The sequence below is a fragment of the Candidatus Liberimonas magnetica genome (assembly GCA_020523885.1).
GTDB classification, from domain to species: domain Bacteria; phylum Elusimicrobiota; class Endomicrobiia; order Endomicrobiales; family JAFGIL01; genus Liberimonas; species Liberimonas magnetica.
In genome coordinates this window covers 57,672-115,342 of the sequence record JAJAPY010000004.1, presented here as the reverse complement: position 1 = coordinate 115,342, position 57,671 = coordinate 57,672, and the positions used below count along the sequence as shown (strand labels likewise).

General features: G+C 39.5%; 26 protein-coding genes (2 of these 26 cut by a window edge). 16 read left to right on the top strand and 10 right to left on the bottom strand.

All coding sequences use genetic code 11. The features are described from left to right. The 10 genes from LHV68_04560 to LHV68_04515 all read left to right on the top strand — a co-directional run. Window positions 1-5,288, top strand: partial view of a hypothetical protein gene (locus LHV68_04560; GenBank protein ID MCB4791141.1) — the final stretch only. It extends 19,861 nt beyond the left edge of the window; 5,288 of the gene's 25,149 nt are visible here — the last part of the coding sequence; its start codon lies beyond the left edge, outside the window; its stop codon occupies window positions 5,286-5,288. A gap of 566 nt (window positions 5,289-5,854) precedes the next feature. Further along, complete coding sequence (locus LHV68_04555) at window positions 5,855-6,217, top strand: response regulator (protein ID MCB4791140.1); 363 nt, start codon at window positions 5,855-5,857, stop codon at window positions 6,215-6,217. After that, window positions 6,214-7,236 (top strand): chemotaxis-specific protein-glutamate methyltransferase CheB, encoded by a 1,023-nt coding sequence (gene cheB, locus LHV68_04550; GenBank protein MCB4791139.1) that lies wholly within the window; start codon window positions 6,214-6,216, stop codon window positions 7,234-7,236. Before LHV68_04555 ends, cheB begins: the two co-directional genes overlap by 4 nt. Window positions 7,237-7,254: 18 nt before the next feature. Next, window positions 7,255-8,910, top strand: coding sequence for a chemotaxis protein CheA (locus tag LHV68_04545; GenBank protein ID MCB4791138.1), 1,656 nt, complete (start codon window positions 7,255-7,257; stop codon window positions 8,908-8,910). Window positions 8,911-8,915: 5 nt separating this feature from the next. Beyond that, entirely contained in the window at window positions 8,916-9,311 is a 396-nt protein-coding gene (locus LHV68_04540; GenBank protein ID MCB4791137.1) for a response regulator, read from the top strand. Between the two features lie 135 nt (window positions 9,312-9,446). Further along, the gene (locus LHV68_04535; GenBank protein MCB4791136.1) at window positions 9,447-10,196 is read left to right on the top strand and encodes a response regulator; all 750 of its coding nucleotides are present in this window, start codon (window positions 9,447-9,449) and stop codon (window positions 10,194-10,196) included. After that, window positions 10,189-12,366 carry a rod shape-determining protein gene (locus LHV68_04530; GenBank protein ID MCB4791135.1) on the top strand — a complete coding sequence of 726 codons (2,178 nt, stop codon included), beginning with the start codon at window positions 10,189-10,191 and terminating at the stop codon, window positions 12,364-12,366. Before LHV68_04535 ends, LHV68_04530 begins: the two co-directional genes overlap by 8 nt. 254 nt (window positions 12,367-12,620) lie before the next feature. Next, window positions 12,621-13,250: a chemotaxis protein CheC gene (locus tag LHV68_04525; protein ID MCB4791134.1), complete on the top strand. Its 630-nt coding sequence runs from the start codon at window positions 12,621-12,623 to the stop codon at window positions 13,248-13,250. After that, window positions 13,243-13,842: a chemotaxis protein CheC gene (locus tag LHV68_04520; protein ID MCB4791133.1), complete on the top strand. Its 600-nt coding sequence runs from the start codon at window positions 13,243-13,245 to the stop codon at window positions 13,840-13,842. The genes LHV68_04525 and LHV68_04520 overlap by 8 nt, the downstream gene beginning before the upstream one ends. 3 nt (window positions 13,843-13,845) lie before the next feature. Continuing rightward, a complete protein-coding gene (locus LHV68_04515; protein MCB4791132.1) occupies window positions 13,846-14,328 on the top strand; it encodes a chemotaxis protein CheD in 483 nt (160 codons plus the stop codon). Between the two features lie 146 nt (window positions 14,329-14,474). Here the strand turns inward: LHV68_04515 and LHV68_04510 are convergent, their stop codons facing one another. From LHV68_04510 to LHV68_04465, 10 genes are all read right to left on the bottom strand, one after another. Beyond that, window positions 14,475-14,864 (bottom strand): secondary thiamine-phosphate synthase enzyme YjbQ, encoded by a 390-nt coding sequence (locus LHV68_04510; GenBank protein MCB4791131.1) that lies wholly within the window; start codon window positions 14,862-14,864, stop codon window positions 14,475-14,477. A 16-nt stretch (window positions 14,865-14,880) separates the two neighbouring features. Continuing rightward, on the bottom strand, window positions 14,881-17,064 hold the full coding sequence (locus LHV68_04505) for a hypothetical protein (protein MCB4791130.1): 2,184 nt from the start codon (window positions 17,062-17,064) through the stop codon (window positions 14,881-14,883). Window positions 17,065-17,079: 15 nt separating this feature from the next. Then, window positions 17,080-17,832: a 16S rRNA (guanine(527)-N(7))-methyltransferase RsmG gene (gene rsmG, locus LHV68_04500; protein ID MCB4791129.1), complete on the bottom strand. Its 753-nt coding sequence runs from the start codon at window positions 17,830-17,832 to the stop codon at window positions 17,080-17,082. Beyond that, window positions 17,825-19,594 carry a tRNA uridine-5-carboxymethylaminomethyl(34) synthesis enzyme MnmG gene (gene mnmG, locus LHV68_04495; protein MCB4791128.1) on the bottom strand — a complete coding sequence of 590 codons (1,770 nt, stop codon included), beginning with the start codon at window positions 19,592-19,594 and terminating at the stop codon, window positions 17,825-17,827. Before mnmG ends, rsmG begins: the two co-directional genes overlap by 8 nt. 4 nt (window positions 19,595-19,598) lie before the next feature. Continuing rightward, window positions 19,599-20,021 (bottom strand): EamA family transporter, encoded by a 423-nt coding sequence (locus LHV68_04490; protein ID MCB4791127.1) that lies wholly within the window; start codon window positions 20,019-20,021, stop codon window positions 19,599-19,601. A 436-nt stretch (window positions 20,022-20,457) separates the two neighbouring features. Beyond that, window positions 20,458-21,237: a DUF3800 domain-containing protein gene (locus LHV68_04485; protein MCB4791126.1), complete on the bottom strand. Its 780-nt coding sequence runs from the start codon at window positions 21,235-21,237 to the stop codon at window positions 20,458-20,460. A 152-nt stretch (window positions 21,238-21,389) separates the two neighbouring features. Continuing rightward, window positions 21,390-21,851 (bottom strand): GNAT family N-acetyltransferase, encoded by a 462-nt coding sequence (locus LHV68_04480; GenBank protein MCB4791125.1) that lies wholly within the window; start codon window positions 21,849-21,851, stop codon window positions 21,390-21,392. 120 nt (window positions 21,852-21,971) lie between these two features. Next, window positions 21,972-23,129 carry a Fic family protein gene (locus tag LHV68_04475; GenBank protein MCB4791124.1) on the bottom strand — a complete coding sequence of 386 codons (1,158 nt, stop codon included), beginning with the start codon at window positions 23,127-23,129 and terminating at the stop codon, window positions 21,972-21,974. Between the two features lie 278 nt (window positions 23,130-23,407). Further along, window positions 23,408-25,261: a phosphoenolpyruvate carboxykinase (GTP) gene (locus LHV68_04470; protein ID MCB4791123.1), complete on the bottom strand. Its 1,854-nt coding sequence runs from the start codon at window positions 25,259-25,261 to the stop codon at window positions 23,408-23,410. A 47-nt stretch (window positions 25,262-25,308) separates the two neighbouring features. Beyond that, window positions 25,309-25,836 (bottom strand): nucleoside-diphosphate kinase, encoded by a 528-nt coding sequence (locus tag LHV68_04465; GenBank protein ID MCB4791122.1) that lies wholly within the window; start codon window positions 25,834-25,836, stop codon window positions 25,309-25,311. Between the two features lie 279 nt (window positions 25,837-26,115). Between LHV68_04465 and LHV68_04460 the strand changes: the two genes are divergently transcribed. The 6 genes from LHV68_04460 to LHV68_04435 form a co-directional block, all read left to right on the top strand. Then, a complete protein-coding gene (locus tag LHV68_04460) occupies window positions 26,116-28,308 on the top strand; it encodes a hypothetical protein (protein ID MCB4791121.1) in 2,193 nt (730 codons plus the stop codon). A gap of 299 nt (window positions 28,309-28,607) precedes the next feature. Next, window positions 28,608-29,510, top strand: coding sequence for a peptidylprolyl isomerase (locus LHV68_04455; protein ID MCB4791120.1), 903 nt, complete (start codon window positions 28,608-28,610; stop codon window positions 29,508-29,510). A 22-nt stretch (window positions 29,511-29,532) separates the two neighbouring features. Next, window positions 29,533-30,585 (top strand): peptidylprolyl isomerase, encoded by a 1,053-nt coding sequence (locus LHV68_04450; protein MCB4791119.1) that lies wholly within the window; start codon window positions 29,533-29,535, stop codon window positions 30,583-30,585. 98 nt (window positions 30,586-30,683) lie between these two features. Next, window positions 30,684-31,622: a 4-hydroxythreonine-4-phosphate dehydrogenase PdxA gene (gene pdxA, locus LHV68_04445; protein MCB4791118.1), complete on the top strand. Its 939-nt coding sequence runs from the start codon at window positions 30,684-30,686 to the stop codon at window positions 31,620-31,622. Window positions 31,623-31,874: 252 nt separating this feature from the next. Continuing rightward, the gene (locus LHV68_04440; GenBank protein MCB4791117.1) at window positions 31,875-32,354 is read left to right on the top strand and encodes a hypothetical protein; all 480 of its coding nucleotides are present in this window, start codon (window positions 31,875-31,877) and stop codon (window positions 32,352-32,354) included. Between the two features lie 53 nt (window positions 32,355-32,407). Then, window positions 32,408-57,671, top strand: the 5' portion of a protein-coding gene (locus LHV68_04435) for a TIM barrel protein (GenBank protein ID MCB4791116.1). Its footprint extends 12,644 nt past the window's final position; only the first 25,264 of its 37,908 coding nucleotides appear in the window; the start codon lies at window positions 32,408-32,410; its stop codon lies beyond the right edge, outside the window.

The following is a 57,671-nucleotide window of genomic DNA, read 5'->3' as shown; positions in this document are numbered from 1 at the left end:
TATGGACTGCTGAAGAAGTATCATATCATAAATCAATTATGAGCGACATAGGCAAATTGCCTAAGATGAATGCCAGGGCTAATGAGATCCTTGCAGTAGACACCTTGCTCTTTGAAGCTGTCCGGCTAAAGAATGAAGGAAGTTTATCCGGCGCACAAGCTGCGGTAGAAGAAGCAAGGCCTCAAATACGGGAAATGATGAGGAATCCGGATCATGTGAATTTCTTAACCATATTAACCTTAAATGAATTGTTTAAAATTGTTTCAGCAGGGGTTTCGAACGCCGAGGAGGTTCCGTTGGCAATGCCTTTAGCTGCCATGGATGTGCTTAAGCTTAAAGGTGAAGGCAGGACAACGAACATAGATGTTTCTGTGCAAGAAGGGAATAAAGAACAAATACTAGGCACAAACTTTGAAATGGACCCGGCTGATAAAAAACAGTTTGTAGATAATATTACAGGAAAAGATCCAGATGATTTCGCAAGGCTTATTAAGCAGGCCTACAATGCTGTGGCAGAAGAGATAAAAGCTGATCCTCAACTTACAGGCCGCGGTATAAGCCTTGGCAATAAAAAAATACTTATCGCTCTTCAGAAAAAGTATGCTTATCTTGCAGGTTACCAAAAAGACAATGTTGTGGTTTTTGATGAGGCTTTCCTTGAAATAGCAAAAACCAGGTTGGGCAGGATATTGTTTACAGCAGCTTTATACCATGAACTGTGGCATGCAGCAGGTGTTGAAGGAGAGAATTTGGACCGCGATGTAAAGTTCTTCACCAAGCTTCTTGACGAAGAGGAAGAAACTGTTACTGCACAAGAATTCGAGGTATTTACCGCTGAGCTTAAAGAAAAAGTTGAAAATCTAGATTTTGTTGATATGGTAAAACTGCTTGCTGTCAAAACTGTGGATGTTGTTGCTGAAGCGGTAGGTAATATGCAAGCAGCTTTTGCTCCTGCACCTGAGTCGTTACCTCAAGCTACAGATGCAACGGCAGAAGCCGTGCCTGGGAAAATTCTGAATTATATTCAGCCGTCGGATAAAGCTGAAGAATTGATTAAAAAATTCAGCAATGGATTAATAAAAAAATATTCTGACTCTGGAAAAGCAGTTTTAAATACTGATTTAATTGTTGGTGTTTCCGCCGATACATTATGGGAAGAGGCAACAGATGAGGAAAAGGCAGGATATAATGACAATAAAAATGCAATGTTAATGGATTTCCGGTTAGCTTGCCAGGCATTTTGGTTTAGAGGTTATATTATTAAGGATTGGACAGAGTTATCTCAATTATCTAGTGAACCCGAACTACTAAAAATTAAACTTCTGTATGATATTCCAGACGAATTACGCAAAGCATTATTAGGCTATAAAAATTTTGATGAACACGCCGTACTAATTGAATTGCTGGAAATATTTAATTCGATGAAAGAAAAATATGGGCCTAAAAATGTAGTTCAAGTTGCATCTCCTCTCAAAGCAACTCAAGTCGCAGTTCCTGCCGTTGTACCTGCTGCGGCTCTTCCTGCTCCGACTAAGGCTGTTGTTGCCAAGAAACCAGCAGCACCGAAGGCTAAAAAAGCGCTTACTTATAAACAAAAGATTAATGTGTTGCTGGGCCTTGCAGGAACAGCGGCGGTTGTAGATATTGCAGTGCTGGCCATATTGCTTGATTTAACGAGGTTCTTAACATTGACCAACGCTTTATATGCAGGTTTGGCCTTACTGCCTGTTATAATTGGTATTGGTTTAGCAAAGTTTGTCACAAACAAAATTTATCGTAAACCAAAACCCGGTGCACAAGGAGTGACTGCATCAGCCCCGGGCCAAACAGATAGAAAAGTAGCTTCAGTTTTGGCTCAGGAGTTGAGGGCTAAAGCCGGAAAGGGATCTTTTGCTGCCTGGGTAATGCTGTGGCCTGGCATATTTGTACATGAAGCAGCTCACATAATTGCAGCAGCCGGGATGCTGAGGAGCGGTAAAATACAGTTGAATTCCTTTAAGGAAATAATGAAGGGTAACCCCTTTACAGGAGGTTCCTATGAAGTTTTGAACAATATGCCTAAACCTGTTAAAATAGCAGGCATAGTCGGCAATTTTGCGGTGAGTATCGGCGGTATATTTGCGCTGATAGTTAGTGTGCTGCTGATAAATACTTTCCTCTCAGGCAACGTGAAAATAGCGCTGGCGGTTATTTCAATAGTTACAGCTGTCTTTACAACCTGGTTTACATTAGCTAATATAGCATTGCTTTTTGGAGAACGTACAGCAGAAACCAGAACCGGCCGCGGTGAACTTCAGGGTGTTAAAATTGCAGGAATTACTCTTGTTGCAGCAAAAAACACGGTGAATCTTGCACCTGCTGCAGCATCAATAGCAGGTAGAGCAGCAACCAGCAATGCAGAAAAAGCACTGATGAAAATGGCGCCTGAGATGAGAGGCAGGTGGGTTGTGCCGGTTTTTGTCGGAGACATGGATAAGCAAAGTCAAAAGAATATCATTCTGTTCAATGACTCCGGCATCAGGTCTTTTGCGGTTCAGGTAGGAAATCCTGCAGGGAGCATTGTTAATTTTAAGGGAGAGAAGCCCACGCTTGATATGGATGGCTATAATTTCCAGATAAGGGCTTCTAATGAGGACGGGAAGAAAGTAGTCGTTTTAAATCTTTCTGTTTCCGAGATGTCAAGGTTACAGGCCGATGACAATAAAGATGTTATTATCGGCAAGGCGATAAGAGAATTGTTTTTCCAGATTAAAGAAGATAAGAACCTTAGAGAAAGCTTAGGCCAGAAATTAGCTGACACCGGAAGTTATCTGGATGACTTTAATCCTGATGTCATATTAGTTGATAAAAATTCAGCAGGTATAATGCCTGTCCTAAGGGGTAAAGCCTATACCAGTAATGATGCCAATGTTAGACAGCTTGACAGACTGCCTAATCTTGAGGATGAAAATAACAGCGAAAAAAACCTTATGTTCCTACGCTCTGCACTTATTTTCTTCGGCCCGTGGGATTTGTATAGAGGACTTCCGCCTCTTTTGAAGAAGGTTTTGGATAATGTGGCTGATTCATCCACCAGGAATTTTAAAAATGTAGTTACCAAAATGGGCTCAACCATCGTTGCAAAGTCCGGGCTTCTTACAGCTGCGGGAAATATTGTGTCCGGTGCCGTACTTGGTAACTTGAAAAGTTTGTACGGAGAAAAAGGCAATCCAAATCATGGATTGTGGACTGACCTTAATGCTAATATTGCCAGGTCCTGGAAAACCGTAAGAGCCAACTTGTTTATGGTCAAGGGCAATGAGAAAAATCCGTTGTTGAGGCCTGCTATGCCGTTTGCCTATGTAAATGAGAGCGTTGAAGGCCAGACGAAATATGATGCCCGGAAATTCCTGGATGTTGTTCCTGAGCTTGCAGATTTATTTAGGAAAGCAAAAGGGATCTCTGCGGATGTCGATCTGATTACAAACTATGGCAGTGAAATATTTGGTATAGTAAATACTCAAACTCAGGCAAATGAAGGTATTCAGTCTGTCTATGATGCTAAGCGTGAGCCTATGCTTGGCTGGCTGATTGTAGCCAGGAGTAATTCGGAGCTTGCAAGAATGTCTGCGGTATATCATCTGCTTGATAGAAAATCCGGGGATGAATTTATAAAACGCGGCTATGCAGGTGTCGGCCTTGATCTTTCTAAATCTGAACTTACTTATGATGAATTGAGTTCATTCCTTGAAAAATTAAGAGCTGATGTAAACAAGGTAAAACCGAATGCTATTATACCGGTAGATGTCCCGGAGGCCTTGAAAGGAGACACGAAAACGCTGGATTTGTGCAAGCAGTTTGGTTTTAAATTTGTTAAAAAATTTGAGATAGGAAGTGATTCCAGTATTTTGGAAGGAATGAAGGAAGACAAGGACGTCTGGCTTGAAGCTGTAATTCCTCAGGACGGAATACAGAACCAAACTGTTGAGAATTTGAAGGCAACGCTCAAGCTGTTGAGGTCTAAGGTAGGTAAATTCGGGTATGTAAATATTCCTGACAGCATACTTTTTGTCGATACTGACATAAATGAAAACAAGAGAAATCCCGATTCTTCAAATGATGTCCCGTACTGGATAGCTAAAGAACTTTTTGCCCAGTTTGCAGAAATCTTGAGCAGCCATGAAATGACAGCTGATGAAGCCTATGCAACAGGCCAGAAAGTAGCTGAAAAACTTGCGCTTAAGGATTTAATTTTCGGAGATTTATACAGCGTAGTTTCTGCTAAATTGGAAGAAGGAGTAATGGCCGCTAAATTAAAAGAAATCCTTAACCGTCCGGCTGTATCTTTTGAAGCCGGCAATAACAGGGACCTGCGGGTTATAAGGGATTTTGTGCTTGACCTGATAAGAAAAGCTGAAATTGACAAGGCTGATATGCCAAAATATGAAGAATTAATACAGAGGTTCATTAAGGGAGTCTTGGAACAGGCGGCTGAGAATAAGTTTGTAGAAGCTAACACGCTCAAGCAGAAGACTCTGTCAAAAGATGCCGAAGTTAGAAAAGCTATAAGGCCGCTACTTGTTCCTGCCAGAAATCTTGCAAAAACCAGAGTGGCAGCTGCCAGGGCCATACCGCTTGCTGTTGCCTTCGGCGATATCTCAGACATAGAAGCAAGCCTGGCAAATGTAAAGTTTGATGCTAATAGTTCGTTGACCGATGACTTTGCCCTGGTAAACGAGATAGCAAGGCTCGGCATAGCTTCCTTGCGCAAGCATGCAAAATTAATCGAAGAAATTCTTGATAAGGCAAAAATCCTTGAATCAGAACCTATTACTGAAGCTAACCTGCATGTGTGGTTTGGTTACTATAATGCGCTTGCTGCAAGGGCTGAAATTGACAGGAACACATCTGACGCAGCAGTTCAGGTTGCTGATAAAATTGCCGCATTCTTACAAAAGAATAGAGGGCTTTATGCAGGTCAAAACGAAGCCAATATTAAGAAATTTGCCTATATTTTATCAATGCAGTATGTTAAAGAGCCAATGGCAAGAACTGAACTTGCGAATTTGAATATACCAGAGTCATTGACAGGCGCTGGCAATATCTATGAATTTTTGAAAAACATCTTAAGCTTGTTGAACTCAGGAAAACTGGTTTTGGATATCAATGATGTCGGGACTATTGCTGATATAATGCAGCTCTTCGGTGATGTTTTCATGGAGTTCAAGATTGACAGCGAGAAGATGAAAGATGCAGCTGGTAATGCGGTTGATGTTGCCAAAACACTGCTGATACAGTCAGCAGCCTAGCAGCGAATTCCAAAGCCTATTGCAAATTCCGGGTTAGACCATTGTTTGCTTATTACATGCGCCATGAAAACCTCCGATCAAATAAACGAAGTCGCATTAGGCTGCGTTATTAAAGCCTCTGGCTTCAGGCCCAGTCTGTTCAGCCGGAGGAGCAGCGCTAAGATTTAATAAAAATGAATATTCTTTTTGGACAAGAAATATGTTTTTTAACAGCACCCTGCAAAAGGGTGCTGTTTTTTGTCCCCCTTCGCAGAAAAACTGCGGGCGTAAACCCGCAGATGCCCGGCCTTCGTAGCCATAGAGACTACTTCGGCGGAGCAGGCAATGCGAAGAAGGGGATACACCGAAACTGTGTTGCCGGTACGGTGTAACCCTTCGGGTCATCACCCGCAGGGTTAAAAGACCAAAGCAGCTCGTTTTTTAAAATAGCCATAACTCCGTTGGCCTGCATTGAATTTCTTTATATTATTTTGTATATTATTCATATATAATATAAAAATTATGTTAATCGCAGTGATCAATTGGAGAAACCATTGCAAGAAGCTTAAAAAAGGAGAAATAGGAATATGGCAAAAATATTAGTCGTTGACGATTCAAAGTTCATGCGGCTGACTCTTAAGAACATGCTAGAAAAAGGGGGGGGGCATACGGTCATAGGCGAAGCTGGAAGTGACGTGGAAGCGGTAATTCAGTATCAAAAGCTTCAGCCGGAACTTGTTACGATGGATATAATTATGCCGCTCGAATCAGGGTTGTCTGCCGTGAAGGAAATTATGAAAGCCGATCCGAAAGCAAGAATAATAATGGTATCCGCCATGGGCCAGGAAAAAATCATGGAAGAGTCCCAGCAATTAGGGGCGAAAGGTTTTGTGGAAAAGCCGGTAACACAGCAGGCTTTACTTGATGCGATTAATAAAGCAATGTTATGATAAAAGTCTTAATAATTGATGATTCACCGTTCATGCGTAAAGTTGTCAGAGAAATGCTTTCGTCTGATAAGGAAATTGAAGTTATAGGCGACTCCTCCGGCCCGGATGCTTTAGACAAAATAAAGCAGCTCAAACCCGATGTGGTTTCTTTGGATATCCTGATGCCGGGTACGGATGGACGATGGATCTTGGAAGAGATCAATAAACAGTGCCCTACAGCTGTTATAATTTTTAGTTGTCTTACTTCAAAAGATGCGGAAATTACTGCGGATATATTCATGATGGGAGCAGTTGATGTTCTCCAAAAACCGTCCCGGACCAAGGACATCTATCAGGTTAAGCAGGAACTTATAAAAAAGATAAAAGCTTCTGCTTCTGTTGATATAAATAAACTGTTAGAGTCCATTAGTTCCTTCAAAAGAAAGAATTTATTAGATAAGCCCGCTGTTTTACCGGTGACTAAAGTTGTCGCGATAGGTTCGTCTATCGGCGGCCCGCCGGCATTGACGGAATTACTGCATACGTTTCCGAAAGACCTGAATGTAGGTATTCTTGTTGCCCAGCACATGCCTGAAAATTTTACAAAAGCTTTCGCTTTACACCTTCAACAAACAACGCCTTTTGCCGTAAAAGTCGCAGAGGACGGCGATCTAGTGAGGTCCGGGCGGGTTCTGGTATCCCATTATGATAGAACATTGACCGTTCACAAGACTAAACGTGGGCTGATAGTAGAAATGGTTGAAATTGATTCCAGGTCAAAACCGTCTATCGCTGCCATGTTCAAATCAGTTGCTGAGGCCTGTCAGAAAGGTTCTGTGGGGGTGCTGCTTTCCGGCAAGTCTTTTGACGCAGCAGACGGCTTAAAGGCGATCAGGAAAAACGGCGGTAAGACCTTTGTCCAGGATAAGAGTACGTCTCTGGTCTGGGGCATGCAGCAAGATGCCGTTGAAGCGGGCGTTGTCGATAAAGTAGTACCGATAAATAAAATGTCGGAAGAAATAGTTAAAGCGTTAAGCTGATAAGGAGAATAGGATATCATGCCGGACGATATGGACCTAAGCCAGTTCAAAGATATGTTCGTTTCTGAAGCAAAAGAAAACCTTTCGCGGCTTAATGCTTCTCTTTTGGAACTGGAAAAGAATTTTAACGATAAAGACCTGTTGAATGAGATTTTCCGCGTCGCTCACACGCTTAAAGGCATGTCCGCGACTATGGGGTATGAAGAAGTTGCTGCGCTTACCCACGAGATGGAAAATGTGCTGGATGTGCTGCGCAAAGGCGATGTCAAGACAACGGAAAACATAGTGGAGATCCTTTTTAATTGTTTTGACACCCTGGAATTGCTTGTTGAAAAAATAATCAATGATGACAAAAAACACTATGAGATCAGACCCATACTAGATAAGCTTAAATCAGCGCTTGAAGCCAAGATAGAACCTGAAATAAAACCTGCTGCTCCGGAACAAACCAAAGAAGAAGTGCCTCAAACAGCGCCTTCTCCTTCAGGGGGCACGGCCGTTGCGGAAAAAGAACAGGCAATAAAGCTTAGAACAGAAAGTGTGCGGATAAAAGTAGAGCATCTGGATAAACTGATGAACCTTGTAGGAGAGCTCGTAATAAATAAATTGAGGCTGACCCAGATCGCAAACCAACACAAAATATCCGAATTATCCTCGACCGTAGCGCAGTTTGACAGGATAAGCGTGGATTTACAGGAACAAGTCCTGAAAACCAGGATGGTCCCTGTAAAGCATATTTTTGAAAGATACCCGCGCATGGTCCGTGACCTGTCAAAACTTCTGAAAAAAGAAATAGAGTTTCAGGTCATAGGTTCAGAAATAGAGATCGACAGGACGCTTTTAGAAGAGATAAATGAGCCGTTGGTGCATCTTTTGCGCAACTCCGTTGACCATGGGATAGAGTCTATGGAAGAAAGGACTAAAGCGGGGAAGTCACTTTCGGGCCTGGTCAAACTTATAGCGCGCCGGGAAAAAGGGTTTTGCATAATTGAAGTCAATGACGACGGTAAAGGCATGGATGTGCTGGAAATACGCCAAAAAGCAGTTGAGAAAGAAATAATTTCCCGGGAACATGCAGATAACTTGACTGAGAACGAAACATTTATGCTGATCTGCCACCCGTCGTTCTCTACCGCTAAAGAAGTAACCAATATATCCGGCCGCGGCGTGGGTATGGACGTCGTAAAAAATCTTGTAGAATCATTTAATGGGAAACTTGAAATCAGGTCAAAAAAAGGTGTGGGCTCCACTTTCACCATGTACCTTCCTTTGACTTTGGCTATAATCCAGGCATTGCTGGTCATTGTGTCCGGAGAAAAATATGCCATACCCCTGAACAATATAACCGAAATATCCATTATTGATCCGGCCTATATTAAAACTATAGAAAATAAAGAAGTCCTGCTTTTGCGCGATGAGGTCATACCTTTAATAAGGTTAAGAAAGTTGTTCTCTATGCCAGATTCTGATAATATTATCAAAGATAGCTATGCGGTTATAGTTGAGATAAGGGAAACAAAGATCGGCTTGGTGGTAGATTCGCTCTTCAGGCAGCAGGAAATAGTGATAAAGACACTTTCCGGTATCCTTAAAAACGCAAAAAACTTCAGCGGGGCAACTGTTTTAGGTGACGGAAGTGTTATTTTAATTTTTGATGTTGCATCGGTAATGTGAAGATCATGGATAAATTACTTATTGTTGATGATGATGAAAGCATACTCGAACTCCTGAGCGAATCGGCCAAATTCCTGGGCTATGATGCTGTCCCTGTAGGGTCAGCTACGGAAGCGGTAGGAAAAATGAAATCCGAAGCAGGCGGTTTTCCTGTTATTTTAACGGATATGATGATGCCCGGTATAAACGGGCTTGAATTGCTGCGCAGGATAAAAAAAGAATACCCTGACACCTTAGTAATCATGCTTACGGCAAACGTTTCCAAGGAAATGGCGACAAGATCGCTCAATGAAGGAGCTTTCGCGTTCCTAATCAAACCGGTAAATGAGGACGAATTTAAAAGTACCCTTCATAATGCTTTTGAAAAACATCATCAGCTGCAGGAAAATAAAAATAGTTAGGTTTTCTTTTTAGCTCAGGAGATAGTAATAAGGATACTCTTTGTGTCTTTACATATAAAAAATCCCGGAGGAGTAATAGTTTTAGGATACGGGAACGTTATTTTTTTGACGTTTCTTAAGGTATTATAAAAAATCATGGATAAAATCCTTATTGTTGATGATGATGAAAGCGTGCTTGAACTGCTGAAAGAATCGATTAAACTCATAGGGTATGATGTTACAGCCCTGGGTTCTGCTACGGAAGCGGTGGGGAAAATGAAATCCGAAGAAGGCGGTTTTCCTGTTATTTTAACGGACATAATGATGCCCGGCATAAACGGGCTTGAATTGCTGCACAGAATAAAAAAAGAATACCCCGAGACAATAGTAATTATGCTGACAGCCTATACTACTCTGGAATCAGCGGTAAAATCGCTTAATGAGGGAGCCTTTGCCTACCTCACCAAACCTATAAATTACGATGAACTTAAAAATGCTCTTCAAAATGCTTTTGAAAAACACCATCAGTTACAGGAAAAGAAAAAATTGATCGAAGAATTGAGTAAAGCAAAGGAATACAGCGATACCCTTGTTCATCATCTGGTGCATACTGTTATCGCGACCGATTCGAACGGGTATATAAAAAAAGTCAACCTGGCTATGGAAAAACTGCTGGGGTATACAGAAGAAGAGATAATCGGGCTGCCTATACAGTTCATCTTTGGCAAAGAATTTCAGGAGACTACCTTGGAACAGATGATAAAAAAAGGTTCTGTCAAGGATTTTCCCGTAACCTTTGTCAATAAAGACAAGCAAGAACTAAAATTATTATTTACCGGCACTGTTATGAAAAATAAAGCCGGGTATCTCGTAGGTTTTATCGGTACAGCTAAAAATCATGAATAATAACGAAGAGTTTTTTATACTTGATATAGGGACCCGTTTAGTAAGAGGAGCGGTATGTGAACGCCAGGCCCCTGGTTCTGATACAGCCGGGCCTACACTCCGTATAATCGATTCCGAGATCCTTGAACATGAGACCCGGGCAATGCGTTCCGGCCAGATACACGATATTGAAAAAGTCGCAGCTATAGTAAAAAGGATCAAATTTCACCTGGAAAACAGGGAACACGGCCAGAAAAGAACCCTGGCAAAAGTTTCAGTCGCAGTTGCAGGCAGGAATTTGATAACCTCTAACGGCACAGCAAGGCAAGAAAGGCCTCCCCATAAGCTTATCACTCCTGAGGAAGTCAATAACCTGCGGTTTGAGGCGGTCCGCTCAGCTCTTGAAAAATTCGACACGGAAACTGAATACACCAGCGCCGGCTATTCGGTGCTGGATGAAAAATTGGACGGGGAATCGATAAAATCCCTTACTGACCACCGCGGTTCGTCTATAGAAACAAGTATTATGGTAACGCTTCTTCCCCGGCAGGTGCTTGAAGCGATGTTTGCCGTCATGGAGAAGGCAGGCCTTGAGATAGAATATCTTACGTTAGAACCGATAGCCGCTCTTGAATGCAGTGTTGCGGAAAATCTGCATAGTTTAAATATAATTTTAATCGACATAGGCGCCGGGACTTCAGATATCGCCATAGTCCATCAGGGAAAGATCTCGGCTTACGGCATGGTACCTGTTGCCGGGGACATGATAACTGAAGCTATCTGTTCGGAATATCTAGTTGATTTCAATGAAGGAGAAAGAATAAAAAGGACAGAGAAAGACTGCATAAATATCAGGTACAAAGATATTTTTAACCGCGAAGACGAGAAACCGCTGGCAGAAATATTCAATAAAATAAGGCCTGCAGTAATAAATTTATCTCAAAGGATAAATGAAGATGTCCGGAAATATGCAAAAGCGGCCTCTGACTTTGCAGTTGTCCTGGTAGGGGGAGGCAGCCAGACCCCGTTTATTGAAGAAGAACTTTCAAAAGCGCTTGGCCTGCCCCTTTCCCGTATCGGCTCAAGGCCCGCTTATTTAAATAAAAAAGCTGTAGATACTACCGGCAAATTCAGTGGTGTGAATGCCACTGTAACCGTAGGCATTGGCTTGCTGCGCATAAAACAGCAGGGGCTTTCTCTGATACATTTAACCTTAAATGAAGAAAGAGTGACGGTTGTAACTTCCGAGAAAAAACCTGATATCCTTTCAGCTCTTCTTTCAAGAGGGATCCCGATGAAGAAAATATACGGCCTTCCGGGTGCGGCTAAAACGATTACCATAAACGGAAAAATGTTTACGATCAAGGGCGAACTGCCAACTCCTGCGGTTTTGAAGCTGAACGGAACGGAAGCATCCCTGGATATACAGGTCAAGGACGGGGACAAGATCATTTTTTATCCCGCAAAAGACGGGAAAGAAAAGGCAAAAAAAATATCGGAAGTTATAGAGGATTCCTGGAAAAACGAAAAGAAAATAGTATTTAACGGCAGGGAAATATGCGTCCCGTATAAAGTAATCGTTAACGGGAAAGAAACCGGCCCTGAAATAGAGGTTGAAGACAGGGCGGCTGTGGAATTAAAGGAAGCAGAGACCGTTTGTGATCTATTAACAGGGCTCGGCTTTGACCTAAGATCTGTTGAAAAAAACACTATTTTGCTTGATATAGACGGCGAAGACAGGGAGTTCGATAAAGCCAGCTGTGCGCTCAAGGTTAACGGGGAAGAAAGGCAATTAGCGGAAGAAATAAAATTACACGGATGCAATGAGATCGATTTTTATAAAAATGAGCTGTCCTGGAAGGTCAAAGATGTTGTGAGCGGTATCCCGCCGTCAGGCAGGGACCTGAACGTGGTAATAAACGGCGAAAGGTATTCATTCCCCGGGGCAAAGGGCAGGCTGTTGCTTAACGGCAAAAATGCTGCTATGGAAACGGAAATAAAGAGCGGAGATATCATCCGGAATTGCTGCGGTAAAGATGCCGAAGCGATACTAGTAGATGTTTTCCGTTATATTTCGGTCAATCCCCGGGAACAATTAGGTAAACGAATGCGTATTTTGATCAATGAGCAGGAGGCAAATTTTTCTTCTCCGCTGTTTAATGATGCCAAGGTCAAGGTATTGTTTGAGTGACAACTGACAAGAGCCATTAAATAACAATATAGGAATTCGGGTATTAACGTGCAAGCTGCTCCAAAGGTGTTTACCCTGGCTGTGTCATAATTACACTTTTCTGTCATTCTCGGACTTGACCCGACAATCCAAAATACTTTTACCGTAGAAACTAGATTCTCGTTTTCACGGTAATGGCACCGAAAAAAGTAAAAAATATAATTGCGACACACTCTCCTGAGTTGGGGAATTTTTGTAACAGGGAAAAGATGCTAATGAAAAAACTTACTGACCTGCAGGTCGACACATTAAAAGAAGTCTGCGGGATCGGCATAGGCAATGCCGCAACCGCCGTTTCGCAGATGTTAAAAAGAAAAATCAATATGAGCCTGCCGAAGCTCCAGCTTGTACCCATAAACGAAACGGCAAAAGTTATCGGCGACACGCAGACACTCGTAGTTGGGATTTACTGTAAGATGCTCGGAGATATGGCAGGAGGGGTCCTTATGACTTTCTCCTGTGAAAGTGCGAATAATCTTGTGCATATCCTTTTAAATAAAAAAACTGACAATCTAAACCGCCCGCTGGACGAATTGGAGGTATCGGCACTGAAGGAAATGGGGAATATCATAGCCGGCGCCTTCGTGAACGCACTTGTAAAAATGATAAATAAGGATGTTCTTATATCAGTGCCAAAATACGCGTTTGATATGATGGGTGCGGTAATTGATCTAATACTGATCGAATTAGCTGAAGTAGCTGACAGCGCAGTAGTCCTTGAGATAGTCTTTGATGATAATGAAAAAGAGATAAAAGGAAATTTCTTTATTTTACCCGACCCGGGATCGCTTAAGTTATTGCTGGATACCGTGGATATTTATGGAGGAGCGGGTTCAAATGGATAAATTTAACAAATTACAAATGGATATACTAAGGGAGATTATAAACACAGGGACGGGGCATGCAGCTACGGCCTTATCGGCACTTATAGATAAAAAAATAATAATGGTCGTCCCAGAAGTGAAACTGGTGCGGCTTGAAAAAGTGCCGGAGTATCTGGGAGGCGCCCAATTGCCGGTAGTCGGGCTGCTCTTTAAGATGTCCAATGATATATCCGGCAGTATACTCCTGTTTTTCACTCAGGAAAATTCGGACCTGTTATCAAAATTATTAACCGCGGATTTATACTCTGACAAAGACTTAAACAAGTCTGCAATAATGGAGTTGGGCAACATAGCGGTAAATTCATACTTAAATGCCATAGCGGAGATGATGGATTTTAAGATACTCATCTCTGTCCCCTATTATGCAAAAGACCTGCTCGGAGCGGTCATTGATTTTCTTTTAATTGAAATTGCGGAAGTTTCAGAGTATGCCCTCTTGATGGAAACATTCCTTGAGTCGCCGGACGTGAAACTTAAAGGTAATCTGATAATATTCCCGGATAATAAATCGTTAGACAAAATGTTTGACAAAGTCGGGGTTGGAAAAGAATAGAAAATGGAAAAAATACTCATAGAAGTAGCTGATTTTAAGGTGGCAAATAGCGGCACTATCCTTGAGACTTTAAGTTTGGGTTCTTGTGTGGGGATAGTTTTATATGACCAGGTTTCAAAGGTAGGAGGGATGGCTCACATCATGCTGCCCGACAGTACATTATCAAAGATCCAGGCCAGCCCGATGAAGTTTGCTGATACCTCGCTGCGCTTGATGCTGAGCAAAATGCTAGAATTAGGGGCCGATAAAAACAGGGTCATTGCTAAAATTGCCGGCGGTGCAAGTATGTTCGAGTCGGCAACTGAAGAGAAAGTTATGAATATAGGCGACAGGAATGTAGAAGCTGTTAAAAAGGTTCTTAAGGAATTGAATATCCGGTTACTGGCAGAAGATACGGGTGAAAATTACGGAAGGACGATTGAATTTAATCTTGCGACAGGCAGGATGTTAGTTAAAGCCGCACAGCGTGAAACAAAGGAATACTAGGTGAAGTACAGGAAATGAAAAATGCAAAATGAAAAATTTAAAATTAAGGTATCGCCTTTGGCGATTTATTTAAAAAAACCCGCCATTGGTTCTTTGGTGCATACAACAATTTTGCTTTTTGCAATTTTCATTTTGCATTGAAATTCTTAAACAATCTCTATCAATACCTTTCTTGTCCTTGGCCCGTCAAATTCCGTAAAAAATATACCCTGCCAGGTCCCTAAAACAAGCTGTTTTTCTTTAACGAATACGTTCAGAGAAAACCCCAACAAGCCGGCTTTGATATGAGCGTCGGAGTTCCCTTCCCTGTGAGCATAGCTGCTGTTTTGCGGTATAATATTATCAAGAGTTTGTATTATATCGCTTACCACGTCAGGGTCTGCATTCTCGTTTATGGTTATTGCAGCTGTTGTATGCGGGACAAAAATGTGGCATAGCCCGTTAGTAACACCGCTTTTTTTGAGTATTTCCCTGACTTTTGAGGTAATATCTATGAACTGGGTCCTATCAAAAGTTTTTAACGTTAGTTCATGCATTGATATTTTCCCTGAACTATTTAGAAGAAGTTTTTATAAGCTGAAGCGATTCTTTTGCGGTAAGAGCAACTGGCCCTTGGGAATCTCTGGCAGCTTTTTCAAGAGCTGATAGCACATCCTGGTTTGAGAAATTTCTTAAAGACCAGGCTGACCTCATCCTGACCCTTTCGATCTCTTCTTTGTTTCTTGAAAACCAGTACGGTTTTTTATTTAACTTTGAGATCAAAGGAGCTACCGCCCTGTAATCTCCCAGTATGCCCAGGAAGAGGCATAGCTCTTCCTGAAGTTTTAAAGGTGTTTTGTAGGTATTCAATAACTGTATAAGCAGCGGGACGGATTCTGCACATTTTATTTCTGACAGCAGTCTTGCCGCCTCTCCTATGACCGAAAAATCATCATCTTTTAGTTGTTCCATAAGGATAGCTTTTGACTGGTTTGTCTTTATAGTGGACAAAAACCTCATTATTTCCTTTTTTATGGCGGGGTCCGGATAACGCAGTAGTATCGAAAGGTGCTCTGTTATCTTGTCATCGCCTAAGATATTTAAAACTTCAATGACCCTTTTTATCTCGTCGGATATCAGACCGAGGTTCAGCTCTTCATTAAACCTCTTTCTTGCCGGCTCTCCCAGGCTTTTTAATGCTTCTGCTGCAAGCTTCCTTGAACGGATATCGTCGCTTTCTTTTATTATCTTGATTAGAGGGTCTAGGCTTTGGGGCCCGAATTTTATCATTATCTGCATACTGCCGAACTTTTTCTTGTCATTATCGGATTTCAGGTCGGAAACAAGCACTTCTACGATGTCAGGGAACAGCTTATTTAACGAGTTAAGAGCTGCCGTCCTGATCTGCGGGTTTTGCTTTATCTCTTCATGGGACTGCTGGCTTAACAGCTCTGCTATTTTTATCGCAGAATCATAATCGCCGTTAAGCAGGTTCTGAAATATTCTTTTTGCAAGCAGGTCGGCATAATAAAAATAAATATCTCCGGAAGTTTCCTGGATAGCGGCACCGATCAGGGGCCTTTCAATATATTTGATTATTTTTTCTTTCCCGTTTATGTAGAGTACCTCATAAACAGCCGCTATAGTCTGTATAGCGATAAGCCTCGTATCTACCGATGGATTTGTCAGGTTCTCTAAAAGTTTTTCTACGAGCTTTAAAATAAAATCGTTATAATCGATCTGGCAAAGCTTCTCGACAAGGCCGGGCAGGCTGTCCCTTATTTCCTTTTCAAGAAGCTCGGCAGGGGATTTCTCAAGGAGCTTTTCTATCTCAAATATCGTTGCGGGTTTTTCAGGTTTTGCTGAGAACCATTCCGGTATCTCATTTATGATGCCTTTCCTGAGGAGGTCTTCAAAGAACTGCCTCGGGAATTCCTTGGCGGCAGGCGTCATCAGTATGGTATGAATAAAGGTCTTTAATTTACCGAGCTGTTCTACAGCAGAAAAATCGGAGTTCTCTGTTTTTCTTACTTCTTCGTACCAGTTCGCTATTTCGCCGAAAATGTCTTGTATCTTTTCCTTTGAAAGCGTGTTCAATAACCTTTTCTTAAGGCCGGAGTCTTCTATCTTCGGAGGGAGCTGCCTGTCAAAAATCTCTTTTAAAGTAGCGGGGTCCTGTTTAGAAAGCTCCTGGGCGATATGGTTATAGAGCTGTTCCCGTGTTTTCAAATCAGGCACATCGTCTATTATGTCATAGGATTCCCTTATAGATTTTATAAGGCCTACTATAGCTCCTTTTGAGTTATTGATGGTCTCGGATATTTTTACGACTTTTTCTTCTCCCTTGATTGTCGCCACATAGACAGTCTGGTCAAAAGCGACGTGGGGAAAGTCAGAAAAATCCGACCTTTTCTTTTTTAAAAGGTTATCTAAAAGGCTTATCAGCTCTTCCTTGCCCAGCCCTTTTTTAAGGGTCATGCTTTGTATATTCAATGAACCGAATATTTTCAGTATCGCACTCGATGCAAGCTGGAGTTCTTTTGTTTCTGGCTCTGAGTTGTTGATAAGGAGTTTCTCGTTCAGGTTACTGAATGTAAGGCTTGAATCCTTTTCAAGGACCGAAGATATGATATTGTATAAAGTTTCAAGGGTAACGACCACGACCTGGCTGCTGCGCGGATATATCTTTAAATTTGTGACCGCAAGCCTGAAAGTTTTTATCAAATGGCTGATAGTCTCTTGTTCTATCTTTTTCATAAAATTAGTTCTTGTTCAAAGCGGCCGTTTTTCAGGCATACCCGGCCTTCTCGGGTATTTTCCCGGGGTCGGAAGTTCTTTCTTTAGCACTATTATAGAAAAGTTTTGTGCTAATTCACAAATAGTATAATTAAATGTTTCAATTATCTTTGAATTCAGTATATCCAGGACTTTTTTTATATGTGCATCATTTACTATATCGCAGGCAGACTCTTCAGTCTTGTATATTAATATATGGCCGGACTGCTTTACAAGGGGGACGGCATTTTCAAGGTTTGGAGCCAGCTTGCACATAGCTCTTGAAACTGCAAGGTCGAATTTTTCCCGGTAGTTACTGTCCTGTCCCAGGGCTTCGGCCCTTTCATTAATGATCTTAAGTTCAGGGTAACCGAGGGCGTTTTTTAAATGTTCGAGAAAATCGCACTTCTTTTTTTGTGATTCGACCAAAGTAATATCGTAATCCGGCCTTGCTGTCTTTAAGATAAAACCCGGGAACCCGGCCCCTGTCCCGAGATCTATAATAGACGGGTTTACAGCGTATTTATCTATTAGGTTAATGCTCATCAGGGAATCTGTAAAATGCCTCCAGAGCAGTTCTTTTTCAGTGCGGTATGATATGAGGTTGATATTTTCATTCCATTTTATAAGTTCCTGCAGATAGATCTTAAATTTTTCAAGAGCTTCTTTTGGCATAGAAATATTGTAGGTTTTGTTTAATGTTGCCTGCCAATTATCCCACATTGGGTCTGTTAAGAGTTCCTTATTCATGTTTTGATATTTCTCTATTATGTTTTTGCATGTTTATGACCAGAACGGCTATATCAGAGGGCGTTATACCTGAAATACGTGACGCCTGGCCTAAGGTTAAAGGCCGTATTTTATTTAGTTTTTGTTTTGTTTCTTGAGGCAGGCCTTTTATAGAGCTGTAATCGATATCCGGAGGGATCTTTTTATCTTCCATTTTTTTTAGTTTGTTTATCTGCACGTCCTGGCGTTTTATATAACCAGCGTATTTCTTTTCGATCGCAACCTCTAAGTCTATCTTTTCTTTAGTCCAGGGATAAAGCAATTTGTCGTCTGTTTCACAGCCTTCTTTTGAAACAAGGCTTTTACTTATGGCATCCCTGTAAATATCAAAAGCTTTATGCATCTTTGTAGCTATAAGGCCTAGCTTATACCCTTCATCCATTAACCTTAGATCCGCATTGTCACAGCGCAGGATAAGCCTGTACTCCGCCCTTGAAGTGAACATCCTGTACGGTTCATCAGTACCTTTTGTAGTCAGCTCATCGATCAATACTCCGATATAAGCCTGGTCGCGCCTTAATATAAAAGGTTCCCTGTTCTGAAATTTAAGCGCAGCATTTATGCCTGCCACGAGCCCCTGAGCAGCAGCTTCTTCATAGCCCGTTGTCCCGTTGATCTGGCCGGCAAAATACAAGTTTTCGATATTTTTTGTTTCAAGAGTAGGTTTTAACTGGGTTGGAGGCGCATAATCGTATTCTATGGCATAACCGTACCTCATTATCTTTGCATTTTCTAAACCTTTGATGGAGTGCACTATGTCTTCCTGCACGTCTTCAGGCAGGCTTGACGAAATACCGTTCGCATAATACTCTTCTGTAGTATAACCTTCGGGTTCCAGGAACACCTGGTGCCGCGTTTTCTCGCTGAACCTTACGACCTTATCTTCTATAGAAGGGCAATACCTCGGTCCTATACTTTTTATTACTCCGGAATACAAAGGCGACCGGTCTAAATTCTTTCTTATGATCTCATGGGTTTTTTCGTTCGTATAAGTAAGCCAGCAAGGCAGTTGTTTCCTGTTCTTTAAAGTTTCCTTGTCCGTAAAATGTGAGAAAGGTTCAGGAGGCACGTCTCCTTCCTGCGGGGAAAGACAAGAAAAATCTATGCTCTTTCCGTTTATTCTTGGAGGTGTCCCTGTTTTAAGCCGTTTTACCTCAAAACCGAAGTCTTCAAGGGAAGTCGAAAGGTTTTCTGCCGAGAGTTCGCCCAGCCTGCCGCCCTTAAAATGGGTGAGCCCGATATGTATCAGCCCTCTTAAGAAAGTGCCTGTGGTCACGATCACAATATCGCAGGCTATCTTAGTCCCTGCCTTTGTTTCTACGCCTGCCGCTTTGTTGTTTTTGGCGATAAGTTTTACCGCTTCTGCCTGCAAGAGGTCAAGGTTCTGCTGTTTTTCCAGAGAGTTTTTCATCAAAAGGTGGTATATTTTTTTATCGCACTGCGCTCTCGGAGACCAGACCGCCGGGCCTTTTGATTTATTAAGCATCCGAAACTGCAGTGCGGACTGGTCTGTGATAAAACCCATTTCCCCGCCAAGAGCGTCTATCTCCCTTACTATCTGCCCTTTTGCAAGGCCGCCAATAGCCGGGTTGCAGGACATCTGCGCTATTGTGTCCAAATTCATTGTTACAAGAAGTGTTGACAACCCCAGGCGGCTTGTACAAAGAGCAGCCTCGCATCCCGCATGGCCGGCACCTATCACTATGACATTATATTTATTCATATGTTTATTTTACCAGTATTATACCTGCTATGATGAGTATTATGCCGACAATCCTTGGCAAACTTAAAGCCTCTCCTAAGAAAATTACGCTTAAAAGAGCGGTTATAAGCGGGTAAGTGGCTACAATGGGGACTATTCTTGACGTATAATCCATTTGCAGGGCCTTGTAGAACGTGAAAGTTCCAAGCACTCCTGCAAGCAAGCCTGAAATTATAAAATAAATCATACTTTGTGACGGTATAGCGAACATATTCTTTATGTTTTTGCCTGTTACAAGAGCGGCAAGCATGAAAAGCCCAATAGATAATCCTCTTACTATTAACCCTATCATCGGGCTTGCGTTCTTAAGCGCAGCTTTGTCTAGTATAGGAGCGATCCCCCAGAATACGATAGTAAGCAAAACCAACAATATAGTTGTTTTTTCCATGTTTTAATCAGACATGATTGGTGTCACCTATTATCAGGCTTTACTTGCTTTACTTATTGCCGGATTCCAGATTGCTAATTCGGGGAATGACACCTTTTTTGCGTCTTAATGTATCACTACTTCGTTAAGTCGAATATCATACGACACTCTTTCTTCTTCGGTGTCTTTGCGAGGAGCGAAGCGACGTGGCAATCTCCAAAACGTCGAGATTGCTTCGCCTCTGGCTCGCAATGACAAACCTCACTTAACGAAGTAGTGATAGATATTGACTGAATCTCATGAATTAAGCAACTTAAAACCGTCTCTGCTTCCTGATTTCTTTTTATAAAACATATAACTTAATGTTCATCAAAAACCACTTGACAAAATAAATTTGAAATTGTATAACATTACTAGACTAGAAGCTGGTAGGGAGCATTCTTGCTTTCTTATTGATTTATAGATCTCTTCCCGAGATAAATAAATCGCCAGCTTCTTTCTCTTTTATAACCTTAATCCCAGAACAAGGATACTCTTTACCTTCCACGTTAAATTTAGTCCTACTCTTAAATTCCATGCTCTTAACAAACTTAAAAAATTCCGACCTACCCCTATCCCCTGTAAACCTTGAGCCCAAAATATATGCTACCATATCAGCAAATTGAATACCTACATTTTCAGTAGAAATAGCAAAGAAAGGAACTTTAATAATATTATCAAATGTTTGACCAACATGACTCCTGTGAAAAAAATTACTTACACTTTTAGAGAGTTTTTGGTTAAAACTAATATTTCTATCATCAAATATAATTTTTGCCATAAGATTAGGGTAATTTTCTTTCATAAATATGTTTATTCTCTCAAACAAAAAGAAAAAAGGTCTTTCAAGATTTCTTACATCAGCACATGCTAAATCCGCTTCTTCTTTTGCAAAAACAACTGATGCAAATACTAGTACTCCTGCTGTTTTCATATAAGCAAAGATATCTCTTGCAAGGGTTAATTCTCTAGAAACTATCTGTTTTTCTTCAAGTCTAAATACAAATTCTCTAAACATATGAGACCCTTTAATTTCAATATCTCCAGCTTTAAAACCTAAATTTTTTATTTTTAGATCATGTATATATTGAGAACACATATTATAGTCATGACTGTTTATTTGGATTGCAGACAATACCCCAACTTTATATTTATTATCTTCTGTTGTTTGCCAACTTTCATCTATAAAGAAAAGCATATAAACCTCTAAAATAATATATTTGGCAGTAGAGAAAAATGGTGCCTGCCTTCACTAAGTACACTACTATTTTGCGTCTAATGTATCTTTTGACTCAATATTACCGAAATCTTATGCTTTTAAACTTTAATTTAAGATTAGCTATGCAAATTTTAAATGCTCAGTTCTAGAACGAACATCTTCGCATGCGGCAATGCAAGTATATCTTTTTCACAAAATCCGTTTTTCAGGCATGTTTTGTAGGCCCCGGCCATAGCGTCAGTCCCGCGGAAAATTATATTTTTGTACCCGTGCTTTTTACAGAAATCAAGCGCGTGCCGTATCAGTTTCGAACCGTGGCCTTTTCCTCTGAACTCTTTTTTAAGAAAAAGCCTTCGGAGCAGAGCGGTATGGTGCGTATCATATTTTATTCCCACAGTGCCTACTATATGCCCTTCAGATCCTTCCGCCACATAAAATATCTCGTTCTTTCCGCTGTAATGCTCGCAGGTATTTTCCAGGTCATCGGTTGTATAACCCCGTGCGCTTTCAATGAATTCATCCCTCATTATCGAACTGATAAGGTTTTTTACCGCACTATTGTCTCCCTGATTGATCTGGCGTATTTTAAGCATAGTCCCTCCTGATATATTTTATATTTTTATGAAATTCAGGTGACACAATACTTAATTCGACTATTACATTCCTTGTTCAAGCCATAATGGTATCTTATGTCGTATTTTTTACATTAAAAATCAACCCAAAACATTCATATTAAGCAAATATTTATCAACTTTTTTTATTAAAAGATTCATTTCTAAGAGTTTATCTAAATCTCTGCGGATAGTGCGCTCACTAATGTCTCTATAGATTATATCTAAGCCGCTTATTTCATTTATTTCTTTTAAAGTAAATTCTTTTTGCAAAATTAATAGCTGGCTTAATAAATCTAATTCTCTTTGTGTTATTTTCTTTTCTTTAAACATAAAAGAATAGTAATCCTTTAGCGTAAACATTCTTATATAAAAAAATATTCTTGACTTGATGACATTTTGAGATTCGATATGCCCTTTTAGAACGAAGGAAATAAAGTCTGTGATATCATTATCCTTGTTATTGATAGCCGATGAGAAGGCTCGAAAATAATCGTCAAGATGATAATAGTAATAGTTTGAAAGCATGACTGGAATGTATTTTATGCCGGCTTGAAAAAGAAATAATGCTTCTATTAATCTTGACGTTCTACCGTTCCCATCACCGAAAGGATGGATCCTTGCTAAATAGAAATGAGCTAACGCAGCTCTAATAACCGGATTTGCTTTCTTTGCTTCTTCGCTGTTGATCCATTTAATAAACTCATCCGTTAGCATTTTTATATCTTCATAGGTTTTTGGCGGGACATCAACTCCACCGTGTTCCGGGTCTCCTACTTTAACCAGATGATTTCTGTAGTTCCCAGGAGTATTGTCTTTATAATCAATATTTTGTGTAACTAATAGGTGAATATGTCTTACAATTTCTTCAGTAAATATGAAACCATCTTTTTGAACAGGAAGCGTTTTTATATAGGTATAAGCCTCTTTTAAATTAGCGATTTCTGTTTCGTTTTTCTTATTCTTGCCAGGTTCTGTCTGGGTTTTATTTGAAAGCAGTTCCTTTACCCTTTCTTCATTTAATGAATTGCCTTCTATGGCAGCTGTAGAAAAAATCGACTTCAAGATTAATTCATCTTCGATTTTTGAGGCCAAATCAGGAAGTATGGGTATTTCTGAAACCAGAGCATACAAAAGGACAGAATTGATAAACAAGTCTTTAACTTCGTTTTCACTGTATTTGGCAGAAAAAACAAATTGTCCTGACTTGAAAGTAAGTACTTTTTTTTCAGTAATTATGTCACTTATATTGTCATTCATATAATTATATGTATATTAAATGCTATTTTGATAATATATTATAGTTAATTACAACTATTTTGTCAATGCATATTGCTTAAATATTTTTATATAATGCCAGTCTAATCTAAAGTTAAAGTAGTTTCAAGCTAATTCTACATTTTTATTTAGTTTTTAGCAAATAGTTGGTTAGGAAAAAAGGTATTGGTTAAAAATAGGAAAGCACTAGTGAGTTTTTCTGGATGCCCTATTTAAGCAATCGGGCATGGCAAACAACAAAGGCTCGTTCACTCAATCTTCTATTTGAAAGATGACGGCAGGATATAATCTGAAGCGAATTTCTCTTTGGCGGCTAATAACCGGGTTTTTTGGCCGTTTAAAACGTCAAAAAGTTCTTTCGGGATATCCTTTAATTTGGTGTAGTAGGCCCTTATCCTTTCAAGTTTGGCAAGGTTTTCCTGTATGCGGATGGTAAAAAGTTTATTATAATCTTCCAAAGTAAAATCTTTTCCCAAAACAGAACTGAAAATATCTTTAAGGTCTTCATATAGGGGGATGTTCCCTGTAGGCATTTTTATTACTTTTGCCCGGCCGTTAACTCTTTTTTCTATCCATATATACCATGCTTTTTTATCTTCCCGGCCGTTAATGAACTTCCCTTCCTTATCCTTTAAGAAATAATTTACTCCGAAAATAGCAGGCTGCGTTTTTAATTTTTTGCCGAAGTCCAGGTTCATTTTTATGTAATTGCCAAGAGGTACTGATACGAAATCCATATTGGACATGGGATCGATAACCCTTACGCCTGCCTTGCCGAGCGTAGCTGCGGTAGTCTCGGATTCAAGGGACGCTCCTTTTATGATTATCCCATGACTCCAGTCAAAAGCCTCTTCAACCGGGCAGGATGTATCTGAATCCCTGCCGCCGTAAACAAGGGCGGATACAAGCATTCCACCTTTGTTGTCCCAGTCCGGGTCAAGGTTTTCAAGACCGCCTAAGCCCATGGTGAAGCGTGCGTTTAAATGGGAAACAGGTATTTCTTTTCCGTTCTTGTCCGTATTTCCTTTTTTCCAGGGGCCTGAGAAATTTATGCCTTCCTGGGGGATCTCTCCGTCTTTCCCTATCCAGTGAACGTCTTTTTCTTTGGTCATTAATATATTAGAAAAAATTACCTCATCTTCTTTATTTATGGCTTTCCATAGCAAAGGGTCATCTTTTGAATTTATTCCCTGTATTATGCCGAACATGCCCTTTTCAACGTTCACTGCCCTTAGTTCCTTATGGACCTCTCTTATGTAGGCGATATCGTCACCGACAATCGTCTCTCCTTCGATCATTGCTGTAGAGGTTTTTCCGCACATAGAAGGGAAAGCCCCTGCTATATAAGTTGTCTTATCTTTACCTTTTATGCCCATGAGGAGCATATGTTCGCAAAGCCACCCTTCTTTTTGTGCGTGGTAAATAGCAAGCCTCATTGAAAGTTTTTTTAAGCCGACAGAATTTCCTGCATACTGGGTATTTACGCTGTACACGGAGTCGCCTGTGATATCGAGGTATATCCTTCTTTTATCAAGCTCAATTGATGTTTTTCTATCATCTACTTTTCCGGCAGAGTGCAAAAGCCTGAAGAAGTACGGCATTTTTTCATTTCTTACAAAATCTTCGTAGCCAGAGCGGTACAGTATATTCTCGCTGTGCGTGACATAGAAAGAATCCGTTATCTGCAGGCACGGGATGGAGAACTCTGAATTTGAGGGTCCGAGAGAATAAAACCCGATTATCATGGTTTTGTTTCTCATTATGTCTTTAAAAAAACCAAGGACCTCGGCTACGCCGGTGTCCCTGTCTAAAGTGTTGGTGTTTTGCAGTTCCATCCCTTTCGGGACAAGTATCCTCGTATTTTCTTTATCTCTTGCCTGGTCGTTATAGTTGTCAAAATGCATCGTATGACCGTTTTTAGCAAGGGGTATTTCCTCGCCTAATGTGAGCGCCATATTTTTAACATAGCTGATATCTTCATTCGATCCGGTATTTACAAAGAGTTCTCTTGGCTCGCATAACTTTATCATGCCGCTTATATATTTTAACACTTCCTGGTTTTTTATTTTTTCGATTTTTGCTTCCTGTGTTTTGTTAAATTTATCATTGAACATAGTACACCTCTCTTAATTTATATTGACTTCTATAAAAAATGTATTAATTACTCCCAAACGGTTACTTCAACGTTTTTGAGGATAGTTTTTTTGGTTGGATAAATACTTCCTACTATATCTTCAGGTTTAAACCAGAGTTTTATTTCTCTTTCCGCTTCAGCAGGGTCGCTTGAACAGTGTATTACGTTTTCATAAAGCCCGGAAGTGAGTATCCTGCCATAAGCTCCGCGTATAGAGATCGGGTCTGCCTGCTCTGGATTTGTAGCCCCGGCAATGGCTCTGAGCTGTTTTATCGCATTATCTCCCTGGTAAACCAGGGCAAAAACCCGGTTATAAGGTTTGCCGTGTAATTCTCCCCTTAAGTACCGGACAAGTTCATTAAAAAACGGCTGGTCTGAAAGCTGTCTATAATGTTCTTCGGCAAGTTCTTTGGATACAACAACCATCTTTGCTCCGATTATGACCATCTTGGCTTCAGAAAGCTTGGTCAATATATTTCCGGTAAGGGATTTTTTTAAGCCATCGGGCTTGATAAGGACAAGTGCTTGTTGTATGTTTTTTACAGTTTCCGGCATATTTTTTCCGCCTTAAGTGTTGAGTATTTAAAGTTGTCATATTATATTAAAGTGCAATATTTTTGTCAAGGTTTTTAGAAGGAAATTCAAAATGCAAAATGAAAAATGCAAAATTAAGGTGTCCGCTATAGCGGACTTATTTAAATTATACCGCAAAGAGGGATACAAAAATTTTGCATTTTGCAATTTTCATTTTGCATTTAAGTTAGGCCGCCTTTAGCGGTCCTAACTTGAAGGTTTACAAGAAAACTTTAAATCTGATATAATCGCTGTATAGGTATGGCCAATTTGATCTTCTTTTCATCAGGATTTCTATCAGTAATCATTCAAACGCTTCTTTTAAGAGAGATGCTCGTGGTTTTTCAGGGCAACGAGCTTACCATAGGGCTCATTTTTGCTCAGTGGCTGCTGGGGGTATCGCTTGGCAGTTATCTTGCAGGGTTGGTACCCTTGCAACTTAGGGAAAACAGCAGGTATCTTTTATTAACGTCCTTTCTTTTTATAGGGTCTTTTTTTGCAGTAGAATTATTTGCCGTAAGGAACCTGAGGAATATTATGGGCTTATTCCATGGGGAAGGCATATCTTTATTAAATACCGTATGGGCATCTTTTGCTGTCATTTTTCCGGTAAGTTTTTTTATAGGGGCGCAATTTAACTTAAGCGTAAATTGGCTAAATCAGGAAAAAGACGGGCCTTCTTTTATCCTGATATATTTCTGGGAATCAATGGGATACCTTTTCGGTGGTATATTTTTTACATATATACTGATCAATTATTTTAATAGCTTCTCGATCGTTTATTTGGCCCTGGGGCTTTGTTTAACTACGGCATTTTTTTTGGCAGGAACAAAGAAAACCAGGGCTCTGTTTACAGTATCGGTGTTGCTCTATTTGCTCCTTTTGCCGGTCGCCCCGCATTATCTGGAAGTTATAAGCCTGGCAAAACTTTACAGAGGTTTTGACCTGAAAGAAACAAGGAACTCCCCTTACGGGCAGCTAGCTGTCCTTGAAAAAAACGGGGAAAAAAACTTCCTTTGTGACGGTATTACCCAGTTCACATTGCCGAATGAAGATACTTCCGCAAGCGAAGAATTCTCTTACCTGCCGTTATTATTCCACAAAGGTCCGAAAAATACACTTTTAATAGGCGGCTGGGGCAAATATTTAAAAGAAATATTAAAATATCCAGGAGTTTTTCTTGACTACTGCGAACTTGATCCTGATTATATAGCTATTTTAAATAAGAACTGGCCCGGGAACATGAACAACGAGCTCCGGAACAAAAACCTGAGGATCTATTATACCGACGGAAGAAGTTTTTTAAGAAAAGAAGAAAAAAAATATGACGTTATTTTTCTCGGCCTTGATTATCCGGGCACGCTTGCTCTAAACAGGTATTTTACCTATGAATTTTTTTGTTTAGCCAGGGAAAAATTAAATCCGGACGGTATCCTTGCCATAAAACTTCCGGGTTCAATGGTTTATATAGACAGCTATTTGCGGGGCCTTTTATCCTGCATCAAAAACACATTGGAAAATGTTTTTTATGCTGTAAAGGTCATCCCTGGAGAAACGAGCATATTATTATCCTTTAAGAACAGCCCTGCAAAAGAAGAGGTTAATAAACATTTCCTTGAATCAAAGCTTGATACAAAGTTCCTTTCAGCCCCTTATCTGGATTACAAGCTGGACCCCGGGAAAGAAAGCTGGCTGAAGGAGGAGCTGAAAGATACAGCTGGGCCCGGTAGTAAGCTAAAAAACATGAATTATGATTCTCATCCAAGAGGCATTGTGTTTTCCATGCTTTACTGGCAATCGATATTTGCTCCTGCCTTTAGTAAAATGTACTTGTTGCTTGTTAAATACTCCTGGGTGTTATGGGTCTTATTAGGCATAGCTTTCTTAAATAACAGGACAGGGGTCTCTGGTACGGCATTTACTTCAGGTTTTGCCGGTATGGGGCTTCAGATGATAAGTGTTTTTGGCCTTCAGGTTTATTACGGCAATATCTATCATTTTATTGGTCTCTTAAGCGCTATGTTCATGGCCGGGATCGTATTTGGATCAGGGATGAATGCAAAAAAAGAAGATGGGAAAATAGTTGACGAACTATTGAAAATAGAATGGATATTTTGTTTCTGGATAGTCCTGTGTTATTTTTTGTTTAAATTTTTGGTATTAAAAGGAGCTGTTTTTTTTATTTTTTCAATAGGAAGCGGTGCTTTGCTTGGATTTGAACTTCCTTTGCTTATCCTGGCAAAAAAACAGTTTGACGGCATTTCCGAAACCAAAGCTTCAGGTACTATATATGCATCCGACGTTTTTGGAGGTTTTTTTGCTGCACTGTCAATTGGTTGCCTTATTCTGCCGGCCTGGGGCCTAGGAAAAACCTTTATTTTTTTACTTTTACTTAAAATTATGAGTCTGAAATGGTGGATAATTTTATCCGGTCCTAGCCGAGTTATATTATAAAAAGGGTAAGACCCACAAAGCTATTGAAATAATATGAGCAATTGCTAAACCAGGACAAAGACAATTTTATAGCTCACAGCAATTTAGCATCTATTTACCTGAGTATTAATAAATACAAGGCTAAAGAGCACCTGTTAAGGGCCATAAACATAGGCCAAGGCCAAGGCATCAAAGATGATATATTGCATGTCCTTGAAAATTATCTAAAGCAGCTTAAATAACAAAATATTAAAACGGGTTGACTTTAGAACTGAAAAAATGTTAATATTTAACTTCAATTTAAAAAACGGAGCGAGATAATGAAATATTTTTGTTTTTTGTTGTCATTTGTATTTGTTTTAGGATGTGCCAAAGCCGGAGATAAGAAGGTTGTAATGAATGTAGGAAAGGATAAAACTACCCTTGAAATGCTAAAAAGAAGGTTTAAAGAAGCCCCCCCCACTTTACAGGGCTATATAAATTCCTCGGCAGGGAGAAAGCAGTTCATGGACCTGCTGTTGCGGGAACGGCTGGTAATAGAATCCGCAAAAGAGCTGGGGTATGCTAAGAAAAAGGAATATGTGGAAGGCATAGCTAACTACAAAAAAGAGCAGGCCAAGGCGTTCAAGGAATACCAGGAAAACCTGCTGGTAGAGCTTTTTGTAAAAGACCTGCACTCAAATCAGATATCCCCTTCGAACGAAGAAGTAATGAAATATTATGAAGACCATAAAAATGAATATGATAAGCCTCTTGAAATAAAGGCAAGGCACATTCTCCTGGCCTCAAAAGAAGAAGCACAGAAAGTGCTTGACAGGCTAAAAGCAGGAGAGGATTTTGCAAAACTTGCCAAAGAAGTTTCTATAGATCCTATATCGGCAAACCGGGGCGGAGAGATAGGCCCTTTTAAAAAAGGAGACCTGATACCGGAATTTGAAAAGGCAGTGTTCCCCTTAAAAAAAGGAGAGGTCTCGGATATCGTTGAAACTCAGTTCGGGTTACATATCATAAAGAAGGAAAATGAAAAGACGCTTGCAGCAAGGCCGATAGAAGAGGCGAGGGAAGAGATCAAAAGGCTTCTGGAGAAGAGGAAGTTCGATGCCTGGATCGAGACTGCCAAGGAGAAGAACAAGGTTAAAGTTGACTATGACGCAGTATCAAAGATCCCTTTTGAAAATAGCGAACAACAGCAAATATCGCAAAAAGAAGCAAAAAACAAATAATAAAAAGTTTGGGAGGATTTGTATGTCACGGTTCAGAGGTTTAGTTTTAATTTTGTTTTTTTGTATGCTCTCTCTTTCATCTGTATCGGCCAAGGTGCTTGACAGGACCCTTGCGATAGTAAACGGAGAGGCGATAATGCAGTCGGAGTTTGACAGAGTATCAACCCCGGTCCTGGACCAATATAAATTGATGACCCCGGCAGCCGAGCAGAACAAGGACAAAGTGGCAGAACTGAAGAAAAAACTTTTAGACCAGATGATAGATGAGAAAATACTGAAACAGGAAGCAGAAAAAAGAAAGATAAAAATAACCCAGAGGGATATCGATGAAGGCATACAGCAGGTAAAAGGAAGGTTCAAAGGCGAAGAGGAATTCCAAAAAGAATTGAAAAAAGAAAATATCACTTTGACAGAGTTCGAGGACAGGATAAAACAGCAGCTTATGGTAATGAAATTGACTGAACAGGAAATAAAAGCAAAAGCTGTAAGGCCTTCTGAAGAAGAAGTACAAAAACTCTATACCCAGATCACGGAAAAAATGAGCGGCAAGAACCTGGGTCTTAAACCGGAAGATGAGGAAGAATTTGATAAAATGGCGAAGTTTTTTAAGAGAATGACGTCTGAACAGGTCAGGGCCAAACATATCCTGCTGCAGGTGGATAAGAATGCGACTTTAAAAGTAAAGACAGACATGCTTAAAAAGATAAAAGATATAAAGAAGAAAATAGATACCGGAGCGGATTTTTCGGATATGGCAAAACAGCATTCCGAAGATACCGGTTCTGTAAGCCGCGGCGGCGACCTTGGGTATTTTGCAAAAGGGGACATGGTGCCTGAATTTGAAAAAGTGGCTTTTTCGTTGGACGTGGGAAAGGTAAGCGAGCCGGTCTTAACCGATTTCGGTTACCATATAATTAAAGTCGAAGAGAAGAAAGCTGCTACGAAGCTGTCGTTTCCTGAAGTAAAAAATGACCTGGAACAATACCTATACCAGAAAAATGCGCAGAAAGACTATGAAAAATGGGTAAAAGAACTGAAATCAAAAGCTTCTATCAAACTGAACGAAATAGAATAATAAAAGACTTCAGACTTAAGACTTGAGACACCATACTAAGGACAAGGAAAAAATAAATTAAGTCTGCAGTCTGTTGTCTGTAGTCTAAAGTCAATATTATGCCCCTTCCAAAAATAGCCGTTACCATAGGCGATCCTGCCGGAATAGGCCCTGAAATCGTAGGTAAAGCCCTTTCAGACAAAAAAATACATGAGATATGTAAGCCCGTAGTTATAGGCGGTACCGGGGTAATACCGGGTTTTAATAAAATATCAAAAAAATTCGGACTTCAGTCCTTTGAAATAAAAACAAATGAAATAGAGAATTTACAAACAGGCAGGTTCTCTAAGTTCACAGGCAAAGCTTCTTATGATTATATACTTAAGGCTTTTGAACTCATAACTCAAGGCCAGGTTAAAGCTGTGGTAACTGCACCTGTGTCAAAAGAAGCCATGTTTTTGGCAGGCGTGCATTATCCAGGACAGACAGAGCTGTTCGCAGACATATCAGGCACAAAAAAATACGCTATGTTGATGGTTGCAGAAAGCCTCAGGGCAGTGATGGTTACCCGCCACATACCCTTATCTGAAGTAAGTAAAAACCTTACGATAGACAATATTAAAGAAACAGCCCTTTTGGCTTACGATTTTATTTCAAAAAAATTCAGGATAAAGAAACCGAAGATAGTCATATGTTCTTTGAACCCCCATGGCGGTGAAGGAGGTATCTTAGGTAAAGAGGACAGGTGCTTTATCCTTCCTGCGGTGAGGTTCTTAAAAAACATAGGTTTAGAGGTTTCAGGCCCATGCGGCAGCGACAGCGCATGGCTAAAAATGAGCAAAAATGAGTTTGACCTGATGGTTGCTATGTATCATGACCAGGCCATGATAGGTTTGAAATGCCTGAAACCCAATAAAATAGTCAATGTTACAATAGGCCTGCCATTTATACGTACCTCTCCAGGCCACGGCACTGCTTTTGATATAGCAGGAAAAAATATAGCAGACCCTACATCTATTAAGGAAGCCATAAAACTGGCTGCCAGACTCTCAAGCTGACCCCACCCGGATATAAAAAGCATTTAAAATTCAATGCAATATTAAGTAATAACAATGATGCCAGGATCCCTCATCGGTAATGGCGATGAACAACAATATCGTTTTTCAGTACGTGATTAATTAGTTAAAGCTCAATCAGTTGTTCTTCAGTTCCGGCAGTATTTACAAATATTTTACAAAATTTCCCTTGCAATTTCTCGATTAAACCTTATAATTAATGTGTCATAATAATAATATATATATTGGGGTAAGATGAAAAATAAGCTGGTGCTATTAATAGTTTTATGCTTAACAGCTAATGCTTTTGTCTCACTTTTTACTATAGAACCAAAAACCAACACTACTTCTGAAGAAGCATTGAAAACAAGCTGCAATCCTTTTACAGCCTTATGTACTTTAATAGACCTTTCAATAAATACAGCCAGAGCTCAAACCTTCCCTTTAAGCAAGGATAAATCCGATAAAACAAAAGAAACCAAACAGGGCCAGGCAAGCAATCTATATTGCGGGACTTCAACAAGCAATCTATCCCCGATGTGGAAAACATGTCCGGATATGACTTTTCTGATATACGCTAAATCCAAAGTTACAGACCCTGGCTTAACTAAATTTTACCCGGAAAAATGGAGGAATTTACTCATCTTTCTGCTATTTATATGCATGCTGTATCTATTGCCGAGGGGTGCCATTGACAATAGTGCTATGTTTAAGTATAGGGTTAAAAGGCTTTAAAAGCCCGTCCTAGATACACACCTGGACGGGTTTTTTATTTGTTTAACAAAAATATGAAGATAAAAAAATTAACGGCTCTAATCACACTTATCTGTTTCGTATACTCATCCATAATAAGCCAGCCTTTACAAGCGGTTGTGGAAAAGCAAAGAGAAATAAAAGGCTTTAAAGAGATAATTGACAGCTTTTCCCTGCCCTCTAATGTTGGAAGGGTAACGGAGGCTTATAGTTCTGAGTTCGGAGTCCTGAGTTCTGAGTTTAAAGAACCAGGGTTTAGAATTGGCTCAGAACTGCGAACTAATAACTCAAATACTGTAGTTATCAATATCCAGGATCTGCACTGCCATTCTGAAGTTCAGCGGAATATTTCAAAAATATTATCAAACTTAGACAGCAAGTATCATTTAAATAAAGTATACATTGAAGGTGCATCCGGCCAGATTGACACATCAAACCTCATAAGGCTTAAAAACAGCGCAATAAAAAACAATATAATTGAAGCATTGCTTGATAACGGCAGGTTGAACGGATCTGAATATTATTCGATACAATCCGGCAAAGCGCAGATCCTTGCCGGAGCAGACGATGAAACTTTTCATACTGAAAATATAATAAGATTAGCCGGCATACAGCAGGAGCAAGGCAATATCAAGGATATAATACTGGATTTAAGAAACAGTATTGAACCGATCGAGAATGCGTATTTAAGTTCAAAAAATAAAAAGCTGGCTGACCTGCTACAAAAATACAAAGAAGGCAGGATAAATTCAAAGAAATATTATGAAAACCTTCTAACTTATGCACAGAAATCAAGATTAAATATTTCAAGATTTGAAAACCTGAACAGGTATATAAATTCTTTTAAATCTTCGGATAATATCAACTATAAGAAATTAGCGGTTGAATTAAGGCAGTTTCTAACTTATTTGAAACAACAGCTTCCCTACAGCGCTTACAGCCTTTTGGCGGGCAAAACGAGTAATTTTACCGATGGTGGCGAACTCTACGGATGTATTTCAAAAATAGCAAAAGAAAACAGATATGACCTTTTGAAAAACTTTCCCCAGCTTGAAAAATTTGTTGCTTACCTTGAAACAACCCGGAACATAAATCCTGCAGAGTTGATGGACGAAGAAAAGAAACTCATTAATGGAATAAAATCAGTATATGCAGAAGAAACCGCTGAGAAGGAAGTCCTTTTCTTATGCCAGTTCTTAAACTGCCTTGATGGCTTCCTCTCGTATAAAGCAACTCATAAAGATTACAAGTTCATAAAAGCCAATGAGGCGAATTTTAAGATTTTGTGGTCTAAATATCTCGGAAACAACAGATATGCCCGGCTGGAACCCTATATAACCCAGCTCGATGAGTACTATGGGGCTAACCTTAAGAGAAACGAATGTTTGCTGGAAAACTGCAAAATAACCGGTTCAGAGCCATCTTTAAACTACCCGCGGCCGGACACTGCCAAGGGCCTTGGTAAAACTTTAAATAGTGAGAAAGACATACAAAAACTGCTTGATAATGCAGGTGAAATAGTTGTTCTTGTAACAGGCGGATTCCATACGCTGGGGCTGTCAGAACTCTTAAAAGAAAAAAACATATCTTATCTTGTAGTCACACCTAATGTTTCAAAAGATGCAAAGGCCTCAGAGCTGATTTACAACACTCTGCTTCAAGAACAGAGCCAGATGTTTAGCAGCGGCCTTGCATTAAAATCCTTCGCGGCCTCTTTACAGCAGGGCCAGGCAAAACCCGAGGAATTAATAAATGCAATAAATGTTATTTTTGCCGAAGCAGTAAAAGAACAAATACCTGCTGAGCTAATACAAAAGCTGCTTATCGAATTTGCCAGTACAGACAACATAAAACCTGAAATTAGTAAAAACGAGAAAACTCTCCAGTATCAATTAACCGTTACATTTAACTATACAAATGCAAAAGGCCAGAGCAAATTATACAAACAGGTGTTTGTCGCGGATAAAAACGGGGTTTCTAAGTTCAGTGAATTTAATTTAGCACTTAAATATGACGAAAAGACAAAACAGCGGCGCTACCATCTCATGCAGTCTTTGGAAGCCAGTGATGTTTTTGATTTAGTAAAGACAGCAACGTCTAAACAAATGGGCGGGAATGATTCCCTGGCCCCGAAACCTAATAAATTTAATTTGATAATAAATAACCCGTCAAAAGCCGTGATTGTGGGAGAAACAGACGGCGAAAAACCGGAAAAAGCAGGGGCTATCTTAACAAATAGAACCAATAAATTCCCCAGGACCTGGGAAGACAATTTTAAACCGGGTTTATTCAATATTATCTATGAACAGCTTAAGGCAGTTATGCTTAAACTTGCAAATAGGAAACTTCCCACCATACTTTTCTGCTATTGGATAGCGACCAAGCCGGGGATTGGTTCCGGCCCCGAGACAATTGAAGTTGTAAAGAATTATTATAACCAGTATAACGTAACTCACTCAGATAAAATAGATTTTCTTGCAGCTTACTCCAGGGCAGGGGATTACAGGAAAACAAAAGAAGGGCTTATAGGTCAGGCTTATCGTGAAAGGCATAACGGAAAAGAAATGGAGCTGGAAGACTACTTAAGGCTTGTCCTTACACGTGAGATATCTAAAAAAATATCAGATGGCCAGGAACTGCTCTCTGAAGACTTCGATGTTATTTTCAGCTTAACCCAAACAGGTATCCCGCTTAACCTCTTATGGCAGAAATGGGAACTGAAGTCTATCATGCCATTTGACCCTACTATATCTTTTCATGTGTCTAATGCTATTAACAGCGGTTTAAAGCCTGTGATAGGGATTATCCCGAACAGCAGACAAGAAGACCTTGAGGCCGCGGGAAGCAATGTCTTGGTAGTATACGCGCCTAATGATAAGGAAAAAATTGATTCTATCCTTACTGGAAAGATATACATCAACCACATCTCGCCTTCACTGATGGGTCTATTCAAGAAATTAGCAACTAAGCCCGGTGCCGGTGCATTTGCTGCTTTAAGTTTGAATTTAAACAAATTTTTGCAGGTTATGGGATTAGGGCTTGGCCAGTGGGCTGTGAAGCTGGCAGAAGCTGTTACCGTAGAGGACATGCATGCGAATGACCTGAAGAAAAGGTTTATAACTCAAGACAAGAATAAAAAAGAGCTCGGCCTTAGTGCGGATAATTTTGAAGTAGTGCCCATAAAAGACGGGAGTTTATTTTACAAGAGAGTGGGAAACAGAATAACAGGTATTCCGGCATATTTTGCCCAGGAACAGGACGCTCAAACCGGCGGGACAATATACCGGCTTTACATATACCAGGGCTACCTGGATTTATTGTTTAATTTAAACGATAAAAGGGCAAAAGAATTACAAGGCGTATTTGGCAGGAGCCACATAGATGAGTTTGCTTTTGAAGAGATAAGGGAACTGGTTAGTATAAATAAGTTAATTAAACAGGGAAACCAGCCGTACACAGCTTACCAAAAAGCACACCGAAAATACCCGCACCAGCCGTTGTTCATAGAGTTACTTATAGAAGCAGGAAAAGAAGCAGTTAAGGAAACAGAGGGCTTGAGCCAGAAGCCTTATGATACAGTGGTGCGCCCGGAACAGCTCATGTACGCCGGTGAAAAAGAAATAGATCTATCTGAAGAATTCAAGCGGGAGATGTTTACAGAACAAGTGCCGCAAATGATTATAAAGAGCCTGGCTGAATTAATGGGCAATACAAACTTTGAATTTATAGAAAGGAAGGATTGGGATAAGGATAATTTCATAATAACTTATCCGGAGCCGATAGAAGTAGACAGCGCTATTATACCGCGTATGCCCAAGGCAAAAAAGACAAGGAAAGTTAAGATAGAAAAGACAATAAAGATACCAAGAGATATAAGCTTCTTGGAAATGATAGATTTATTAAAACAGCTTGATACAGGGTTTGGCATACAAAGCGAAGATCGTTTGAACAGATTGAATATGATGACAAAATATTTGAGAAGCGCCATAGGGTATCTTGAAGAGTTAAAACAAAGCTTGGAAAAAGATAAAGATATAGACAAAGAAGTATTAGATTATTTAGGAACGGTTATATCGGGATTCAGGGCACTGATTAAAGAAGAGGGTGCGATAGAACTTACAGCAGATATGCGTTTGCTGGCGGAGAGCTGGCTTGGTATAGACAAGAACTGGATAGAATATATAAAGGCAAGGTCCGCAGATATAGAGGAGTCTAGGCCCGGGTTTAAAAAGAGGCTATTTGAGTATTACAAAATAAAATGGGCAAAAAATATAGCCTATGAGTTGTCAAGCCCGTACAGGGAACTTCAGTCAACGGTACTTGAGCAGGGCGGCAACACTTTGAAAACAATAAAAACAAAACCTCAGCTTTGGGAAGAAAAGGTTCCCGATGAACTGCTGCCGACTTTACTTGGCAAGATAAAGGGAATAACAGATAATATTCCTGATAAGGTAAAAGGTGTTGAAAGGCAGAAGCAAATAATAGAAACAGTCCAAAAAGAAGTTGAAAGATATTTTGAAGATGATTTATTTAGCGCTACAGAGAAGGTAGCGCTCTTAAGAAAAGCATTGAGAGCTGAAGCAAAGGCACTCGGTATTTCTGCTCAATTACTGGCTAGTTTAAATGAAATCCAGCCAGCTACGATTCTTGAAACAAAACATATGTTATGTGTTATGCAGAGTTATCTTTGCGGCAGGATATTGGAGAAATACGAATTTAAAGTATATGGTTTAAATGTAGCAGAAACTGATAGCGGGTATCAAGAAGGTCATGTTGCAGTTCTTTGCAGGTTAGAAGATGGTTCGTATTATCTGGTTGATGCAAGATATCCTGAAGGGTCCGGCCCTGTTCCGACTAAAATATTAAAATCAGGAGAAGTGGAGTTAGGACTTAAAGAAACAGCTGTTTTGGAAAAGGAGTTTTATGGAACAAAGCTTCATCAAAGGGTACGAATACTTGAATTACATAATGCTGTAACAAATTCCGTATTTCATAGCTTTGGGGTGTTGTACTCTAGTCATGGAGATGTTTTTGAGAAGCAAGGAAAAGACAAAGTAGCAATCCAAATGTATGAACTATCAATAGAATTGTTCAAACAGGCACTGAATATTAACCCTAAATTTACAACTGCGATATATAACATTGGAATGACATATACTCATCTTGGAAATGTTTTTATAAAACAGGGTAATAAGAAAGAAGCAATACAAATATATGAACAGGCAATAAAATCATGCAATCAAGCCCTGAATATTAATTCCAAATTTGTAAAAGCGAGAGATGGGCTAGGGAAGGTATTATTTCAGCTAGGAGATATATTTAGGAAACAGGGTAATGATAAAGAAGCAACAAAGATGTATGAACTGGCGATAGAATCATATAAGAAAATGCTAATGGAAAGCCAAGTTGTTGTGGATGAAACTATTAACCGTGAGATTATATGGAGTAAGCTTGAGACTGTTTATAATGCTGTCGGGAAATTATATGAAAAACAGGGGAAGCTTGAAGAATCGGAACAAATGTATGCCTTGGCGGACGAAGCAGGTAAACATGCGCCCTATAACAATGCAAGATTGATAGCTATAAGACAAAGCTCGTTTGCAGCCATGCCAGGTAGCCGCTGGCTTGAGAAAACTGTAGATTTATATAAGAAAGTGACAAGTTTTGGCAAGCAAGGTTTTAACGATTTGCCGGATAGTGTGCAGGACAGTATCAGAGCCTGTGATGAACAGAGAATAGCTCCCTTTGTGGAATTACCGAACTTCTCAATGTTGCTGGTCAAATATATAATTGCAAGAAGAAGCGGGGATTACGAAGGGTTTAGAAAAGATGTTATAAAGTTTTTTGAAGAGCACGGCTACACAGAAGCAAATTATGATTTTAAATATTTTCTTGATGGCATGAATGGAATCATGCAAGAAGCGTTTAACGCAACACTTAGCATATTCGGCCTTAAAATACCTACCTTAAAATCAATAGCACTTCTAATCATCGGCCACAGAACATACAATAAACAAGCAAGAGAAAAAGGCACGATAGAATCTGGCAAAATTGCTCCTGTAATGACAAAAGGCAAAACAAAAGGCACAACAAGCGAAGAAATGGATGAACAGGCGGCAAGGATATTTATTGAAAACAAGACTGAAATAATGAAAGCTTTGGAACCGTTTAAGGAAATTACGGGTCAATACGGTTACAAACCGTGGGCAGATTTGTATAAAGCTGCGGGAACAAATGCCACCGAATTGTTTTTCTCTGGTATTCCTGAAATGCGGAGGTTATTCGGAGACGCCTTCGAATTCTACTGGCCCGGCATAGTGGAGTTAGGCAAGGCATCAGAAGAAAATGCAAATGATTTATTTACTATCGGTGTTCCTGCAGTGAAAAATATATTTGGAGAAAATTTTGAATTATACTGGCCCAGATTGGTGGAGTTAGGCCAGGCAGCAGGAAAAGATACAAATGAATTATTTATAGCAGGGATTCCTGAGTTAAAGGAGTTATTTGGGAATGAGTTTGAAAAATACTGGATCGGGCTGGTAGAGCTTGGCAAGATTTCAGGGAGAAATGCAAAACATTTATTAATGTTTGATATACCTGACCTGGGTGAGTTATTCGGAGATGAATTTATAAAATATTGGCCAGGAATCTTTGAATTAGGAAAAGCCTCAGGAGAAAATATCGATAATTTATTTAGATTCGGCATTCCTGCGGTAAAAGAGCTGTTTAAGGACGAATTTGAAAAATACTGGCCTGGGCTGGTAGAGCTTGGCAAGGCATCCAGGGAAAATACAGATGATCTGTTCAGAAATGTCCTTACCAATATAAATGAGTTATTTGGAGACAGGTTTGAAAAATACTGGCCTGTTTTAATTGAACTTGGCAGGGCCTCAGGAGAAAATGCATATTATCTGCTTAAATATGCTTCACCTGCGATAAAATATTTTGTAAAGAATGAAGAAGGTTTAATCTGGTTAGAAAATAGATTGAAATATGCAGAGTTTTTTATTTATTATAAAAATAAAGATTTTAAGGCAGAAATAAAAAAGATATTAGACGAAAATTTGTCCGAGGACAAAGAAAAAGCACGGTTTGGAGATTTATTAGAGAAATGGTTTAAGGTCGGAGTAAACAGGGATAAACTGTTTGAGAAAAGAGCTACCCCTTATGGAGCACAGGAAGCAAACAGGCTGTTCAGACAGTACAGCGCAAGGATGAAGGCAAAGAACAGTCAACCCGTAGAAGCAGATTTTAGCAGGTTAGCCGGAGGAAAAGTAAAGAGGCAGCTGCCTGTAATGGACCAGACGTACAGGTTCCAGATAGAAGGCAGAGAAGGAGTATATATTTTTAAGAAATTAGATGAAAGCAACGGCACAACAGATATGGATGAGCTTATAAAAGAAGCAACGCTGTTAAAGGCTATTGAGGAAGGTATTGTAAGGGTAAGAAATAGAGAAGGTGTTCCAATAGTAATAACGGATAAGGCAAGCGGAACAAGTATTGTAAAGCTGAAAAATGCGCCGGAAGGACTTGATGGGGCGCTAGGAATATTGTACAGGGCTCCGGAGGACAATTTTATGTATGTCACCGGAGAAGATCTAATTGGCCAGGTTGCAGACAAGGAAAGCCGCAGGCTGGCAGTAGAGGAAGGACTGACAAGATCTCTGGATTTTGCAGTGGATTTATGGCAGCAGGGTATCTACAGGGACGAGGCGATGTATCACAAGAGGCAGAAAGATGTTATGTTTGACGGGCTGTATTTTGTTGAGGGGAAAGCAATAGACAGGATATCTCTTGGAACGTTAAGGAGATGGTTTTCATATCCCAATGCCTCAACGGAAGGTTTGAGGGACTACGGGCATTACAGTATGACCGGCAACAGGAAAAGACAACTGGATGCAATAGGCCGGTACCTGTTGCATTTTACGATATTGTCAGCCGCAGCATTTTACAATGAAAGGATGGACCAGGCCGCTTACAAACAATATATTGAGTCTCAATATGCCAGGTTTGGGGTAAAGCCGTATGAAAGTTTGGCAGATGAGATGTGGCAATTGGCACAGAACCTTCCAAAAAATCTGAAAGCCGGCAAAACTATAGTAGAAACTAATGAAGGGAATGTCATTGATGAATATGATTCAAAAGACGCAGGGATGCTGGCAAGTATAGCTATAAAGCCTGAAACCTCGGATGCAATATTTGTGGCAAGTCTAATAATACACCGCAAGGCAGAAAACAATGTAAGTTGGAATACCTTTGACTTGTTTCCTATTGCTGTATCACTAACCGGCAGCCACTTAGCGGAGCGAACTATTAATTTTATGTTAAAAATAGTTACTTTTGGACGATCGGGTTTTAACAGCCTGCCGGAAAAGATGCAATTACGGATAATAGTATTTGATGAACAAGAAATTCTTCCCGTACTGCTGTTTCCCAGGTACTTTGTGCTTTTATTATTATATATAAAAGCAAAAATAAACGGAGATTACGGTGCATATAATAAAGCTGTATTCGAATTTTTTAAAGAGCATGAATTCAATGAAATATATTATCCTGATTTTAAACATTTTAAGAAAGAAATAAGAAAGATTATGGAAGATTCTTTAGGTGAGCTATTTAGAGTATTTTCTTTCAGTATTTTCACTTTACTAAAAAAATCTCTTGAAATAACAAACTATATAAAATCTAAAAAAGAAAATATAAAGATTAGTGCGCCTTTCCTGGATAAATTAACCCCTGCCGGTAAAGCGAGACGAATTAATGATAACCTTTATGGAATGTTGTCTAAAGATGACTCCCTGGCAAGTGTTGCAGATGTCAGGCGGCTCATCGAAAATGCAAGGATAAAAATAGTAGATGAAAGTGAACTTTTTTGGTTTAAAGATAACAGCATTAGAGAAGATTTCTGGTATGATAAGACCCAAAAGGGCAGTGTCTTATGGCAGGCAGAATTAGACAAAAATGGAAGGCTTGAAATCAGGCTTAGCAGCAGAGAAGCAGCAGCTGTCCAGCAAGGCAATGAGGAAGGGCTTAATTTAAACTTCCTTGCCGGGTCAATAGTACTTGCCTATCATACCGATCCGGCAAGAAAAGCCCGCAAAGAACCGGATTCTCTGCCCAATATTACTAGAAAAGACGCTGAATTTTTCAGGCAGATAGCTAAATCTTTAGATAAGCATATGCTGGTAACAGGCAGGGTTGGGATGACTGAAAATCTTGCCCAGCGAAGATACAAAGGGGCGCATCTTTTTGCAGAGGCTATAAAAAATTCGCCTAATCCGTCTATCAGTGAAACCGCTCCTTCCAAGCTTACAGACTTTAAAGTTTTTTATGCAATGCTTAATAATCATACCGGGCAGGAAAAACTCGATATACTTGATTCTCTCGGCATGTTTGAAATAGCCGCAGATACGGATTTGCAGTATATAAAACAACTGCGGTTGTCTTCCGGCATGGCAGAATTAGATGTTTCCCTGCGTGATACTATTTCAACCAGGGAATTGAATTGGACAAATTTTGCTTTATTTATTTCAAACAGGCTGGATAAACTCACTGAGGAAAGGCTGAGAAAATATTTTGCAAACAAAGATTTTGTTTTTGATTATTACAACCTTTTCCTTTACTATTTTAGAAGGGACCCCTACGGGGCTACTTTCTCGCCTGATGGGAGTGTAAGGGTCAGCGACAGCGAAAAACCGTTAAAACAGGCTGCGTTTGAAGCATTAAAAAAGGAGCTAGTAAACGATTTAAAAGCAGAGCATGATGAAGAAACCCTTATGCGCTTTCTTGAAAAATGTGACCTGGCAATAGTAGGCGAAGAAACTTTCACTGAAATAAAAATTGCCAGCACCGGATTGAAAAAAATAGTAAAAAAGGTTGCAAATGAATCCGGGACCAAATATTATATCCGGTTAAATTATTCAATAATTGACGACCTTGCAAACGGTAAACCTGCTTCTTCAACTTTTTTAAGGGCCTTGGAGGAAGAATTACAAGAAGTTCTGGCAGAAGTGAAACAATCAGATATGGATTTGCGCCTTGGCACAGCACGTTTAGGCTCTATGAAACTGTCGGCCCCTGTTCCGTTACCTGCGATAGATACAGGCTCAGAAATAGCAGGTTCCGCAGCAGCCCTTAAAAAGCCTGGGCTTGAGGATGAGGACATTGAACGACCTTCGAAGAGATCAATAATAGGTATAATTACTTCCAGGTACAAAACTAAAGTAGATTTTAGAGCTGTTTCTCAGGTGTTTACAAAGGTTGGAATTAAAGACAGGAAGGAAATAACAGATAAAATTGATATATACTTTACAGATAAACTGCCGGATGGGATGCAGGCCTACGGCAAAAAACTTGGTGACAGGTTAGCAATCATAGTAGACAGAGACTATATTAGTCCAAAGAGGCTTGAGGGGACGGCTTATTTAAGGCTTGCCGAAGTTATAGACCATGAATGGACAGAGCACATGACGAAAGCCGAAGCAAGAGATAAAAGAACAGATCACCAGCGTGCTGCAGCCCGGCAAAAACAGTATTTCTCAGGTAGCAGGAAACAGCTGACCCAGTATCACCTCTGGGTACTGGAACACATGAATAAAGAACAACTTGCGGGACTGGTGAATGAATACGAATCCCTGAGCAATAAAGATAAGAAAGCCAAAGGGTGGGATACCGGTTTATTGAATAATTATGAGAAAATGTTTTTAGAATTTGCAAAGGAAAGGATAGCCGTAGAAGACGAAATTAAAATAGTTAAAATGATTGGCTGGGAAGCAAGAATAATGCCTGCAACCGGTATAGAGAAAGTTGACAGGTTTCTTTTTGAAATCATACATAGAGATGAAATAATGTATTTTAGTAAAGACTGTGTAAAGACCTATTACTTGGAAATAAGAAAGAAAGTTGTTGACAACTATAAAAAAGGCAGGAAATTGGATGACGGGGTGCCGGCTCTTTACAGGGATTTGCTCGAAAGTAATATCCTTGAGAAAGACGAGATTTTATCCCATTTTGGTGAAAGTAATATAGATATTGTGGTAGATGGATATAAGGAGTTTTTGAGTGATCTGCTATCCACAAATAAAGATTGGAAACTTCTTTCATTTGAGATTGATAAGAATTTGGTTTATCTCGGTGTTCTTGGTTATGGGACTAAAGCGCTGGTGTTAAGAGTTAAAGAAAGAGGCAGTGATGAAGAATTGGCCCTTAAAACCCCTTTTGGCAGCTATTCAATAAAAAGTCAATATGATGTAATGGATAATTTAGACAAGGCAGGTATTGAAGGTGTTGTAAAACCCGTAAGGCCATACGACAAGGCTATCCTGATGAAAAAAGTAAACGGAATAGACCTTGAAAAAGCAGGTAAACAACCTTTGAAGTTCATTGAAAAATTAAATGAAATTATAATGAAAATAACGGAAGAAGGTTATATCCTTGAAGACTTTGATTCGCAGAATGTAATGGTAGATTCTTCCGGCAATCCGGTCATAATTGATACCACATATAAATATGCCGGCAAACAAGATATTTATAATTTAATATTACAAAACTTCCAAAGAGGAGTTTTAAGTATTGAAAAAGACTATTGCAATGAATACGGCACAGAAGGTTTTGTAAGTATAGAAGAAAGATTGAACGAAGTCGATGCTGTCCTGCACAGGAGCTCTAGTGTATCAGAACAGCAAAAGATCGATCTTTTAAAATTCGCTATTTTGAACAGGCATGTAAAATTGCCGGGGAGTTTTAACTCAGGTGCACACTTAGAAGAATTTATATCAGGATCAAAGCGTGCTGATCAAATGGCAGGCGAGCCGGCAGTCCTTATTTCAAAAAATAGCCTTGAAGACTATGCAAAGCTGAAAGGCAAGGACGTAAGCCAGTTGACTGAGAAAGAACTTGAAGAAGCGGCTTTAGAGTATGCTCCGATTGCTGAAAAAGCAGAAATAGAAAGGATATTTAGATTAAAAAGCATTCCAATAATAGGAAAAATATTAGCGTGGTATCTGATAAACCGGTTTTTAAATGCTCACAGGCCTGCCGGTATAAATAACGATGAATGGAATAAGCGCAAGGAAATTTTACGGGGCGGATTGAGCTTCATTGAAAACACAGTAAATACCATAGTAGACAGCTCCGGGCCTGTTGACAGGCAGATGTTGAGCAAAACAGCTGGCCTTGCTGCAGGTGCAATGCTTGGTACCGGAGTAAAAGCTCAATACACAAAAGAAGTACTGCAGGCTATGATAATGTCAAGCATGTTAAAAGGCCTTGACCTTACAGGGATAAACTTAAGCAGTTTAACAAAAGAGGATCTTGCTAACATCGCCGCACATACAGCCTGGAACCTGACACACAGTCCTGAAGAGAGGCTTTCGACACTTGAACAGCACAATCCGTATGAAACAGAGGAAACAATTAAGGTTAAAGGGCTTATTGACGAAATAAGGTATTCACAAGAATCAGTTAAACATTATTCAAGAGCTCCGGACGTTCTTCCTATACGAAACACAAAGGCTCCGTGCAGTGTAGGCTGTGCCTGGTGTTATCTTAACCGCCCCTTGCTTGCCCAGATAAGAAAACAGGAACAGCTTACTGCCCCGTCCCTGGATCCAAAGACCGTCTCGGACTGGATTTCCGGGCTTATGGATATGGGATATAACGTTTATGTCTGCGGGGAAGAGACTTTTGACAGCCCGGAAACATTTAATTTGATTTTAGATGAATATATTAAAGTAAGGAACCAGCGGATTTCAGCAGGCCAGAAAGTTACCAGTTTTGAATTTATAACTGCCGGAAAATGGTTTATCGAACACCCTGAGGCTGTAGACGGGTTTTTTAAGGAAATAAATGAAAAACTTGGAGACAAAAAGGATATTTTCATAGCAATGAGCTGGGATACGAGCAAGGTTGATAATTTTTCACGGCTCTATCAAATCCCTAAAGAAGAAGTGTACAACCGCATGGCTCAAACTATATATCTTTTCAGGAAAAACTTTCCTGATATAGCCACCCAGAAAGTTAATTTAGTAGCGCATGATTTTGGCAATGACAGAGAAGGAAAGAGAGAAGAACGCATTAATGCGTTTGTGGCAGAATTAGATAATAGGCTGCAAAGTTTCAACGATGGCAAAAAACCTGCCGATGGCTACTATTCTATAGACAGGGACCGGCCTATAAATTTACTAAACCGAGGAAATATTTTATGGGCAATAAAGGAAGGAAGGTTATTGCCAGGTGATTTTAAAACATTATATTCAGCATGGAAGGGGTGTGCAGAGAACCAATTAGCACCAAGGTTTGAATATGAACCAACAATTGAGGCATATGAAGGACGCATTGCTGTCAGTGCAAATTTCCCTGAGTTATGGCGCTGGAATGTTGACGCTGAGAACCTGAAGGAAAGGGTTTTTGAAACGCCTTTTCATAATCCAATGATACGCACCTGGATGGATATTAATGAGGGCGGAGATGAAGTTAGATATGCAAGTAACTACAAATTACCGGGTTTTGCTATGTCTTTAATACCGGAACTGGCAGACGTCTATGTGCCTGAAGACGGGTTTGCAGATGTACTAATGTCATTTGTCTGTTCAGATTATGTTCTAAAGCACAAAATAGCATTGTTATATACATTGGATTCTCTGTTTAATGAGGTAATGAGCGGTAAAATTGAGATTGAAAAAATGTCTCCTGAGCTCGTCAGTTATCTTTTGGATGAAGAAATAGTTAAAGCATACTTTATTTATTTACTCAATTATTCTTCAAATGATGACAAGAAAAAGTTTGCCGGCTATACCCATACACTGTTATTTGAAAATGCTAAATTAGACGAATCTGTAAAACCTGAAGAAAGATTTGCTTCCTGTTTGAAAGAAGTCATGTTCCCAAGGCTTGCCAAGGCAGGGGTTTTTGGAGAAGAAAAAATATCTTTTGACACTATAAAAACAAAGTCATTAGGCCCACTCAGGCAGAAACCGGTATTTCCTACGCCTGCAGGACTTGCAAAACCTGTAGTTTCGCCAATTAACCTGGACTGGCCTGCACAAAATACAGAAGCAGAAGCAAAGATGTCAGAATTGCTTGAAGCAATAAAGCAGATAAATACGAGTTATTCAGTTGAAGGAAATAGATTTGATGACAGACTTAGACAACCTTATAAAGAACTCTTGAAAATACTGCCGGAAATCCCGATATTAAACCAAGCTGAAAAGGCAATCTCAACAGTCTTGGACAGCATATTGGCATGCAGGGCATGCAGGGCATCAGGACCGTCTTATTTGTTTGATGCGATTGCAGAATTGGCAAAAAGAACAAAATTATTTAATAAAAGTTTTGCATATATGGTTTGTGATGAATTATTACGTCAGTCTTCATTCGTGCAGGATGAAAGGGCTGAAAGGATTCTTGAATGTATATTTACTGTGTTATCAAGAGTGGATTATCCTGACAAGGTTTTAGAGCGAAAGTTATATGATTTTCTTATAGGTTCGATATGTGAGTATAAAGGATATACCACAGTCTCAAATATAAAAGAAGTCTTATCCAGGCTTCCGTCTACTGTTAATACTCAGTTAATTTCTAAATTGTTGGAGTTGGACAGTTTAAAAAATGAAACCATGTATTATAACTGCAACAAAGGTGTGCTTCGTGACCAGTTGAATAAAATATTAAGTGAATGGTATGGGTATGAGCCAGTCAAAAAAGAAGAACCGCTGCAAACAAAAGAAATTAAAACTGATGTTGCCCCGGCGGAAATTAAGAGTGCTCAGGAAATTCAGGCTGGTATCGACAGGGCAAAGTCCCTGCATAGCCGTATATTAAAAGCGCTTAACAGCAGTAATTTCCAGTCCCAGGCTATGTGGGGCGAAGAAAAGCGCTGGACTTTGGGCAAGGATAGAGACGGCAGAGAAGTCAGTGTTTTTGTTTCGCCTTATCCAAATACCCGGATAGGGATTGGAATATCTATCATAGTGGATAGAAATGAGAAATATGTGTTTTCCATTGATAAGCCTTTAGATGCTGAGACTGAAAGAAAGATTATAGAGCTTTTGTCAGATGCAGGTTTGGACATTCCTATGCTTTTTGGCTCAAGGGTTGAAGATGAAGATTTAAGCCAAGTTTACGATGCAATGGCCAGATCTGGCAGCCGCATGTCTGAGAATGTCCCAGAAATTTATTCACAGCATATGAAATTGAGTGGAATGGATGATTTAGTAAAAGAGTGGCTGTCAAAATCTCCCCGGCAGCATTTAATAGCGGTTGATGAAAAAAACAATATACAATACTCTGAACCTTTTCAAGGTTTCTCACCTGATACTTATGCCCTGGTATTAGACGTAGCCTATATGGAAAGGAATGAAAAAAATATTCAATCTGAAAGGGAAAATCATAAAATTGTCTTGGCTCTTTCTGAAGTAGATATAAATGCGAAGCGCATCCGCTCCTGGCTGATAGTAAATGACGGAGGCCAATTAATAGGCATAGACCAGAAAAAATTTTCCACATTGCCGGACGTATACGTTCAAGATGAAGTTGAGTATGACAGGTTGAGGGGGCATACGTATAAATGGATTTTAGAAAATAAATTTTATCCGTATACGGAATTTGGCGTAAAATTTATGGGCGATGATGACATAGATTTTAATAGGATATTACCTGTAAAACCACTTAGAAAAAATAAAAGCCAGGCATCCGCACTAATAGGTTTAACCATTAATAAAACAACTTCCAGAGATATGCCTGCCCCAGAGGCAACTAATACTGAACAATTGGCAGGCGAGCCTGCTGTCATTACCTCAAAGCCTACTTTTGAAGATTATGCAAAGCTAAAAGGCAAAACAGCAGCTCTTAAGGTACCGGGCCTTGCAGATGAGGACATTGAACAGCCTTCAGACGAATTAATCGAAAGGGTAATTAATAGTCCTATAATGACAGTAGATTTAAGTGCTGTTTCTGAGGCCTTTAAAAAGTTTGGAATTTATGACAGGGGAGGAATAACAGATAAGATTGATTTACGCTTTTCATATGACATGCCGCAAGGGATGTACGCGTACAGCAAAAAAATAAATGATAAGCTAATAATAATAGTAAGTGCGCACTATGTTTATAGAACAGGATATTTCAGGCTTGCCGAGGTTATAGACCATGAGTGGACAGAGCACATGGAAAAGGCTGAAGCTGGAGATACGCGCACACCTCACCAGCGTGCTGCTGCCAGGCAGAAAGAATATTTCAGCCGTGACAGGAAACAGCTTACCCTATATCATCAATGGGCGCTGGAACATATGAATAAAGAAGGCCTTGAGGCAATAGTAAAAGAATATGAATCTGCTACAGAAGCAGAGAAAAAAGCTAAAGGGTGGGACACCGATTTGTCGTACAATTATGAAAAAATGTTTTATGATTATGCAAAAGAAATATTAGAAGTGGAAAACGAGATTAAATATAAATTTACATATAGAAATTCATATGAACTGCAAATAACACCTGCTACAGGCATAGAAGAAGTGGATAGGTTCCTTTTTGAAGTTTTTATGCGCAACAAACAGTTGTTAGGAGGATATGGATGGATGAAGGTTTTTTATGCAAAGATAAAAAAGAAAGCCATAAAAAACTATAAAGCCGGCACGCGCTTAAGCATTGGAATAAAGAATATTTATGGGGAATTGTATGAAAAAAGCATCCTTGAGAAAGATGAAGATTTTGCCTCCGAGTTAGATATATTTGGGTCGTATCTTGATAATTTACTAAGCGCAAATGACCATGTTAACGCCTGGCCAGTTCTTACTTCTCAAATTGATAAGGATTTAATTTATCTCGGTGTGCTCAATTATGGATATAACGGGGTGCTGTTAAGGGTTAAGGAAAAGGGCAGGGACGAAGAATTAGTGCTTAAAATTCCTTTTCTTTCAGATATATCTAAAGATGACGTTAAAAAAGAATTTGAGATAATGAAAGCGTTTACAGATGCAGGTATCCCTGGGATTGTAAAGCCGGTTAGGCTGTATGATAATGCAGTTTTAATGAAAAGAGTGTATGGAATAAGCCTTACTGAGGCTGGAAAACAGCCGGGAAAGTTTATTGACAAATTAGTTGAAACAGTAATTAAAATATCCGAGGCAGGTTATGCTTTAAAAGATTTTGGCTCGTACAATATTATGGTTGATCTTTCAAGTGATCCGGTTATAACAGATATAGCCCAATACAATAAACAATCCGAAACAGATATTTATTCTTTAATGGTTAAGAACTTATTAAACGGCGGGATTTGCACTATTGAAGAAAATTATTGCATAGAATACGTTAAAAAAGATTTTGTAAGCCTGCAAAAGAGGTTATTTGAAGTAAAACAAGCCCTGAAACGATATAGTGATAAATTTACCCTGTCAGATGAAGAAAAAGCTGATTTTCTAAAATTTGTTGTTTTAAACAGAAATATAAACCTGCCTGAGAGTTTTTCTTCAAAGGAAGAATTAGAAAAATTCATGAAAAGATCTGAGCTTGGGAAAGCCAAATTAGCTCTCTCAACCCTGGCCCTACCAGATAGCCGCTTACTGGAAAACAGTATCGGCGAGGGAAAGTTTAGATCCTTGCCAAAAGTAGCCCAGGGCGTGGTAAGAACGACAGATGAACTGTTATTTGCTCCGCTTTTGGAGATGCCTGAGTTAATAAAGCTTTCTGCCATGCGGATAGGCGGTATTTTTAATAAAGAGCTAAAGACTAAGTACAGCCAAGAGTTAGAAAAATTTATAAACGGTCATAAAAATGCCGATGGCAGCCAGTACAGCGCTAAACAAAAAGAGATATTAAGAAAATATGCTGATATGGCGATATTTTCAACGGCTGTTTCAGGAATACTAAGCTTAGGGATACTTGCAGCGCCTGTCAATATCCTAAGCCATTCTGTGGTTAATTTAGCAGACAGGGTCCGCGGCGCTTTAGGCTTTACCCGTGCACCGATGACTAAGTCAATGCCTGACACGATGAAAGACGAAGATAACGACGAAAAAGAATACGAAAGGATCTATAAATATAGAATAATAAATAATCTCAACCAATCTGTCGGTTTGCCCCTTGAACACGGTGCAGGCATTGACTATTTTGTAAAACGTCTTACTGAAGACAAAACCAGCGGCATAGAATTTGTTGTATTTGATTTTAATAGTAGTGATTTTGAAAGCGAGGTTGTAAGGGTTTTATCGGAGTATTTGAATATAGAAGTGCAAATAGAAAAGGGACAGCGTGTTGGACAGATTACACTCAACAGGCTTTTCTCAAAATTTGTCATGAAAAATAGTGACAAAAAGCACATAATTTTGTTGAAGAATATTTCAAAAGTTGATAAAGGAACGCTTCAAAGCCTGCGGGGAGTTCAGCAAACATTGGGTTTTTATTATATAGCCAATTTTGATGAATCACAATTGGCAGATGTCAAAGGTGGGACTTCTCCGTTTGGTAACATATTTATCAGAGTAACTATTTCTGACAGATTTGTCAGAGCTCAGGAAAAGGCCAGAGAAGAATTGCTGGGCTTAGTTGCCGGAGGAAAAAAAGTTATAAATCTGGTTGGAGACCAACAGTCCGGCAAAACCTATATAGTTCAGAAACTCTTAAGATATCCTTATTATAACCTGCAGACACATGCCGATGATATTACAGCCGTTCAAGATGAGATCTTGAGTTTTGTAAAAGCAGGGAAGCCTTTTGTTGTTGATGAAGCTGAATATATTGATGAATACGGTGTTGACAGCTGGGAAAAAATGGAAGCGAAGATTTTGAAAAAAGCTTCCTGCATAATATATCTAAGCGCAAAACCTATTGCAGAAATTGGCTATAAAGGTGTTTCTGAGCCTGCCCTGGTCAGGATACAGAGCCATACAGAAAATAATAGTCCGGTGCCAGCCCTGGCTAATAATACAGGGAAGTTGAAAACTGCTGCTAAAGCATTAGCCGATTCAATTGTATCTAAATGGCCGCAGCTGAATGGTGAAGGCAAAGTAAACTATGTATTTACTGGATCGCTTAGCGTTATGCTTTTAAGTATGGCAGATTCATTTATAGAACTCGAAAAAAGCAGTTCGGATTTACAAGAACCTGCCATTTATCAAATACCGGAAAACATAAAACGAATACTGCAGAAATTTGCCAGAAGAATCGGCGATCTAGATATTGTTTCGACTAGAACATATATGGATGAAAATGGAGGCCTGGCTAAACAAGGAGAGGTTCAATTAGGAGAATTAAGCCCGGAGGCCAGGGAAATAGTCCAGGGAAAAAATAAGCCGTTCTTGGTTGACCTTTTAGGTTCCGGTAGTGATTCACAGAAAATGAAATATGCCTGTAAGATGTGTATCGGAGACAAATACTATTATATATCAAATCCAAAATACATGCTTGCACAATTCACAGATAACGTATTAGGCAAATACCCGGGAACATGGAAAGATAGTATTAATGAAGATTTCCTATTATTACAAAATGTTTTAAGACAAATGTACAGTGAAAAAGAATTAATAGATAGGATTTTTGAGTATTTGCAGGCAAAAAAGGAATATTTAGATACAAGAATTCCCAGCAAAGGAAAAGATTATACGATTTTAATGGCAAAAATTGAAACAGCTTTACGCCAGCCTGGGGCTTCAGATGAATTAAAAGCGTTCCTACTTAAAGTCTTTAATACAGAACAATTTAAAAATTGGTTAGGTAAAGATTTTGTTGAAAGCCTTTCACAGCTAAAATCACAGGAAAAAAATACTAGCCAGCCGTCCGGTGCTCTGACTCTGCCGAAAAACCGAGTAGCTGAAAAATGGGTGAAAGAAAAAGTTGGCAATAAATGGTACAAGCCGGCACTTGTGTTCTTGGCCCGCTATATCGCAGACGAGCAATTCAACGGCCCGAGCCGCGAAGCGCTAAGGCTGACTCAGATTACAAGGCTCGTCATCTTTGCAGGGTTTGATAAAAACGCTCGTGACGAGTTAGGCCCTGCAATTAACAGTTTTATAGCCGAGCATGGATATACCAGTAAGTTCCAGCAAGGCTGGGTTAAGTATTTTGCCATACCGTTCGTAATATTCATTACCGCGATACCCGGGATTATTCTTATCCCGTTAGCATACCTTGTTAAAGACAACCAAAAAGCAGAAACAGCTATATTATTCCCCGTACTTTTAGTAAATGCTGTAGCTCATAGCGCTGTCAATTTAGCTAATAAAATAATTGTTATATTTGCATACGGGCTTAAAGGTATAGGGTATGTTATTAAATTTAAAGCGCTCAGCAATATTCACCCGCAAAACCTGCTCACTCCGATGACACTTCCTGCAGAGAAAAAATCATTAGAATCCTTTTCAAAAGATGAAGCAATACAAAAAACTCAGATGCTGATACAAAATAACGTTCCTTTTGATTTAGAATTTAAAAACGGGAAATTTGATGTTTATATATATGAAAACAGAAGTTTACCTAAATTAACAGATGAGGGTATAAGAAGTTCAGATACGGAAGAAAGAATATTTAGTAATTTGCGGTATTATGAAACAAAAAGGAAGGATGTGCCTGTTTCACAGTATATTGAAGGAAAGGAAATTGCACATATAGGAACGGGCTCAAGCTTAAGAGAAACACTTGTACTGTTAGACAAATATCCGGATGTCGGGAAAATACATGTCATAGAACTTGATCACTATAATTTTAAGGATATCTTTAATAAATGGATAAACCTGCCTGAAGAACAGCGCAGCAAAATAGTCCTGCACAGGGCAGATGCCTGCGACATGCCGTTTAATGATGGACAGATATCAATGATTTACTCAAATGCCCTCGGTACGGAACTGTTTCCTGATGACCTTGTTGTAAAGCTATTCAAAGAAATGAATAGGGTATTAGAAACGGGAGGAATTTTCCTGGGCCAACAAGTCATTTTTATGGATAAACCATTAGCCCTATTGTTAAAAGAAACAGGCTTTAGTATTGATGGTGCTCTGGGAAAGAATTTAGTTTACTTTGGTGAAAAACTTGCCGTAAAAAGTGATAAAGACATAAATGATGAAAATCGTGACGCAGCAACTGTTACCAAAGAAGCTTTTGACGCAACAGGCACTGAGAAAAAAGAAGAAATAGCAAGGTTTGAATTTTCGCTTAAAGCGCTTATTTCTGGATTAAACAATAAGTATATAGTATTTGATGAATTTAAAAATAACTATAAAACAATTCTTGATAAATATATTTCGCTTATGTCTGAACAGTATTTAAACAACCGTTTTAACGGCAGTTCGTTGAACTATTTATCCATACAAGGCTTATACGAAGAATTTTTAAGAGAAATAAAAAAGGAATTTGGAACTAAAATTGACCCTTCGTTGATAAATAAAGCGTCCAAGAAGTTTCTATCTCAGATAAAACGTATTGGGGAGAGCCCTCTTTATCCTTTGGTTAAAGAAATAGATGAAAACCTGGAATTTGCTGGGATAATCGGTTCAGGAAGTGACGGAGTTATCATTAAAGTAATTGACAGGTCAGGTTATGCTGTGGAAGGAAATTTTACAGGAAATCCTGAAGTTAAAGCTTTAAAAATTCCTTACGGAGGAGTAGAAGTTTACGACATTGAATTGGTAAGGTCTTCAAAAGATGAAAGGATAGCCCAACTTAATAAAGAAAAAGGGACACTGTTAGCTCTTAAAAAAGTCAAACCCGCAACAAAAACACCTCTTTGGGTAAAGATTGACCAGAGATCAAATACCTCAAACTACAATTTACATAGCGCAATCCTTATGGAATATGTTGACGGCATAGACTTGCATTCTTTCATAATAGGAGTTGAAAAATCAGGAACTATTAAAGGCAGGGTATTTAGGGCTCTTGATGAATTCTGCAATATAATGAATTCCCTTGGGATAAACATAGGTGAGCCTCAAGGAATTATTGATAAAGAAGGCAATCTAAGAATGCTTGATTTCTCAAGATCCGATAAAATTAAAGGTTCCCAAGATAATACTAACAAAGAAAAAATTAATCAAACCAAACGCCTGTTAATAATTTCATGTTTAAATAATGAAATAGCAGGCACCGGTATTATTCTAGCAGATAAAAATAAAGTAGTTGATTCAATATTGCAAAAGATGCAAGGACAAGAAGAGATTACATTGCAAGAGGCTGTTATAAAAACGCTTAAAGAACTGGGTATAAATATCGAGCCAAAACAATCCGATGTTTTGACTCAGACCACTGTTCCTCAAAATGAAGAAGATAAATTAAAGAGGCTGCAGGCAATAGCAGAGAAGGTCTCTGCTTTCCTAAAGAGCGACGATGAAGAATTAGAGGCAAAATTGCAGCCGGTAATAGAAGCAAACTATATTCATCGCCTAATAAAGTTAGAAACAGTAGTAAATGAGTTGGAGAAGAAAAAACTGGAGATCGATGGTGTGCAATATTATGATGTAGACCCTTCGGGCCAATCTTATGCTAAGGTGGAAATAGAAAGCGGCGAGCAAGTCGTTCTTTTAGGCAGAGGAGTAAATTTCTGCGTTGGCATCGCTATAAAAGGTAAAAAAGACGGCAAGACAGTGCTTGCCTTATTACACAGCATATCCCCAAGGCCCGGTGATCTTACAAGTAGAAGTAAAATAATGGCTGATGTGGCTGGAAAGAATTTGCCGAAACTACAAACGCAGCATATTATTAAGCAATTGCAAAGCGAAGGTGTAACCGATATACAAGTTTATGCGAATGGTTATGCTGATTCACTATTCCCGGAAGACGATGCAGCTTCATTAAAAGATAAACCGGAAGCAGTTTTGGCACCTTTACTCTCCGATCAATTTGGCCTTCCTATCGAGGGTATAGATCTAAAAGATATGAGCATAAAAAGGCCTTATGAATCTGTCGTAGTAGTAACAGAGGACGGTATCGTTGTTTTCGATAAAAAGGATCCTCAAAACCCGACTAGTACTATACACCTCTGGAGCGGACAAACAGGCCCAGGTTCAGTTGCCATGACCCTCCTGCCCGGCAGCCGCGTGGTGGAGAATCTTATCAGGGAAGAAAGGTTTAAGTCTTTGCCAAAGCCGGTCCAAGGGCTGGTAAGAACGGCTGATGAACTGGTATTTGCTCCGATTTTAGAGATGCCAAAGTTAATAATCCTTGCTGCTTTATGGATTGGTGGTAAATTTATCAAAGAGCTAAAGAATAAATATAGCCAAGAATTAGAAAAGTTTATAAATGGCCACAGAAATGAAGATGGCAGCCAATACAGTGCGGAACAGAAGGAGATTCTGAAGGAATATGCAAATATTACAATAATTCCCACAGCGGTTTTAGGTGTAATAAGCTTAGGTGTACTTACTGTGCCGGTTAGTATCCTGATACATTTTGCAATTAATTTAACCGACAACATCCTGGGCGCTTTAGGATTTACGCGTGCTCCGATGACAGATACAGGCCGGCAAAATAAAGTAGCACTCAAAATAAGTCCAGCAGAAGTCCAAACTGCAGTCTTCTCGGGGCAGTTAGATAGGCGTACAAAACAACATGCGGTTGTGGCTAATACACAGGATGCTGAAGAAAAGAAACTAGCCTATGAAATACAAAAAGAGATGATAGGTTATATAATGGTTTTTGCTGAAACAGGGAATTATCACATTTACAAGAGACTGGTTGATCTTACTAAAAAATATCCAGATGTATATCAAAGTATATACGTTTTAACAGATGATTTTTATAGCCGTGCTGGATTTACAAAAGGGGTGGCTTTATCCAACGCCATAATTGTTACGCGGTTTTGGATGGACATGTATAATACAAAAAAGATGCAGGTCATGCTTAAAGAAATAGACAAGCTGAATACCCTCTACTCAGATTCTTTCGGAGGCTATGAAATTGATAACATGATTTTCAAGCTGTTATTTATGACAGTAAAAGAAGTGCAAAAAGTTTATCAGGTTGGAATGAATGATATTTCCGATGAACGTGTAGGAAGCGCTCACGAGTTCGGGCATATGATAGGGACAGTAACTCAAGCTCTCAAGATATCTAAAAGAGAAGGTGTAGAAACTGGACAACTTAAGGTAGTAATTGCAGGCGCCATGTTGCACGATTTAGGAAGAATAATTATGCTTATAGAACAGAAAGGGGGCACCATCGAATACATGGAACATGAAAAAATCGGAGCAGAACATGTATACCCGATTTTAAGTTTATTAAAATCCGCCAGAAATAATTATTCATTCTCCAGGGATGAAATGGAACACGTGAAAAACATAGTGCTTGAACATGAAAAAGGCACAGGCCCGGAGCCTAGCACCAAGCTTTCTAAAATAGTCAGCGATGCTGATCTGTTAGACATAGATATAAAAAGGCTTATTACTATAAATAGGGATTATAACCGTACTTTCTATCACAGTAAAGATAAGCTGCCTGCTAAACGGAGAGTAGAGCTTGTATGGGCAAATAGTGTAAAGGCAACTAAGGGGAATAAGGCGCGGCTTTATAAAGAAGCCGACACCCTTACTTATCTCATGAAAACCTTATGCGCCGAATATAAACCCGATACTTTCTACACAGAATCAGGCAGAAGCATTGGGTTTGGGCCTGAAAGGTATGAAGAGTTCAGAAGGGAAATACACGAAGCTATTGACGAAAATATCTATGATGCATCTGCAAGACAAGAAGCTCATAAAATGGTTGATGAGTTCATAGCAGAATGGGAAATAAAAATCAATGCAGACAAGCCCGCTGTTCAAAGCGGTGGAAAAGAAAAATTAAAAGGCGGGCTTATACCGTTGTTCATGGATTACTTTTACAAGAGAGGCGTTAGCAATGAAGTTTATGCAAAGCGCATAGCGCCCTGGCTTGAAAACCTCATTCCGATATTGACGGGCGGCCTGGCCGGTGCAGCTGCCTACTTATTAAGCAATAATATAGCCCTTACAGCACAGTTCTGGGCTATAGGATATATAGCAGGCTGGGTAGTGTTTGTGGTTTTGCATATTATTTCTGGTTCCATAACAAGAGCGCCGCCCCAAAACATAGCTATAGCCGGCGGGATAGGTTTATTAAACAGCCTTCTTGCCTTGCCTCTATTGCTGCTGCAAGTTTCAAACCCTGTAATAACGGTTTCATCCATTCTTATTCTTTCCGCCTTATCCGTCCTTATACATAAAACTATAAATGATAGATTAATCTCAAATAAAACTTTAATGACAGCAGAATCAGCTAAGCCTGACACCAAACTCGATGAAGAACTGGCTTCTTTTGAAACCGTGGAAACAGCCGGGGGGAGTGCTCCGATAGCAATACCATATAGTA

Bases quoted from the DNA above. Each gene is read 5' to 3' on its own strand.
- LHV68_04555 (MCB4791140.1), top strand. From the start codon at position 5,855: ATGGCAAAAATATTAGTCGTTGACGATTCAAAGTTCATGCGGCTGACT.
- cheB (MCB4791139.1), top strand. From the start codon at position 6,214: ATGATAAAAGTCTTAATAATTGATGATTCACCGTTCATGCGTAAAGTT.
- LHV68_04545 (MCB4791138.1), top strand. From the start codon at position 7,255: ATGCCGGACGATATGGACCTAAGCCAGTTCAAAGATATGTTCGTTTCT.
- LHV68_04540 (MCB4791137.1), top strand. From the start codon at position 8,916: ATGGATAAATTACTTATTGTTGATGATGATGAAAGCATACTCGAACTC.
- LHV68_04535 (MCB4791136.1), top strand. From the start codon at position 9,447: ATGGATAAAATCCTTATTGTTGATGATGATGAAAGCGTGCTTGAACTG.
- LHV68_04530 (MCB4791135.1), top strand. From the start codon at position 10,189: ATGAATAATAACGAAGAGTTTTTTATACTTGATATAGGGACCCGTTTA.
- LHV68_04525 (MCB4791134.1), top strand. From the start codon at position 12,621: ATGAAAAAACTTACTGACCTGCAGGTCGACACATTAAAAGAAGTCTGC.
- LHV68_04520 (MCB4791133.1), top strand. From the start codon at position 13,243: ATGGATAAATTTAACAAATTACAAATGGATATACTAAGGGAGATTATA.
- LHV68_04515 (MCB4791132.1), top strand. From the start codon at position 13,846: ATGGAAAAAATACTCATAGAAGTAGCTGATTTTAAGGTGGCAAATAGC.
- LHV68_04510 (MCB4791131.1), bottom strand. From the start codon at position 14,864: ATGCATGAACTAACGTTAAAAACTTTTGATAGGACCCAGTTCATAGAT.
- LHV68_04505 (MCB4791130.1), bottom strand. From the start codon at position 17,064: ATGAAAAAGATAGAACAAGAGACTATCAGCCATTTGATAAAAACTTTC.
- rsmG (MCB4791129.1), bottom strand. From the start codon at position 17,832: ATGAATAAGGAACTCTTAACAGACCCAATGTGGGATAATTGGCAGGCA.
- mnmG (MCB4791128.1), bottom strand. From the start codon at position 19,594: ATGAATAAATATAATGTCATAGTGATAGGTGCCGGCCATGCGGGATGC.
- LHV68_04490 (MCB4791127.1), bottom strand. From the start codon at position 20,021: ATGGAAAAAACAACTATATTGTTGGTTTTGCTTACTATCGTATTCTGG.
- LHV68_04485 (MCB4791126.1), bottom strand. From the start codon at position 21,237: ATGCTTTTCTTTATAGATGAAAGTTGGCAAACAACAGAAGATAATAAA.
- LHV68_04480 (MCB4791125.1), bottom strand. From the start codon at position 21,851: ATGCTTAAAATACGCCAGATCAATCAGGGAGACAATAGTGCGGTAAAA.
- LHV68_04475 (MCB4791124.1), bottom strand. From the start codon at position 23,129: ATGAATGACAATATAAGTGACATAATTACTGAAAAAAAAGTACTTACT.
- LHV68_04470 (MCB4791123.1), bottom strand. From the start codon at position 25,261: ATGTTCAATGATAAATTTAACAAAACACAGGAAGCAAAAATCGAAAAA.
- LHV68_04465 (MCB4791122.1), bottom strand. From the start codon at position 25,836: ATGCCGGAAACTGTAAAAAACATACAACAAGCACTTGTCCTTATCAAG.
- LHV68_04460 (MCB4791121.1), top strand. From the start codon at position 26,116: ATGGCCAATTTGATCTTCTTTTCATCAGGATTTCTATCAGTAATCATT.
- LHV68_04455 (MCB4791120.1), top strand. From the start codon at position 28,608: ATGAAATATTTTTGTTTTTTGTTGTCATTTGTATTTGTTTTAGGATGT.
- LHV68_04450 (MCB4791119.1), top strand. From the start codon at position 29,533: ATGTCACGGTTCAGAGGTTTAGTTTTAATTTTGTTTTTTTGTATGCTC.
- pdxA (MCB4791118.1), top strand. From the start codon at position 30,684: ATGCCCCTTCCAAAAATAGCCGTTACCATAGGCGATCCTGCCGGAATA.
- LHV68_04440 (MCB4791117.1), top strand. From the start codon at position 31,875: ATGAAAAATAAGCTGGTGCTATTAATAGTTTTATGCTTAACAGCTAAT.